Origin of the sequence: Sphaerisporangium rhizosphaerae (genome assembly GCF_042665155.1) — a bacterium.
GTDB classification, from domain to species: domain Bacteria; phylum Actinomycetota; class Actinomycetes; order Streptosporangiales; family Streptosporangiaceae; genus Sphaerisporangium; species Sphaerisporangium rhizosphaerae.
Genome location: NZ_JBHTCG010000017.1, coordinates 1 through 57,147 on the forward strand (window position 1 = coordinate 1; position 57,147 = coordinate 57,147).

46 protein-coding genes and 1 tRNA gene are annotated in these 57,147 nt (G+C 71.2%); 24 read left to right on the forward strand and 23 right to left on the reverse strand.

Annotated features, from left to right (window positions below):
• Positions 1–227: 227 nt before the first annotated feature.
• Together ACFQSB_RS23645 and ACFQSB_RS23650 are read right to left on the reverse strand one after the other, a co-directional pair.
• Entirely contained in the window at positions 228–683 is a 456-nt protein-coding gene (locus ACFQSB_RS23645; protein ID WP_380829144.1) for a MarR family winged helix-turn-helix transcriptional regulator, read from the reverse strand.
• A 112-nt stretch (positions 684–795) separates the two neighbouring features.
• Positions 796–1,356, reverse strand: a complete 561-nt coding sequence (locus tag ACFQSB_RS23650) for a DUF1707 SHOCT-like domain-containing protein (protein WP_380829146.1) — start codon at positions 1,354–1,356, stop codon at positions 796–798.
• A 157-nt stretch (positions 1,357–1,513) separates the two neighbouring features.
• On the opposite strand from ACFQSB_RS23650, the gene ACFQSB_RS23655 reads away from it, so the two are divergent.
• Both ACFQSB_RS23655 and ACFQSB_RS23660 read left to right on the forward strand, forming a co-directional pair.
• On the forward strand, positions 1,514–2,389 hold the full coding sequence (locus ACFQSB_RS23655) for a DUF4253 domain-containing protein (protein WP_380829147.1): 876 nt from the start codon (positions 1,514–1,516) through the stop codon (positions 2,387–2,389).
• A gap of 205 nt (positions 2,390–2,594) precedes the next feature.
• Positions 2,595–2,912 carry a DUF5302 domain-containing protein gene (locus ACFQSB_RS23660; protein WP_380829148.1) on the forward strand — a complete coding sequence of 106 codons (318 nt, stop codon included), beginning with the start codon at positions 2,595–2,597 and terminating at the stop codon, positions 2,910–2,912.
• Between the two features lie 236 nt (positions 2,913–3,148).
• Here ACFQSB_RS23660 and ACFQSB_RS23665 read toward each other — a convergent pair whose 3' ends face one another.
• Positions 3,149–3,973: an MOSC domain-containing protein gene (locus tag ACFQSB_RS23665; protein WP_380829150.1), complete on the reverse strand. Its 825-nt coding sequence runs from the start codon at positions 3,971–3,973 to the stop codon at positions 3,149–3,151.
• Between the two features lie 236 nt (positions 3,974–4,209).
• Between ACFQSB_RS23665 and ACFQSB_RS23670 the strand changes: the two genes are divergently transcribed.
• Positions 4,210–4,659, forward strand: a complete 450-nt coding sequence (locus ACFQSB_RS23670; protein WP_354922492.1) for an ATP-binding protein — start codon at positions 4,210–4,212, stop codon at positions 4,657–4,659.
• 200 nt (positions 4,660–4,859) lie between these two features.
• Here the strand turns inward: ACFQSB_RS23670 and ACFQSB_RS23675 are convergent, their stop codons facing one another.
• From ACFQSB_RS23675 to ACFQSB_RS23690, 4 genes are all read right to left on the reverse strand, one after another.
• A complete protein-coding gene (locus tag ACFQSB_RS23675) occupies positions 4,860–6,023 on the reverse strand; it encodes an acyl-CoA dehydrogenase family protein (RefSeq protein ID WP_354848282.1) in 1,164 nt (387 codons plus the stop codon).
• A 125-nt stretch (positions 6,024–6,148) separates the two neighbouring features.
• Positions 6,149–8,395 (reverse strand): accessory Sec system translocase SecA2, encoded by a 2,247-nt coding sequence (gene secA2, locus ACFQSB_RS23680; RefSeq protein ID WP_459117354.1) that lies wholly within the window; start codon positions 8,393–8,395, stop codon positions 6,149–6,151.
• A 62-nt stretch (positions 8,396–8,457) separates the two neighbouring features.
• Positions 8,458–9,987, reverse strand: coding sequence for an MDR family MFS transporter (locus tag ACFQSB_RS23685; protein WP_354922501.1), 1,530 nt, complete (start codon positions 9,985–9,987; stop codon positions 8,458–8,460).
• 444 nt (positions 9,988–10,431) lie between these two features.
• Entirely contained in the window at positions 10,432–11,523 is a 1,092-nt protein-coding gene (locus tag ACFQSB_RS23690; protein ID WP_380829154.1) for a DMT family transporter, read from the reverse strand.
• A gap of 83 nt (positions 11,524–11,606) precedes the next feature.
• Between ACFQSB_RS23690 and ACFQSB_RS23695 the strand changes: the two genes are divergently transcribed.
• A complete protein-coding gene (locus ACFQSB_RS23695) occupies positions 11,607–12,653 on the forward strand; it encodes an alpha/beta fold hydrolase (RefSeq protein WP_380829155.1) in 1,047 nt (348 codons plus the stop codon).
• Positions 12,654–12,743: 90 nt separating this feature from the next.
• Here ACFQSB_RS23695 and fxsT read toward each other — a convergent pair whose 3' ends face one another.
• The 4 genes from fxsT to ACFQSB_RS23715 form a co-directional block, all read right to left on the reverse strand.
• Positions 12,744–16,655, reverse strand: a complete 3,912-nt coding sequence (fxsT, locus tag ACFQSB_RS23700; RefSeq protein ID WP_380829156.1) for an FxSxx-COOH system tetratricopeptide repeat protein — start codon at positions 16,653–16,655, stop codon at positions 12,744–12,746.
• Positions 16,652–17,947 (reverse strand): TIR-like protein FxsC, encoded by a 1,296-nt coding sequence (locus tag ACFQSB_RS23705; protein WP_380829158.1) that lies wholly within the window; start codon positions 17,945–17,947, stop codon positions 16,652–16,654. The genes fxsT and ACFQSB_RS23705 overlap by 4 nt, the downstream gene beginning before the upstream one ends.
• A 261-nt stretch (positions 17,948–18,208) precedes the next feature.
• The gene (locus ACFQSB_RS23710; RefSeq protein WP_380829159.1) at positions 18,209–20,584 is read right to left on the reverse strand and encodes an FxsB family cyclophane-forming radical SAM/SPASM peptide maturase; all 2,376 of its coding nucleotides are present in this window, start codon (positions 20,582–20,584) and stop codon (positions 18,209–18,211) included.
• 13 nt (positions 20,585–20,597) lie between these two features.
• Positions 20,598–20,774, reverse strand: coding sequence for a hypothetical protein (locus ACFQSB_RS23715; protein WP_380829161.1), 177 nt, complete (start codon positions 20,772–20,774; stop codon positions 20,598–20,600).
• Between the two features lie 810 nt (positions 20,775–21,584).
• Here ACFQSB_RS23715 and ACFQSB_RS23720 point away from each other — a divergent pair.
• The 4 genes from ACFQSB_RS23720 (at position 21,585) to ACFQSB_RS23735 (ending at position 24,831) form a co-directional block, all read left to right on the forward strand.
• Positions 21,585–22,469 carry a DUF4231 domain-containing protein gene (locus tag ACFQSB_RS23720; RefSeq protein WP_380829163.1) on the forward strand — a complete coding sequence of 295 codons (885 nt, stop codon included), beginning with the start codon at positions 21,585–21,587 and terminating at the stop codon, positions 22,467–22,469.
• 103 nt (positions 22,470–22,572) lie between these two features.
• Positions 22,573–23,016 (forward strand): hypothetical protein, encoded by a 444-nt coding sequence (locus ACFQSB_RS23725; protein WP_380829165.1) that lies wholly within the window; start codon positions 22,573–22,575, stop codon positions 23,014–23,016.
• 228 nt (positions 23,017–23,244) lie between these two features.
• Positions 23,245–23,604 (forward strand): VOC family protein, encoded by a 360-nt coding sequence (locus ACFQSB_RS23730; protein ID WP_380829167.1) that lies wholly within the window; start codon positions 23,245–23,247, stop codon positions 23,602–23,604.
• Positions 23,605–23,946: 342 nt separating this feature from the next.
• On the forward strand, positions 23,947–24,831 hold the full coding sequence (locus ACFQSB_RS23735) for a DMT family transporter (RefSeq protein WP_380829169.1): 885 nt from the start codon (positions 23,947–23,949) through the stop codon (positions 24,829–24,831).
• Positions 24,832–24,875: 44 nt separating this feature from the next.
• Here the strand turns inward: ACFQSB_RS23735 and ACFQSB_RS23740 are convergent, their stop codons facing one another.
• Positions 24,876–26,030, reverse strand: a complete 1,155-nt coding sequence (locus ACFQSB_RS23740) for an FAD-dependent oxidoreductase (RefSeq protein ID WP_380829171.1) — start codon at positions 26,028–26,030, stop codon at positions 24,876–24,878.
• A 55-nt stretch (positions 26,031–26,085) separates the two neighbouring features.
• Here ACFQSB_RS23740 and ACFQSB_RS23745 point away from each other — a divergent pair, with 55 nt between their 5' ends.
• Positions 26,086–26,667 (forward strand): TetR/AcrR family transcriptional regulator, encoded by a 582-nt coding sequence (locus ACFQSB_RS23745; protein WP_380829172.1) that lies wholly within the window; start codon positions 26,086–26,088, stop codon positions 26,665–26,667.
• Between the two features lie 256 nt (positions 26,668–26,923).
• Here ACFQSB_RS23745 and ACFQSB_RS23750 read toward each other — a convergent pair whose 3' ends face one another.
• Positions 26,924–27,517 carry a GNAT family N-acetyltransferase gene (locus tag ACFQSB_RS23750; protein ID WP_380829174.1) on the reverse strand — a complete coding sequence of 198 codons (594 nt, stop codon included), beginning with the start codon at positions 27,515–27,517 and terminating at the stop codon, positions 26,924–26,926.
• A 228-nt stretch (positions 27,518–27,745) separates the two neighbouring features.
• Here ACFQSB_RS23750 and ACFQSB_RS23755 point away from each other — a divergent pair, with 228 nt between their 5' ends.
• The 4 genes from ACFQSB_RS23755 (at position 27,746) to ACFQSB_RS23770 (ending at position 32,559) form a co-directional block, all read left to right on the forward strand.
• Entirely contained in the window at positions 27,746–28,738 is a 993-nt protein-coding gene (locus ACFQSB_RS23755) for a phosphotransferase family protein (protein ID WP_380829175.1), read from the forward strand.
• A gap of 53 nt (positions 28,739–28,791) precedes the next feature.
• On the forward strand, positions 28,792–30,009 hold the full coding sequence (locus ACFQSB_RS23760) for an acyl-CoA dehydrogenase family protein (protein WP_354848327.1): 1,218 nt from the start codon (positions 28,792–28,794) through the stop codon (positions 30,007–30,009).
• Positions 30,010–30,128: 119 nt separating this feature from the next.
• Complete coding sequence (locus tag ACFQSB_RS23765; RefSeq protein WP_380829177.1) at positions 30,129–31,340, forward strand: acyl-CoA dehydrogenase family protein; 1,212 nt, start codon at positions 30,129–30,131, stop codon at positions 31,338–31,340.
• Between the two features lie 37 nt (positions 31,341–31,377).
• Positions 31,378–32,559, forward strand: a complete 1,182-nt coding sequence (locus ACFQSB_RS23770; RefSeq protein WP_380829179.1) for an acyl-CoA dehydrogenase family protein — start codon at positions 31,378–31,380, stop codon at positions 32,557–32,559.
• A gap of 528 nt (positions 32,560–33,087) precedes the next feature.
• Here the strand turns inward: ACFQSB_RS23770 and ACFQSB_RS23775 are convergent.
• Positions 33,088–33,756, reverse strand: a complete 669-nt coding sequence (locus ACFQSB_RS23775; protein WP_380829180.1) for a TetR/AcrR family transcriptional regulator — start codon at positions 33,754–33,756, stop codon at positions 33,088–33,090.
• 224 nt (positions 33,757–33,980) lie between these two features.
• Here ACFQSB_RS23775 and ACFQSB_RS23780 point away from each other — a divergent pair, with 224 nt between their 5' ends.
• Complete coding sequence (locus ACFQSB_RS23780) at positions 33,981–34,745, forward strand: nuclease-related domain-containing protein (protein WP_380829182.1); 765 nt, start codon at positions 33,981–33,983, stop codon at positions 34,743–34,745.
• 231 nt (positions 34,746–34,976) lie between these two features.
• Here ACFQSB_RS23780 and ACFQSB_RS23785 read toward each other — a convergent pair whose 3' ends face one another.
• Positions 34,977–36,359 (reverse strand): vWA domain-containing protein, encoded by a 1,383-nt coding sequence (locus tag ACFQSB_RS23785; protein ID WP_380829184.1) that lies wholly within the window; start codon positions 36,357–36,359, stop codon positions 34,977–34,979.
• Positions 36,356–37,219 (reverse strand): AAA family ATPase, encoded by an 864-nt coding sequence (locus tag ACFQSB_RS23790; RefSeq protein WP_380829186.1) that lies wholly within the window; start codon positions 37,217–37,219, stop codon positions 36,356–36,358. The genes ACFQSB_RS23785 and ACFQSB_RS23790 overlap by 4 nt, the downstream gene beginning before the upstream one ends.
• 96 nt (positions 37,220–37,315) lie before the next feature.
• On the opposite strand from ACFQSB_RS23790, the gene ACFQSB_RS23795 reads away from it, so the two are divergent.
• Together ACFQSB_RS23795 and ACFQSB_RS23800 are read left to right on the forward strand one after the other, a co-directional pair.
• A tRNA-Lys gene (locus ACFQSB_RS23795) sits at positions 37,316–37,392 on the forward strand.
• A gap of 192 nt (positions 37,393–37,584) precedes the next feature.
• Positions 37,585–38,139, forward strand: coding sequence for an RNA polymerase sigma factor (locus ACFQSB_RS23800; RefSeq protein WP_380829188.1), 555 nt, complete (start codon positions 37,585–37,587; stop codon positions 38,137–38,139).
• 146 nt (positions 38,140–38,285) lie between these two features.
• On the opposite strand, the gene ACFQSB_RS23805 is transcribed toward ACFQSB_RS23800, so the two are convergent.
• Entirely contained in the window at positions 38,286–39,383 is a 1,098-nt protein-coding gene (locus ACFQSB_RS23805) for an alpha-hydroxy acid oxidase (RefSeq protein WP_380829190.1), read from the reverse strand.
• A 111-nt stretch (positions 39,384–39,494) separates the two neighbouring features.
• On the opposite strand from ACFQSB_RS23805, the gene ACFQSB_RS23810 reads away from it, so the two are divergent.
• The 3 genes from ACFQSB_RS23810 (at position 39,495) to ACFQSB_RS23820 (ending at position 43,315) form a co-directional block, all read left to right on the forward strand.
• The gene (locus ACFQSB_RS23810; protein ID WP_380829191.1) at positions 39,495–40,820 is read left to right on the forward strand and encodes a cytochrome P450; all 1,326 of its coding nucleotides are present in this window, start codon (positions 39,495–39,497) and stop codon (positions 40,818–40,820) included.
• A gap of 88 nt (positions 40,821–40,908) precedes the next feature.
• Positions 40,909–41,925 carry a hypothetical protein gene (locus ACFQSB_RS23815; RefSeq protein ID WP_380829193.1) on the forward strand — a complete coding sequence of 339 codons (1,017 nt, stop codon included), beginning with the start codon at positions 40,909–40,911 and terminating at the stop codon, positions 41,923–41,925.
• 10 nt (positions 41,926–41,935) lie between these two features.
• Positions 41,936–43,315, forward strand: coding sequence for an ABC transporter substrate-binding protein (locus ACFQSB_RS23820; protein ID WP_380829194.1), 1,380 nt, complete (start codon positions 41,936–41,938; stop codon positions 43,313–43,315).
• A 25-nt stretch (positions 43,316–43,340) separates the two neighbouring features.
• Here the strand turns inward: ACFQSB_RS23820 and ACFQSB_RS23825 are convergent, their stop codons facing one another.
• On the reverse strand, positions 43,341–46,859 hold the full coding sequence (locus ACFQSB_RS23825; RefSeq protein ID WP_380829196.1) for a serine/threonine-protein kinase: 3,519 nt from the start codon (positions 46,857–46,859) through the stop codon (positions 43,341–43,343).
• A 79-nt stretch (positions 46,860–46,938) separates the two neighbouring features.
• On the opposite strand from ACFQSB_RS23825, the gene ACFQSB_RS23830 reads away from it, so the two are divergent.
• On the forward strand, positions 46,939–49,398 hold the full coding sequence (locus ACFQSB_RS23830; protein WP_380829198.1) for a SpoIIE family protein phosphatase: 2,460 nt from the start codon (positions 46,939–46,941) through the stop codon (positions 49,396–49,398).
• A complete protein-coding gene (locus ACFQSB_RS23835) occupies positions 49,395–50,003 on the forward strand; it encodes a DUF5709 domain-containing protein (RefSeq protein ID WP_380829200.1) in 609 nt (202 codons plus the stop codon). Before ACFQSB_RS23830 ends, ACFQSB_RS23835 begins: the two co-directional genes overlap by 4 nt.
• A gap of 87 nt (positions 50,004–50,090) precedes the next feature.
• Here ACFQSB_RS23835 and ACFQSB_RS23840 read toward each other — a convergent pair whose 3' ends face one another.
• The gene (locus ACFQSB_RS23840) at positions 50,091–50,333 is read right to left on the reverse strand and encodes a hypothetical protein (RefSeq protein WP_380829202.1); all 243 of its coding nucleotides are present in this window, start codon (positions 50,331–50,333) and stop codon (positions 50,091–50,093) included.
• Between the two features lie 402 nt (positions 50,334–50,735).
• Between ACFQSB_RS23840 and ACFQSB_RS23845 the strand changes: the two genes are divergently transcribed.
• Positions 50,736–52,103: a PP2C family protein-serine/threonine phosphatase gene (locus tag ACFQSB_RS23845; protein ID WP_380829297.1), complete on the forward strand. Its 1,368-nt coding sequence runs from the start codon at positions 50,736–50,738 to the stop codon at positions 52,101–52,103.
• Positions 52,104–52,230: 127 nt separating this feature from the next.
• Here the strand turns inward: ACFQSB_RS23845 and ACFQSB_RS23850 are convergent, their stop codons facing one another.
• Entirely contained in the window at positions 52,231–52,401 is a 171-nt protein-coding gene (locus tag ACFQSB_RS23850) for a hypothetical protein (RefSeq protein ID WP_380829300.1), read from the reverse strand.
• Between the two features lie 164 nt (positions 52,402–52,565).
• Between ACFQSB_RS23850 and ACFQSB_RS23855 the strand changes: the two genes are divergently transcribed.
• Together ACFQSB_RS23855 and ACFQSB_RS23860 are read left to right on the forward strand one after the other, a co-directional pair.
• Entirely contained in the window at positions 52,566–53,090 is a 525-nt protein-coding gene (locus tag ACFQSB_RS23855) for a D-glycero-alpha-D-manno-heptose-1,7-bisphosphate 7-phosphatase (protein WP_380829204.1), read from the forward strand.
• A gap of 13 nt (positions 53,091–53,103) precedes the next feature.
• Complete coding sequence (locus tag ACFQSB_RS23860; protein ID WP_380829206.1) at positions 53,104–54,051, forward strand: glycosyltransferase; 948 nt, start codon at positions 53,104–53,106, stop codon at positions 54,049–54,051.
• Between the two features lie 169 nt (positions 54,052–54,220).
• On the opposite strand, the gene ACFQSB_RS23865 is transcribed toward ACFQSB_RS23860, so the two are convergent.
• The 3 genes from ACFQSB_RS23865 to ACFQSB_RS23875 form a co-directional block, all read right to left on the reverse strand.
• Positions 54,221–54,850, reverse strand: a complete 630-nt coding sequence (locus ACFQSB_RS23865; protein WP_380829207.1) for a hypothetical protein — start codon at positions 54,848–54,850, stop codon at positions 54,221–54,223.
• Positions 54,808–56,541: a histidinol-phosphatase gene (locus tag ACFQSB_RS23870; protein ID WP_380829209.1), complete on the reverse strand. Its 1,734-nt coding sequence runs from the start codon at positions 56,539–56,541 to the stop codon at positions 54,808–54,810. The genes ACFQSB_RS23865 and ACFQSB_RS23870 overlap by 43 nt, the downstream gene beginning before the upstream one ends.
• A gap of 182 nt (positions 56,542–56,723) precedes the next feature.
• Positions 56,724–57,104 carry a VOC family protein gene (locus ACFQSB_RS23875; RefSeq protein WP_380829211.1) on the reverse strand — a complete coding sequence of 127 codons (381 nt, stop codon included), beginning with the start codon at positions 57,102–57,104 and terminating at the stop codon, positions 56,724–56,726.
• Between the last annotated feature and the right edge of the window lie 43 nt (positions 57,105–57,147).

Sequence of the window (57,147 nt, forward strand, 5' to 3'; positions counted from 1 at the left end):
TTGCCGTGTCTGCCTGTGGAGGTGACGTCAGACACTCCGGGTCCTCCCGGGTGCAGTCGCCGGTGAAGCAGGAACTCCAGCCCGCGAGGGCCGGAATCCCCGTCCTTCAGGGCGGGGAGTAGTCAACAATGCTCCATCTCGGGGCAATTCGAGGGCTCGGAGGGGGCCGGTCGGTGCCATGAGTTCATCGGGGCCAGGCCGCTCCGGGGAGACCTCCACGATCACATTCAGCGGGAGGCGTCGGGCCGGTCGTCGGGGATCAGGCGCGTCAGGCTATCGATGGCGGGGAGCGCGGCGACCAGCGCGTTCCGCTCGTCTTCCGAGAGCTGGGTCAGCAGCCGGGCGAGCGCGTCGGTGCGCACCTTGCGCCGCGCGGCCAGGGCGGCGCGCCCGGCGTCGGTGATGTGCACCCGGACGACGCGTCCGTCCTCCGGATCGCCGCCCCGCTCGGCGAGGCCCGACTCCTGCAGCCGGGAGACGAGCTGGGTCATCGCCGGCTGGGTGACGCCCTCGCGCGCGGCGAGCTCCGTCAGACGGCAGGGGCCCGAACGCTCGAGCGTGGCCAGCGTCGCGGCCGAGGTGAGCGAGAGCTCCCCGCGAGCGGTCAGCCGCAACACCATGCGGGTGAGCCGTTCCAGGGCGGTCGTCACCTCGGTCGCCGGAAAGCGGCGCGTGTCCGCCATGACCGGAAAGTCCATAAGACACTTATATCAATGCGTTATGTATCCGGCCACCCCAGCCCCTGGCCGCCCTGGCCTGACCCGGGGGCGCGACCGGTCGTCGAGGGCGCCGGGCTCAGCGGCGGGGGTGTTTGAGCTTGATATTGCCCATGCCGACGCGGCCGCTGACGCGGAGCACCGGCAGGCCCGGCTCCGCCGCGGAGGTGATCTTGTTGACGACGTTGCCCATGCCGGTCGACACGTTCTCGACCATGACCGCCCAGCCCCGGGGCACGATGACGATGATGTTGCCCGGCCCGCAGGTGACGTTCAGCAGCACCTCGGGGTGCGGGCAGGTCGCCGCGGTGAAGTCGATCTTGATGTTGCCCCAGGTGCACTCGGCGACGATGTGCCGGGGGACCGTCCACTGGCCCGCCTGGGCGATGGAACCCGAGCCGGTGCGCAGCACCAGCGGCTCGGTGGCGGCGGCCATCACGGCGGTGGAGGGCCCCACGCGCGGCAGGTCCTCGATCAGCGCGTCCAGCTCGGCGTAGGTCCTGGCCGCGTAGGTCCGGTCGAGCCGCTCTTCCAGCTCTTCCAGAGTGATCCGGCCCTCGCCGGCGGCGATGCGCAGACGTTCGGACACGGCCTCCCGGTCGGCGTCCGACGCCCGTACGTTTCCGATCGCATCCGTCATATCACCACCGTAGCGAAGGATGCCGATCTGCCGGAGCCTCCGTACCGTAGAGATCGTGGCCGGGGGCGCGGGACAGGACGGGCGATTGTGCGGTACGACGGGAAGCGTGGCGGAACCTCCTCGCACTACCATCTCGGCTGCCCGGGATCCTATTGGTGTGATCGGCACCGGAACGGTGGAGATGGACGGTCGTGAACGTCGGCGGTTGCCCCCTGGCGTGCGCCCGTTGTTCGGCGACGGCGGCGAAGGGCGGACGCTTTCGGTTGAGTTGCCCGCCGGGTCGGTCGTGTGGCCCGACCCCACCTACCTCCGCTTCCCCTCGGCGGTCCGCGGCCGTCCGGCCTTCTGGCTGAGCGAGGCGCCCGCGACCGGCTCCCTGTACGCGCGGCTGCGGGCCGAGCATTCCCGTTCGGGGCTGTGGCCGGTGCTGCTGGAGGAGTCGGTGCAGCCGTGGTCGGTCGGGCAGATCGCCCCCGACGCCGCCGCGGAGATCGACAACTACAACGTCGGCGCCTTCATGGAAGAGGTGTGGGCCGACTGGGTCCAGCGGGCGTCGGAGGACCAGATCGAGATCCTCGACCCTTTCGGCCCCCTCTGCCCGGGCCCCGCGGAACCCACGGAGCTCGTGGAACCTGGCGGGACGAGGCCCGACCCCGGCGCGGTGGCCGACTGGTACGCCGCCACGCTGGCCGAGCAGGGCATGCCCGTGGGCCTGGCGGCGGTCGACCGCGGGGCCGACGCCCTGGCCGTCATGGGATGGCAGGGCGCGCTGCACCACAACGAGTGGAACGTCCCGCTCGCCGCCGTGGTGCGAAGCTGGGAGGACCGCTTCGGCGCGCGGCTGGTCTGCATGGGGTTCAACACGCTGGAGCTCAGCGTGGCGGCGCCGCCCACCACCGCGCACCACGCCGTCCACGTCGCAGCCGAGCACTGGGCGTTCTGCCCGGACGCCATCATCCAGGGCGCCGGCACCCTCCAGGACTACGCCGAGCAGCTCCGCGGCCGGCACACCTGGTCCTTCTGGTGGGACTGACCTCCGGCGGCGGAGAGCGACCCTGGACGGCGCGGCATGCCGGGAGAGATCGTCCGGGCCGCCCGTGAGATGATGGGCGCGTGCTTCGCCGGATCGGGTGTGACGTGGACGACGGGCGGGGCGCAGGCGCCGCGGGCCCGGCGGGCCGTCACGCGCGAGTCGCCGCGAGGCCGAGTGATCGCCCGTCAACCACCAGGAGGTCCGCATGACTGCCGACGCGCCCGAGCCGGCGACCGAGACCCGGGCCGCCGGAACGCCCGCGACCGACGCGCGGAGCGCCGACACCCCAGACACCCCTGGCAACCCGGACACCGCCGGTACCGAGGCCTCCGCGGCGGACGTTTCCGGCCCTGAGACCCCCGACGACGAGCTGAAGCGGAAGTTCCGCGAGGCCCTCGAGCGCAAGCGACGCACCCAGGCCGACTCGAACGGCGGCGGTCGCGGCAAGGACGGCTCCAAGATCCACGGCACCCACGGACCGGCCGCGGGCAAGCGTTCGTTCCGCCGCAAGAGCGGCGGCTGACCGCCCTCAGCGCGGGCCGGCCCTTCTGGAACAGCAGGGCCACCTCGCCAGGTCGGGCCTCCTGGGGCGGCGGGTCATGCGGTCGGCCGGGATTCCCAGGACGGCACGGTCACCTCGCCGGGCCGGGACTCCCGGAGCGGCGGGGTCATCCGCTTAGGCCGGGACGTCAGGGCAGCGGGGATCCAGTCGGGGCGGGACGTCTAGGGCAGCGGGGCCATCCAGTCGGGCCGGGACGTCTAGGGCAGCGGGGTCACCTGGTCGCCCAGGCGCACTTCGCCCGGGCCTTCGGGGATCAGGCGGACGCCGAAGAACACCCTCCCGTCCCACTTGCGATGCCGCGAGAGGGTGCGCACCGGTTCGCTGCCCGGCGTGAGCGTGCGGGTGTCGATGGTGGTGAGCACGCAGCGGTCGCAGTGCTCGGCGAAGCGGTAGCCGACCTCGCCGATGCGCACGCGCGTCCAGGAGTCCTCGGCGAACGGCTCACCGCCGTCGACGACGACGTTCGGCCGGAACCGGTGCATCGGCAGCGCCGCGGGCGGCTCCTCGCCGCGCTCGACGGCGTCCTGGGCGATCCAGTCGTCCAGTGACCGCAGCGACGCCAGGGAGGTCAGCAGCAGCGGTCCGTCGTCCTGGAGCACCATGGTGTCGCCGGGCCGGCCGCCGTGCGACGGGCCGACCGGGCGCCGCCGCGGGTCCTCCAGCCACACCAGCCGGGCGGGCGTGCCGAGCGCCCGCGACATCCACCGGTCGGCAGCTTCGTCCGCTCCTACCGCCACGTCCAGGCGGTCGAAGCGCGCCGGCCGGCGCGGACCGCCGACGGGCGGGCTCACCTCGATCGGCGCGAGCCCGGGCGCGGCCAGCGTGATCGCGCCGGCGGCGGCGGGCGTGGCGGTCATCCCGAGCATCGCGTGCAGATCTCGCGCGGTGTGGACCTGGCCGTCCTCGGCCGTGACCGCCCAGCGACGGTCGCCGGCGAGGCCCCAGGGCTCCACGGCGGCCGTGTCCACCGTCACCCCGCCGAGGGACTTGACCGGATAGATGTTGATCTCCGTCACGCGCACGAACCCACGGTAACCTTCGACTATTTGGGAGCGCTCCCACCTGGCTCGATGGACACTCCTCCCAAATGCCGAAAATGGGCCTCTCCATCGTCATTGGGCGGCATTCGCCCCCAGATCACGACAGAACACCGCCGCGTGTGCCCCCCAGATCGGGGAACAATCTTGTTGCGAGTGATTCACATCACTGACTTATTGCCGTAATGTGTGTGGGAGCGCTCCCACTAAGGAGATTCCCGGTGTCCGTCACCTTCCCCGCGAATCGCACGACCGGAGCGGACGTGCTCAGTGGCCTCCCCCTGCGGACGGCCGAATGGATACTGTCCGCGAGAGCCGAGAGCGTCCGCGCGGCACGTGCGCTGGTGGGCAGGGAACTGCGGAGCTGGGGCACCGGAGGGCTGGTCGACGACTGCACGCTGATCATCAGTGAGCTCGTCACCAACGCCATCCAGCACGGCGGCACGGCGTTCTCGCTCAGGCTCGGCAGTGACGGGAACTGGGTGTACGGCGAGGTCTTCGACGCGGGCGACGGCCTGCCCTGCGTGGGCTCGGAAGACCTGGACGCCACCTGCGGGCGGGGTCTGCTGATCGTCGGCACGCTCGCCGATGACTGGGGCGTCGTCGAGGCCCAGGGCGGCGGCAAGATCGTGTGGTTCGTCGCGGGCCTCGGTGGCGAACCCGTGAGCTGACCTCGCGGTTCGGGGGTCTGTGAGGTCTCGCCGGGGCACGGTGATCACCGGGCGGTGCGTGCTTCGGCGATCCGGTACGGCTTGCGCCGATGGCGGAGCCCGCCCTCAGGGGCAGGAGCCCGCCCTCGGGCAGGCCGTACCGGTACCAATCTGTACCGGAACCTATCTCCCCGTGAGGACGGCCGTGGCGGCGCGCGGGGTCAGCGGAAGGCGTCCAGGCCCGTGACCGCCCGGCCGAGGGTGAGCGCGTGGACCTCCTCGGTGCCCTCGTAGGTGGCGACGGTCTCCAGGTTCACCATGTGGCGCATCACCGGATACTCCAGGGTGATGCCGTTGGCGCCGTGGATGCCGCGCGCGGTGGCCGCCACCCGCTGGGCCGCCCGCACGTTGGCGAGCTTGCCGAAGCTGACGTGCGCGTGGTGGGCGAGGCCGGCGTCCTTCAGCCGGCCGATGCGCAACGCCGTCATCATGGCGTGGTTGACGTCCACGAGCATGTCGGCGAGCTTGCGCTGGGTGAGCTGGAAGCCGCCGATCGGCCGGTCGAACTGCACCCGGCTCTTGGAGTAGTCGATCGAGGCCAGCAGGCAGGTGCGGGCCGCTCCCGCGACGCCCCAGACGATGCCGAACCGCGCCTCCGACAGGCACGACAGCGGCGCCTTCAGGCCCTCGGCGCCCGGCAGCAGCGCCTCCTTGGGCAGCCGCACCCCGTCGAGCACCAGCTCGGAGGTGATCGAGGCGCGCAGCGAGATCTTCTTGTGGATCACGTTGGCCGAGAACCCCGGGGCGGAGGTGGGGACCAGGAAGCCGCGGATGCCCTCGTCGGTCCTGGCCCACACGATCGCGACGTCGGCCACCGAGCCGTTCGTGATCCACATCTTGGTCCCGTCGAGCACCCAGTCGTCGCCGTCGCGGCGGGCGCGGGTGCGCATCGAGCCGGGGTCGCTGCCGGAGTCGGGCTCGGTCAGCCCGAAACAGCCCAGAGCCTCGCCGGTCACCATGCGCGGCAGCCACTCCTGCTTCTGCTCACCGCTCCCGTACTTGTGGATCGCGGTCATCGCCAGCGACCCCTGCACCGAGACGAAGCTGCGCAGCCCGCTGTCCACGGCCTCCAGCTCGCGGCAGGCCAGCCCGTAGCTCACCGCGTTGGTGCCCGCGCAGCCGTACCCGGACAGGTGCATGCCGAACACGCCGAGCTTGCCCATGCTGCGGGCCAGGCCGCGCGGGTCGGGGATCGTACCGGCATCGAACCAGTCGGCGACATGGGGGAGGAGCTCGGCGCTGCCGTAGTCGCGCACCGCGTCGCGGATCGCGCGCTCCTCGTCGGACAGCTCACCATCGACGTCGAGGAAGTCATGAGGGTTCATGCGGTCACCGTCATCGGTCGCGGAGGTGCCCGGTGCGGCGCTCCTGTTACCAGCACCCAATCACAGCCGCCCGGCCGCCGCGGGAGAGGGGATGGCCGGGACCCGCTCGGCCCCGGCCGGTGACCTCAGTCGAGATCCTGCCGCCGCTTGGCCCTGGGCGAGAGCCGCTTGAGCGCGCGGTCGAAGACGTCGCCGAAGGGGTTCTCCTGGACGAGGTAGGTCCAGGTGGCCGTGGGACGGCGAAGGCCGCTGTCGGGCGCGTCCAGACCGTCCGCGGTGATGGTCGCCGTGCGGAACGTCTCGACCGAGCGGCTCTCGATCTCCTCCATCAGGTGGCGGTAGGCGGAGACGCCCTCGCGGTGGAACTCCTCCAGGGGCCTGAGCTTGTGGCCGAGCGCCCGCAAATGGATGCCTTCTCGCACGTCGGACATGTAGCCCAGGTACTCGGTCCAGCAGCGGTCGAGGTGGAACAGGAGGATCTGGCGGGCCGCGTCCTTCAGCACGGGCTCCTTCACGCTCCCGGACAGCTCCTCCCAGCGGCCGGGGACGGCCTTGGCGAGCGCGTCGGCCGCGGAGTCGCCGTGCAGCACCTTGTCGCGCTGCTCCAGCACCAGGTCGCGCTGCTGCTCCAGGAGCCGGGTGTAGCGCCAGGTGTTGCGGTGGATCTCCAGGTGGGCGCCCTCGGCGACCCGCTGGGCGTGGCCGACGACGTACCCGGCCCGCTTGTGCAGGACGACCCCGTCGTCCCCCGCTTTGGGCAGGGCCTCGTCGGGGGCGTAGTGCGTGATCAGGGGGTCTTCGAGGCTGACCAGGAACACCGAGCCGCCCGGGTCGCCCTGGCGGCCGGCGCGCCCGCGCAGCTGGTCGTCCAGGCGGCTGCTCGCGTGCCTGCCCGAGCCGATGACGTACAGGCCGCCCAGCTCGGCGACGCCCTCGCCGAGGCGGATGTCGGTGCCCCGGCCGGCCATCTGCGTGGACACGGTGATCGCCGCCCGCTCGCCGGCGCGCGCGATGATCGCGGCCTCCTGCGCGTCGTTCTTGGCGTTGAGGACGACGCAGTCGAGGCCGTCGGCGGCCAGGTCGGCGGCCAGGCGCTCGGACTCCGACACGTCCAGGGTGCCGACCAGGATCGGCCGCCCGGTGGCGTGGACGCGGCCGATCTCCGCGGCCAGCGCGCGCTCCTTGTCGGCGACGGTGCCGTAGACGCGGTCGGGTTCGTCGACGCGCACGCACGGCTTGTTGGAGGGGATGACCGCGACCTTCAGCCCGTAGAACTCCCTGAGCTGCTCCTCGACCGCCACCGCCGTACCCGTCATGCCGCATATTTGGGGATATCTGCGGATGAGGCCCTGGATGGTGATCGAGTCGAGGATCTCGCCGGTCTCGCTGGCGGGCAGTGCCTCCTTGGCCTCCACGGCGGCCTGCAGGCCGTCGGGCCAGCGCTGGAGCGTCGCCACCCGGCCGCGGGACTGGCTGACCAGGTGGATGCGCCCGTCGCGCACCAGGTAGTCCACATCGCGGGTGAGCAGGGCATGGGCGTGCAGGGCCAGGTTCACCCGCGTCAGCACGTCGGGGGTCTCGTACAGGTTGATGCCGCCCAGGGCCTTCTCGACGGCGTCGGTGCCCTTGGCGGTCAGGAACACGTTGCGTTCCTGGTCGTCCAGCTCGTAGTGGTAGCCGCGGGACAGCCGGCGGACCAGCTCGGCGGTCTCGGGCGCGTCCATCCCGGAGTCGGTCGCGCCGGCCAGCACCAGCGGGACGCGCGCCTCGTCCACCAGCACCGAGTCGGCCTCGTCGATCACCGCGACGGAGGGCTCGGGGACGACCAGATCGTCCGGCGACGTCGCGACGCGGTCGCGCAGCACGTCGAAGCCGATCTCGCTGACCGGGGCGTAGGTGACGTCCTTGGCGTAGGCCTCCCTGCGCTGCTCGCGCGTGGAGGACTGCTCGATGAAGCCCACCGACACCCCGAGGGCCTCGTACAGCGGACCCATCCACTCGGCGTCGCGGCGGGCCAGGTAGTCGTTCACCGAGATCACATGGACGCGCCTGCCCCGCAGGGCGTACCCGGCGGCGGCGATGGCGCCGGCGAGCGTCTTGCCCTCACCGGTCGCCATCTCGGCGACCTGCCCGGACATCAGCGCGAGGGCGCCGACCAACTGGACGTCGAACGGCCGCATGCCCAGCGTGCGGCGCGCGGCCTCGCGGGCGATCGCGCAGTATTCGGCCAGGTCGTCCGGGTCGGGGCGGGGAAGATCGGCCAGCGCCTTGATCCGCTCTTCGTGGCCGCCCGCCTGTGTCGCAAGACGCTGAAAGGGGCCGATGTTTGCGCTTCCCGGACGATCCAGGAGATTTCTGATAAATCGCGGTATCGAGGCCACGTCACCTCCAACGCCTCCAACTGTAACCGCGATTCCGCCCTCCGGCCGCCGCCTCAGCCGCTGTGCGCCGGTACGTCCTGCTTGGCCGACGCCGGGCGCTCCGACAGCGGGACCTCCTTGACGAAGAACGCCAGGACCAGGCCCACCAGGATCAGCGGCACCACGTACAGGAAGATCGGCGGCAGCGCCTGCGCGTACGCCCGGGCGATGACCTGGCGCACCGACGGCGGCAGGTTGTGCACCATCTGCGGGGTCATCGCGTTGACCCCGCTCGCCGGAAGCCGGGCGCCGCTCGCGGCCAGCACGTCCGACAGGCGGTGGATGAAGATCGAGCCGACCAGCGACGTGCCGAGCGAGGCGCCCGTCTGACGGAAGTAGTTCACGGCAGAGGTGGCCGCGCCCACGTCGCGGTGGCCGACGGAGTTCTGCACGATCAGCACGAGCGTCTGCATCACCATGCCGAGCCCGAACCCGGTGACGAACATGTAGAGGCCGTTGAGGACCATCGAGGAGTCGGCGGTCATCCGCGACAGCAGCGCCAGGCCCGCCGCCAGGATCGCCATGCCGGCGATCGGGAAGGCGCGGTAGTGCCCGGTCGCCGAGATGACCCGCCCCGAGCCGATCGAGGTGATCGTCATGCCCGCCACCATCGGCAGCATAAGCAGCCCGGACCCCGTCGCGCTGGCCCCGTTCACCATCTGCAGGAACGTGGGCAGATAGGCGATCGCGGCGAACATGCCGACGCCCACGAACACCGAGATCGCGGCGGGCAGGGAGAACAGGTCGTTGCGGAACAGGCGCAGCGGAATGATCGGCTCGGCCGCCACCCGCTCGGCCAGCACGAACCCGATCGCGAGCACCACCACCCCGGCCCCGAGCGCGATGATCACCGGCGAGTCCCACGCGTACTGCGTGCCGCCCCAGCTCGTCACCAGCACGATGCACGTGGAGGCGCCCGCCAGCAGCGCCGTGCCCAGAATGTCCAGCCTCGGGCGGGCCTTCGGCCTGGGCAGCCGCAGAACGACGGCGGTGACCCCCAGCGCGACCAGCCCGAGCGGCAGGTTCACGTAGAAGCACCACCGCCAGCTCGCGTGGTCGGTGAAGAAGCCGCCGATCAGCGGGCCGATGACCGACGACAGGCCCCACACCGCGCCGATCACGCCCACGTACCGGCCGCGCTCGCGCGGCGAGACCAGATCGGCCACGATCGCCTGCACGCCGATCATCAGACCGCCGCCGCCGAGCCCCTGGAGGGCGCGGAAGGCGATGAGTTGCGGCATGTTCCGCGCCATGCCGCACAGCACCGACCCGACCAGGAAGATCACGATGGCGGCCTGAAAGACGATCTTCCGGCCGATCAGGTCGCCGAGCTTGCCGTAGATGGGCAGGCCGATGGTCGAGGCCAGGATGTAGGCGGTGACGATCCAGCCGATGTGTTCCAGGCCCTTGAGGTCGCCGACGATCGTCGGCAGGGCGGTCGACACGATCGTCTGGTCCAGAGCCGCCAGGAGCAGGGCGACCATGAGGCCCGCGAAGACCAGGCGCACCTGCCTGGGCCCCAGCGGGGCTGCCTCGGCGCTCATCCACGCCCCTCTCCTATAAGGCTGCAAGGCCTTTCCAGCCTACGCACGGTCAAACCTTCGCACCCCCCACACCCACCGGATGCCCCCATCCCGTGATCTCCCAGACCCGATCTACCTCCCAATCACGCGATCCGCCGGTCCGATGTTCCTCTCGACCCGGTGGTCTCCCAGGTCCGGTGGGCTCTCCGTGCCCGTGCTCTCCCGTTTCCGTGCTCTCCCGGTCTCGTGTCTCGGTTCCGGATCTGCTCGGCGGGCGGCCGCCTCGACCGCCCGCCGTGCGCGACACGGCCGTTGTCGCGCTGCCCACTTCCCCACGCCGGGCGCGATGCGCTCCTCGCCCCGCATGGCCCCTTTCCGGCGCCGGGTCGGCGAGAAGGAAGACGGCGAATCCGGCGCCGACGTGCGGCGGGTGACCCGGTGCACGTTCGTTCGTGGACGGTTCGACTAGCCGGAGCCGTCCTGGCGGGGGCTTTCGCTCTGCTCGCCGGTGGCCAGGACCGCCACCGAGGCCAGCAGGACGGCCGCGCCCGCCGCGGAGGTGGCCGTCAGCCGCTCCCCGAGCACGAGCACGCCGAGGACGGTGGCGCCCGCCGGCTCCAGCAGCGCGACCACCGAGGCCGTCGTCGCCCGCACCGAGGCGAGCCCGGCGAAGAACAAGCTGTAGGCCAGCGCGGTCGGCATCGCCCCGAGGTAGCCGAGCAGCGCCACCGAGGCCATCGCACCCCCGCTCGGCAACAGGCCCTCGGCCGCCGCCACCGGCAGCAGCAGCACCCCGCCCACCGCAAACCCCCACATGGCCGTCCCGGCCGTACGGGAGTGATCAGAACGCCCGGAATGACGGGAAAGCAGGGTCACCCCGGCATAGGCGACGGCCGACAGCAGCGCCAGGCCGATCCCGGTGACCGAACCGCCCGAGGGACCGCCCATCAGCAGCGCCAAGCCCGCGAGGGCCAGCCCCATGCTGATCGCGCCCCTGCGGCCGAGCCGCTCCGCCAGCAGCAGGCGCGCCCCGAGAGCCACCAGCGCCGGGCTCGCGCCCAGCGTGGTCGCCGTGGCCACGGCCACGCCGCTCGCCGCGACCGCACCGAAATAGGCCGCCTGTGACACCGCCAGCCCAGCCCCCACCAACACCAGCCCGGCCCACCCAGACCGCCGTTCCCTGACCTCGAGCCGTTGCCCCCTGACCTCGGGGCGTCGGACCCTGACCGCGGGCTGCCGCCCCCCGATGTGTGGACGTCGAGCCCGGATCCCGGCGTCCTGCGAATGCGCCTGGACACTCGCAACCTGAGCCTTGGCCGGCGTGACGTGAGCTTCGGCCGGCCGGTGAGTGATGCCGGTCCGCCGGTCGCCGAGCCTGGCCAGACGGGCGGCGGCGAACAGCAGCAGGGCGCCGAAGACGAAGCGCCAGAAGGACACGGCCACCGGGCCGAGCCCGCTGACCCGGTACAACACGGCCGCCGCGGGGCCGCCCGTGCCCCAGATGGCTGCCGCGACGGTGACGTACAGCATGCCTCGCCGTACGGAGACGTGCGTCATGAACTCTCTCCAGAAGAGTGAAAGCGGAAAAGGCCCCAGAACGCGGGCAGCCGCCACCCACCGAGCCCTCCAGGCCCGGCCAAATGGAGAGAGAACCGCCCGCTAGAACGCGGGCGGCGGAGAAACGATCAAAACTCGACGCATGGCGCCACCTTAACGCCCATCCGGCCGTAAATCTCCGGGCGCCCCTTCCCTGGCGTACCGATTTGGAGGATGTTTGGTGCGGGCATCTCGTCCAGGGGAGGCGGGCATTGACAGAGGTCGTATGCACGGCTGATGGCAGACGACTCGCAGTGGAGGAGAAGGGAAAACCTGAAGGGGACCCGGTGTTCCTGCTCCATGGCACGCCAGGGAGCAGAGTGGGACCATGCCCGCGGGCTTCGGTCCTCTACCGGCTCGGAGTGCGCCTGATCTGCTTTGATCGTCCCGGGTACGGGAGGTCGGACCGACTGATCGGACGCTCGGTGGCCACTGCCGCGGACGACGTCGCGGCGATCGCTGATGCGCTAGGGCTTGAACGGTTCTCGGTGGTGGGCAGGTCCGGAGGAGGGCCGCACGCATTGGCCTGTGCGGCCCTGCTGCCCGACCGCGTCATGCGAGTCGCAGTGCTGGTCGGCCTCGCACCGCACGCCGCCGAGGGGCTCGACTGGTTCGGCGGTATGACGGAGTCCAACATCACTGAGTTCACCGTCGCCCTCGCCGGGCGCAGCCACTTCGCCGACTGGCTCGCCCCGACGGCACGGGAGATCCGTACCGATCCGGGAAGTCTGATCAACGGCCTGTACGCCGAGCTACCCGAGGTCGACCGGCGCATGGTCGCGAATCCCGGAGTGCGGGCCATGTTGCTGGAGAATTACGCCGAAGCACTGCGCCACTCCGCAGACGGCTGGATCGACGACGCGATCGCCTTCTGCTCCCCCTGGGGGTTCGACCCCTCGGCGATCGTCGCTCCGACGCTCTTCTGGCACGGAGAGCAGGACAGGTTCGTCCCGATCGGTCATTCGCGATGGTTGGCCGCGCGGATTCGCCAGGCGATCATGCGAGTTGAATCGGAGGCCGCCCACTTCGGGGCACTGGCAGCGCTGCCTGACCTTCTGCCTTGGCTGATGAACGGGGCGACGACCTGCTGAGCGCCACAAGCCTGCGGTCGATCTCCACTGCCCATAATTCAGGGCCGGTCATCTGGGATCCGGTCCTTCGCCGCGGCGGCGAGTCGAAAATCACCACGGCTGCGGTTCGAGATCACGCGCGATTCTCCGCCATCCCGCGAGATCGGCTACATGGGGATGGTCTTCGCCAAGGACGTCACGCATGGCGTGCAGCACTCGCTCCCGCCACTGACGCGCCTCGGCCGTCCGTCCGAGCGAGTTGAGCGTCACGGCCAGATTGGCGCCGCAGAGAAGTGTGTCGGGATGATCTGGTCCCAGCCTCTCCCTCAGGCTGTCGAGAGTGTGTCTGTCCGTGATTTCCGCGCGGTCCAGTCGGTCCAGCTCAGCAAGGCAGTTCGCTACGTTGATCGACGACAGCAGCGTCATCGGATGGTTCGTACCGACCCTTTTCGCCAGCCCTTCACGGGCTTGTACGGCGCGGATGTGGGCCTCCTCCAGATTGCCCAGCGCCCGAAGGTATGAGGCGATGTTGTTGGCGGCGGCGAGGGTGTAGGGATGCTCCTCGTTGAGGATCTCTACCAGGTGCTCCATGACATCGATGGCGCGCTCGTGAGCGGCCACCGTCTCGCCTCTTGTGGCCAGGCATGAGGCGTATTCCAAGCCGCACAGCAGTGTTTCCGGGTGAGAGTCGCCGTAGTGCCGGACGTAGCGCTCATGTGTCTCCCTGACGAGTTGCTGCGCCTCTGTCTCCGTCCCCATCCTTCGCAACGAGGTGGCGAGGCTCGTGGCAGTTCGTAACGTATCTATGTGATCTTCGCCCACCACCTGGCCATAGTGCTCCAAGGTAGCCCGCGTTATCTCCAGCGAACTGGTGAACTCTCCTAATTCGCGCAGATCACGTGCCAGGTTGGCGGTCGTGTACAGAGCTCTGGGGAGCAGCGCTCCCTTACGGCTGCGATCGACCGTCTCCTGGTCGATCTCTCGCGCCTTTGAGTAGTGGCCGGCCAGCCGCAGACTGACCCCGAGATTGTGAGCCGCCATCAGGGTACGTTCGTGATCCTCGCCGAACTGATCCTTGACCCGCTCGTAGGTCTGATTGTCGCGATCGAGAGCCTCCTTGAATTCGCCGAGGGCGCGTAAGTCGGCGGCGAGGCCACCGGCGGTCATAAGTGTGTAGGGATGGTCCGGGCCGAGTTCACGGCTCTGGTGGGTGAGAACCTCGGTGTCGACGATGTGCGCTTGGGCGTAGCGACCCATCGACCGCAGAGTGTTGGCCAGGTGGAAGCGCAGGTGCACGGTCTGGCGGTCTCCCCTACCCAGCTTGACGTTCCAGGTCTGCTCAAGCCGGTTGCCCATCTCCAGGCTCGACTCGAACTCTCCACGCCGCCACAGGTAGCGCACCCGGTCGATGAGGAGCCGGCGAGTCTCCTCGTCATCGCAGTCCGCGGCCTTGGACGGGCCGAGATGCGGCCAGATCTCGTCGTAGCGCGACCAGTTGACCGGATTGTCGACGTCGCCGACACGCGGTCGGGCAGCGACCAGGATGCGATGGACGTCATGGACGGTGTTCTCCCGCTGATCACTGCTCATTCGGTCGCGGACGACGGCCTGGATCAGCCGGTGGACCTGTATGGAGTTGTCCGCGAGATCCACCCGAGCCAAGGCGTACCGGCTCAACTGGCGGATGGCCGGACCCAGCATGACCTTCTCTCGCATTGCCTCGTCATAGGGGATCAGGCAGTCGATCGTCGCGTCGCTGTAGAGCATGTCCAAAGAGACGGACTCGGGACCGAAGAAGGCGAGGAGTTCGAGTAGGCGAGCCGAGGCCCGTGAGTGTTGTGTCAGCTGCTCGAACGACACGTTCCATGTGGCGGCGACGGGCACTGGATAATCGGTGGGTTGTTCGCCCAGCTTCAGCATCTTGGTGAGTTGCTCTTCCAGCACCTCGACGTACTCCTCGGGACGCATGCCGGTCTGCTCCAGCCATGCGCTGGCCTGCTCGATGGCGAGTGGCAGGTCACCGAGTGCGTTGGCCACCTTGTCGGCGTCCGCCAGGTCGATGCCGGGGGCGCGCCGGCGAAGGTGTTCGATGCTCTCTTCCCGCGTGAAGACATCCACCTCGAGCGGGTCAGCGACGCGTGACCAAGCCGGGTTGCGCGAGGTGATGAGGATGTGTCCGGATCCGGCGGGCAGGAACGGTTCCAATTCCCGGGGATCGTCCGCGTTGTCGAAGACGAGAAGCCACCGTGTGTACGGCCGCCCCATGCGCAGTGCCTCACGCGCTGCCTTGGCGGCCTCGGCGACACTGTCGCCTACTCGGACGCCGAGCTTTTCCGCCAGTTCGGCGAAAGCAGGGTTGATCAATTCGAGGTGTTCGGCCGCGATCCACCATACGGCGTCATAATCGGCCATGAATCGATGCGCGTACTCGAGCGCTACTTGAGTCTTGCCGACGCCACCGAGTCCGAACAGAGCTTGCGGTAGCACGACTGTCTTGCTGCTACCGACGATCTGGTCGCGGAGCCTTTCAAGGACGGCGTTGCGGCCGGTGAACGCGGCGTTCCGATTCGCGACGTTCCATACCGGTGGCCGTAGGCCGGGGAAGCGGGGGCCGACGACCGCGGCGTCCTCACGTCTACCCCTCGGTGATGGCTGTCCCAGCACGCGTAAGATCGCGTCGGTGGCCTGCGACTCGTCCAGATGGGCCAGATCAATGGTCGGGCGGTCACCGAACGGCGGTCCCATGCGTACATCGGCGACACGCACCGAGATGGCCTTCGCACGCGTGCCACGGCTCTCGGCAGTCTTCGCCCACCTACGCGCCTCGGTGGATCGCATGTAAGCGGCCGAGACGACGAGGATGGTCTGGGTGGGGGAGGTCGTCTTGCCTTGCGGCGACTCTGCGTCGACGGTTGTCGCTCCCTGATCGTGCCGTATCACCTCGAAGTTGAATCTTTCGAGCACGGCGGCGATCCAGTCCGCCCACATACGATCCTCAGGAACGTAACTGAGCAGGATCTCAGTGGACAGAATGGCGGGCTTTCGCACGAAGGCGTCCCTGATGCTCAGGCGCAGATCTTCCCGCACTGCGGGGAGCTCGACGATCTCACCCTGGGTGATCACGCTCGTCAGTCGTTCAAAGGCCGCGAGCAAGGACGTGGGTGATCCTGGCGCGTCGCCGAAGGCGGCCAAAGTCTCCTCATAGGCGTAGAAGGGTTTGTACGGGATCTCGACGGCACCCCAGTAAGGGCGGAGGTCATCGGATGTCATATTTTGAGGGAAACCCTCGAACCTGCGTCTAGCGAGGTCGCGACCAGCGTCCAGTTTCTCCTTCTCGCCGTCGTCGATGCGCATCGGGACGGGAAGTATGCGGATGTTCCGGTGCTGGTAGCGACTGTTGATGTGCTGGGCGACGGCCGAGGCGCCCTCGATACTCTGGTCGCTCAGTGTGAAGCAGACCACGAGCGTATCGGGGAAATGGACGGTGCAGATGTCGGCGATGTCGCTCAGTCCGGTGCGGCTGTCGATGAGGATGTAGTCATAGTGACGTTTCATGTCCTCGCGCAAGGCGTCCAGGAACTGGCCACCGCCTTGGCGGCTGTAGAAGGTGTCCCAGTCGAAGGTGGCCACTAGTGAGGCATAGTCGCGGTTCTGGCGGCCGGCCGAGACGAAATCCAACGTTCCCTCGCCGGGAAAGTCATCCCAGTCGAGGGAGACCGCGTGGCGCTGGACCCTCGCGTAATACGCATGCCAGTCATGTGATCTCGAAGCGTACTGAAGCGCTGCCAGGGAGAACTCGTTGATCATGTCGAGGACGCCGGGGGTGGCACCAACTCTGTCGGCGTCCAGGAAGGGATGGAAGAACTTGTGAAGCCCAGGAGACTCGAGATCCCAGTCGAGAATGAGTACCCGTTTGCCGTTGCTCGCCAACACCCACGCGGTATTGGCAAGGGCCATGGTGCGGCCGGTGCCCCCTTTGTACGAGTAGAACGTGATGATGTGGCCCTTGGGGGCGTGACTCATGGCTGAGCCTCCGCGTCGTTTCCGCTGTACGGGGACTGGGGACCTTGCAGTCTCGGGAGCTCCATTGACGAATACATGTCAGGCGAAGGAGCAGAAGTGCGTTTGCGATACTGATTCACCGCCCACCGGGCGACCGGCGGAACGGCTCGGCGGAACTGGTCGAACGTGGCGACGTCGTTGGCGGCGGAACGGTGTGCCGGGAGCCCCTCGTTGAGCTTGCGAGACAGGGCACGGTGTAGGTCTTCTCTCAGACGGCGCGCCATGGCGGTTGTCTGGGCATCATCGCTGTTCATCGGGATCACGACACTTATCCATGGCTTGTCGGCCTGATCTAAGCGGCGTAGTGGTTCTTGGAACTTGTCCGATATGGCCGCCCAGGGGTCCACCAGAACCAGTCCCGTGCTCGTGGGGGACCCGTCCCCGAATAGATGGTCGTAATGTGTATCAAGAGATCCAATATCGGCTTGAAATCCCATATTGGTAACTATGTCCGCAGCCAGCTCCGCAAGAGGCCTTCCGATTGCGGGGCGATAAGGGTTCCACTCCTGAGCGTTCAGTCCGTAGTGGTAAGGCCCTCGATCGTGAGGGAGGTTGTGTATGTCGGGCGCTACCACGGTGATCCGGATGAGATGCTTCTGAGGACCACCCGGGTCGGATTGACTGAAGGCGCTGCGAAGCGATTCGTAGACGGCTGGTTCCGTAGGCGTGAGACGAGTGGACTCACCGACTTCGACGATGCGCCGTGCGAGATTGTAGACGGCCATGTCGTAGGCGCTACGGTACTGCCGGAGTTTCATGATGCCATAGAAACCATGTTCGATGTACCTGGGCCCCAGGCCGGCATGGTTGAACTGGATTGAGCGCGCCACCTCGGGCAGATCTTCAAGGGGCACAGGGACCCAAATGGCCGGGATGATCGTTTCGGCCCTCTCTCGGCCGCGTGCGTGATGGTGGAGAATCCGCTCCGAAAAGGCGGTCCACTCCTTCCCGCACTGCTCGCTTTCGAAGTAGCGCCTGGAGTAGAGGGGGACGAAGACGCGGCAGGTGGCGAGCCCCTTGGCCAGGCGGTCCGGCCAGTAGCTGCCGGAGTGCAGTTCGCGATCCATGAATCCGGGCTTCGTGCCGTGGTCGAGGCCGCTCAGAACCACCACGTGCCGACAGAGGTCCGTGTACAGCTTCGCTACCCATTGATCGGGATCGTAACGATCATTAGCGTCGTACCGCGGTGTATGTGCATAGCTCAGAAAGAAGTAGGGGCCAGCCTGTGTAGCATCTGACACGTGCAGACGCACCTCCAGCCCAAATGCCGTGGGGAATCCCGACTATAGAGTGGGACACTATGCGGGACAATGAGGAGCGAGCAATCAGATAGGGCGAAAGTCCCCGCCGATCGCCGGCGAGGTGTCCAAAGTAGAATATTGGACCGTCATGAATCATGCACGCAACGTCACCAGGGTCAGGTCGGGAGGCCTCAGCCCGGTCGGTGGTGCGTTGGTGCTGTGCATCCGGGCGTTTCGTTCCGGCATGCCCGCCACCGTGGTGCAGGGGTACGACTACGATGATTCGCGTGCGGCGGCGGCGTGCTCCCATGCCGCCCTGTGCGCGGCGGCGGCCTCTGAGGCTTCCCTCTCGGCGCCCATTGAGACGGACTCGGAGATCCATCGTCGGATGGTCGCTCTCATGACCTTGACGAAAGCTGTTCCTTTCGCGGTGAGCGCCCCCGAACCGGCCAGGGTCTCGATCGCCTCGGCCGTCAATGATCGCCAGCGTGCGAACTGCACTGCTGCGCGATGACCCGCATCGCCTTGATCGATCAAGCGTCGCACGCGCCAGAAGTCGGTGACGGCCAGGTGTGCGTAAGTGCCCTGCAAGAGCCCCTCGAAGGGACGAGGGTCGGGGCGCCAGGGTGCGTAATAGAGGCCGGAGTCCTTCGGGTCGTACAAGTGATGTATATCCAGGACGGCGCCCAATTTGACGTGTTGGAACTCGTGGATGAGTAATAGAGCGAGCGAAGCCGCTTCCTCGTCCTCGGGGAGCGCGGCGGCGACGGCGCCGAAGGCGTCACGGGCGGTGGAGCTGATCCCCGAGCCGTGGGGGTGGGGCGCGAGGGGCACGATGGTGCTGAGACCGGCGGCCAGAGCGGGGGCGTAGGCCGCGTGGTCGCGCTGGATGAGCGCCCACGCTTCGGCGAACACGGTCGCCCAGCGGGCGAACTCTTCGTCGCTGAGGCGTTCTGCAGCGGGCCATTGATGGCAGTCGCGGTAGAGGTCGACATCGTCCAAGGCGACGCTCCAACCGTCCGCGATCAAACGGCGCACCGGCCACCAGTCGGTGGCGGCGCGTGGAGAGCCGAGGTCGATCGTCACCACGCGGTCGCCGGTGTGAGCGCGGAAGTGTCCTTCGCCGGTCTCGACCATGGCATCGGCGGCCCCATCGGCGGCGAGGCGGCCGAGGGAAGGCAGATGGAGGACGCCGTCCCGGACGGGCACCCGCAGGGCGGCCGAGATCCCGGCGCGTATCGCGGCGACGGCGGCGATCGCCGCGAGATGGCCGTCATCGATCTTGCCCTTGAGACAGCCGACGGCCCATTCCCGGACGTAAGGATGTGCCAGCACGGAGTCAAGGACCGGCCGTGCTTCCCGATCGACCAGCGTCAGCAGGCGCCAGGCGTCCAGATTGGTGGAGGCTCCGCCAACGCCGGCCAGGAGGGTGCGGCGCAGGCTCTGCTGGCCGGCGTCGAGACGGTCGATGGCATGGACGCCGCCGTACCCCGAAGCCAGTTCGGCGAAGTCGACCGGAGACAGGGTATGGGTGGCATGGTCGATCGCTCGCACCCTGCTCTGGATGTGGGTGATCAATCGCAGCAGGTCGGCGCAGTAGACGCTAGGGTTTCTGAAACTCGAGCCGGTTCGGAAGCGGTGCGCGTAGAGGCCGCCACCGCATGTGGCGACGACTGGACACTTCTGGCACTCCTCACTGAGATCGTCCAAACCCTTCTGGCGGCCGGTGATGCCCGGGTGGGTGGCAACGATGTCCAATGCGTGGTGCTCGACGTCGAAACCGGTCGCGGGAGCGCCGTCGTAAGCGGTCTTCAGCGAGTCGGCCTGCTCGTATGACCCGTCGGCTTCGATCACCACGAGATCGCTGGGCTCGAGCCCGAGCGATTCGGTGGTGCTGCTCTTGTTGCCTAGCGTGCGCAGTACCGATTCGAACATGCGCACGCTCATCGGCCTGCCATCTTCCAGCCAACGATCGAAGATCTGGACGAGCCATTCCCCGAAAGCCGCCGGGTCGCCCGGTGGAACCTGATCCCAGGTGGCGTGGGGCAGCAGAAAATCGATACGAGGAGGTTCCAGGTCGGCCAAAGCCTCATAAACCGTAATGGGATCGTTGGTGATATCGATTGTGCACAGGAGACCGGAGTAGAGGGTCGGGCAGTGCTCCCGCAGTAGGGCGATACCGTTTATGACCCTGTCGTAGCTGCTACGACCGTTTGCGTACCTGCGATGGCGGTCGTTGGCGACGCGGTCTCCATCGAGTGAGATGCCGACTTCGATGCCGTGCGCGGTGAACAACTCGCAGAACCTGGCGTCAATGAGGACACCATTGGTGTGGATCTTGAGTCGCGACTCGCATACACCGGCGAGCGCCGCAGTCAAGGTGCCGGCGAAACGGCTAAGACGCTCATAGCCGACGAGCAGGGGCTCCCCTCCGTGCAGCACCACATCGACGCTGGACAGGCGATGCCGCTTCGCATGCTCCGCGATCCTGCGGGCGGCCACGTTCAGCGTGTCGTCGGACATGAACGCCGGGCGTCCTCGCCAGCTCTGGTCGGCATGTTCGTACACGTAGCAGTGGTCACAAGCGAGATCACAGCGGCTTGCGATCTTGAGCACGAATTGCCGAAACGGCAGGACGGGAAGATCCACCTGCGGTGGTTGCTCAGATGGACGAGGCGAACGCTGCGACACTGACACGGGAAAGTGCCGGTGGCAGCTGCTTGGCGTCAACGATACCCGCCCCGACCATCGTGCCGATGGTGTCGAGCGGCAGGGCTCGCACGTCGGTCAGGTTGCCCACAGCTTCAGACCGTAGGTCCTCTGCGACGTCGTTGCCCATCGTATCTACTCCACTTAGGTGCTAGTTGTAACCGTTTAGACGCGGATCTGTAGCGTATCTAACGCTAGGTATATACTAGGTAACTTAGCGTACAAGGTTGCCTGCAGACTCCACCCGTAAATGCTATACCGAACCGCGCGCAGATTTCCTTGTCTTCAGGGGTTATCGGGTGAAAATACACCGCAGCGGGGTCAGGGATCCAGTCCTAGGGGTGCAAAACCTTCTCGCAGGTCTTGCTGTGGGGTGACGGCGCCGTCTGTTGCTGTCGCGGTCCCGGTCGCCGAAAGAAGTGGTGGAGCGATATGTCCCTGATGGTGCAATAGAGGCAATTCCTACCCATCGTGTCATCTTGTGACCTTTTATGGCCGATGTCCGAATGTGAAGATTGCATGGTTATGGATTTGTTGTATGGCATCAGTGATGATGGCGTACAAGTGTAATGTGCTGGAATCGACTCTGAAATGATGATCGCTGTGTGGAAGAGGGGGCGATGGCTCGCCGGTAGAGCCGCAGCCCACGCGCAGTCCTGGTCGTGCTGTGAAGATCCGGCCCGGCGAAGTCTGAGATCATCAAGCCGGTCCGCACGGTCAAGACTGGATCAACCGGACGCATCACGCCCCGATCGGCGCGTTCACCGCGAAGGCCGGCTGAACTCCACCTGCCTTACCTCAGCGACCAACGCCCTGGAGTTGGATATGGAACGAACCTAAGTTGATATAGCGCCCCTGCCCCATCCTTCTCGTCAGGTCGGAGATCGATGAGAATCGTCTCTTGACATTGGGGTGGGACAGCGGTTGCAGTAAAGGTGTGGTGGCCAGTGACCCGGAGACGGGGTTTCCGGCGCTTTATCGCGCCGCCGACCGAGGTGCCATCGTGGGGCAGCGAAGACTGCTGACCGCGACCGGGGTGCGCCTCACCGCATTGGTGTTCGCGGCGATCTTCGGTTCCTTCACGCTGAGCGCGGGGCGCGTCGACGCCGCCGCGCTCGTCGCCGCCGCCGCGCTCGCCACGGCACTCGTCACCGAGGTCTACCTTCTCACCGTGCGGCCCGATCGCCAGTGGTACGAGGCCAGGGCCGCCGCCGAGTCGGCGAAAACGCTCGCGTGGCGTTACCTCGTCGGTGGGGCCCCCTTCGGGCGGACCGCCGAGGACGACGACGCCGATATGGATCTCCTCCTGCACCAGCGCTTCTCAGAGATCATCCGCGGTATCCGCGGATTCGCCCCTGTGCCTCCGATGGAGGAGGAATCGCAGGTCACGGTCATGATGCGGGAGACCAGGGCGCTGTCGCTGGAGGAACGCAAGCAGCACTACATGACCGGCCGGATCAACGAGCAACGCGCCTGGTACTGCGCGAAGGCCTCCTACCACGAGTGCCGGGCCTCGCGGTGGTCGATCGCGCTGGCGTCGCTGGAGGCCGCCGGCCTGATCGCCGCGATCCTGAACGCCGACCAAATCATCGACCTCGATCTGCCCGGCATCGCCGGCGCCGTCGCCGCCGCCGGCATCGCTTGGCTGCAGACCCGGCAGCACCAGCAACTCGCCACGTCGTACTCGATCGCCGCCCTTGAACTGGCGGATATCGTGTCGCGCGTGGAATGGCCTCGGACGGAGTCCGAATGGGCGCATTTCGTGGACGAGTCCGAGGAGGCCATCGCCCGTGAACATATGCTGTGGTGGGGGTCACGCAGCTGAGGACGACGGCTCGTCGCCGGTGAGCACGTGCTGTGGCGGCGCTCACGTGGGTGAAGGTGATCGTTCCAGGCCGGTTCGCATCGCGATCTCCGGGCATCGGGGGTTGCCGGCGTTCACCGTCACGCTCGTCGAGAAGGCCATTCGCGGCATCCTCGCCCGGCACGCGCCCGAGATCAGAGGGGTGTCCTGCCTGGCCGACGGGGCCGACCAGATCTTCGCGAGGGCGGTCGTGGACCTCGGCGGGACGCTGGAGGCGGTCGTCTGCTCGCAGCGCTATCGCGAGGACCTGCCCCCGGACTCTCTGGACGAGTACGACACGCTCATGGGAGCCGCCGAGAAGGTGCACCGGCTGGGGTACGTCGAGTCCACCGGCGAGTCGCACATGGAGGGCAGCAAGCTCATGCTCGACCTGGCCGAGGAGCTGTACGCCGTCTGGGACGGCAAGCCGGCCCGCGGCTACGGCGGCACGGCCGATGTGGTCGCCGAGGCGCGCCGGCGTGGCATCGAGGTTCACGTCATCTGGCCCGACGGCGCCCGCCGGGAGTAGCCCATCGTGGGCCGGTGCCGGTGCCGGTGCCGGTGCCGGTGCCGGTGCCGGTGCCGCTGCGGGTGCGGGTGCGGGTGCCGGGGCGCAAGAGCGAAGCCGGGGGAAGTGGGCCGGTGGCCTGAGGCCATGGGCCGGTGGCCCGAGGCCGTGGGACGGGAGCGTCGCGGTGCCGGAACTCGCCATCTGTACCTGACGCTGGATGACAGGTATGCCGTCCACGATGGACCCATGACCACGAAAGCGACTCTCATCGCCACGACCATCGACTGCGCCGAGCCGAAGAAGCTCGCCGAGTTCTATTCCGCGATCACCGGCTTCGAAGTGCAGTACGCCGAGGACGAGTACGCCGGCATCGGGGACGGGACGACGAGCATCTACTTCGGCCGGGTCCCCGAGCGGGAGCCGGCCGCCTGGCCCGGGCCGGGCAAGCAGTTCCACCTGGACTTCCGCGTCCCGGACGTCGGCAAGGCCGTCCAGGAGTACCTCGAACTCGGCGCCACCAAGCCGGACTTCCAGCCCGGTGACGGCTGGGTCGTCCTGGCCGACCCGGAGGGGCACCTGTTCTGCGTCTGCCCCGAGCGCTCCTGAGGCCGCGGCTCGCCGGCCCGTCGCGGGTTCACGGGCGGCGGGCCGGTCCTGGGTTCATGGGCGGCGGGCCGGTCGCGGGTTCACGGGCGGCGGGCCGGTCGCCCGCTCGTCGGCGGTGATCCGATTACCGGGGCCTTCTTTGGGCAGCGGTAGTCGCCATGTCCGAGAAGCACCATCGGAGCGCCGGGGACGGTGCGGGCGGCGGCCGGGCCACCCCTGTTCATGGGGCAATGGGGCGATCGACAACCGCGTTCCAGGCATTTGTCCTTAAGCTGGCGGGGTGCTCCCTCTGATGACCCCACATGTGCTTCCCGCTGCCCGAGTCCTGCCCGGGGCCGTGTCATGATCTGGCTCGGCGTGTCGATCGCGCTGGTCGGCGCGCTTGGGTACGCGGGAGGCGCGGCCCTGCAGCAGTACGAGGCCGTCCACGGGGGGGCCAACCTCAAGCTCGTCCGCAGGCCCCGCTGGCTGATCGGCGGGGTCATCGGCCTGCTCGGCGCCGGCCTGCACGCCGTGGCGCTGAGCTTCGCCCCGCTCGTGCTGATCCAGCCGGTCAGCGTGGCGACGCTGGTGTTCGCCGTTCCCCTTGCGGCGGTGCTGCACGGCAGACGTCCGCACAAGGCGGAGATCCTCGGCTCGATCGCGGTGGCCGCCGGGCTGCTGGGGCTCATGCTGCTGATCCCGCAGAGCAACACCCGCCCGGTGCTTTCCACCCCGGCGGCGCTGGCCTTCCTGGCGGTGGTGGGCGTGGTGGTGGCGGTGTGCAACTTCGCGGCGCGGCGCGCCAAGGGCGCGTCGAAGGCGCTGCTGCTGTCGGTCGGCGCGGGGTCGGTGACCGCCTCGGTCTCCACGTTCGTCCGCGTCGTGGGCGGGGGGCTGGGCGGCGACCTGTCGCGCCTGGTCCACTGGTTCACGGTCGCGATCCCCGTGCTCCTCGTCTGCGCCATCGTGCTGCTGCAGAGGTCGTACGCGGTGGGGTACTTCGGCATCGCCTACGCCGGCGTGCAGGTAGTGGACCCGATCACCTCGGTGATCGCGGGGGCGGTGCTGCTCGGCGAGCCGCTGCCGACCGGCGTCGGCGACGTCATCCCGGCCATTCTCTCGGCCGCGGTGCTGATCGCGGGAACGATCACGCTGAGCCGTCTCACGCCCGAGGCCACCCAGGCCGTCACTCCTCCGCACGCCGAACTACCCGTCCCCATCTCCACCCGCGCAGGCGTCCGCTAGAAACTCCACCCTGCCGATGTGCGCCGGCGCTCGGGCTGAGCGGGTCAGGCGGGTGGGCGCCAGGTGAAGACGTCCTGGAACTGGCGCAGGGTGAGGTCGTCGCCGAGGTGTCCGGTCAGGGCCATGGCGGCGTTCCTGGCGCGGACGGCCAGGGGGTTGGACCACCGGGTCACGCGGCAGATGGTGCGCGACCTGCGCATGATGGTGCTGGTGCGGCGCAGCCGGGCCGCGGTGTAGGCGGGGAGGTCGCCCGAGAGGTGGGCCAGGACCACCGCGTCCTCGATCGCCTGGCAGGCGCCCTGGCCGAGGTTCGGGGTCATCGCGTGGGCCGCGTCTCCGAGCAGTGCCACCCTGCCGGAGTGGAAGGCGGGCAGGGGAGCGGCCAGGCAGCGGATGTCGTGCCGCAGAATCGTCTCCTCGGGGGCCGCCTCGATCAGCCGGGGGATCGGGTCGTGCCAGTCGCCGAACAGCCTCAGCAGCTCGGCTTTGCGCGTCCCGGCGTCCCCGCCGCCCTTGTCGTGGTGGTTCGCGCTCGTGCCGCTCGGCGGGACGGGGGCGGTGGCGTAGGAGTACACCCGGCCGCCGGCGAGCGGCGTGATGCCGAACACCTGGCCGCGCCCCCACGACTCGCTGCCGCGGAACTCGCCCTCCGGCCGGTCGGCCAGGAGCCGCCAGCTCGTCACGCCGGCGTGCACAGCACCGGGGTGCCGGGGGAACAGTGAGCGGCGGACGGCGGAGTCGATGCCGTCGGCCGCCACCACCAGGTCGGCCCGCAGGTCGCCGGCGCTGGTGGAGACCCTTCCGTCCTCAGGGTCGACGCCGTGGACGTCGGTGCCCGGGCGCAGCGCGCCGGACGGCAGCCGGCGCGCGAGCAGGTCGACCAGCGTGGCGCGGAGCAGGATCACCGTCGGCTCGCCGAACCGCGCCAGCGCGGCCTCGGCGCTGGTGCGCAGCAGCCACCGGCCGTCGGGGGTGCGGATGCCCGCCTCGCCCTGGAGCGCCGCCAGCGCGCGCACTTCGTCGCCCACGCCGATCGTGTCCAGGGCCCTGAGCGCGTTGGGCGCGATGGCGAGGCCCGAGCCGACCGGTTCGATCGACGGCGCTCGTTCGCACACCGTGACCGACCAGCCCTTGCGGGCGAGCGCCACGGCGGCGCTCAGGCCGCCGATCCCGCCGCCGATCACTACCGCGTGGGACATGTCCCCTCCTTCAACTACACCTGTAGTTACGTTACTACACGTGTAGTCTGGCCCCATGCGCAGGGAGGAACTGATCGCGGAGGCGGCCATAACGCTGCTGGTGGAGCGGGGGATGCGCGGCCTGACGCACCGCGCCGTGGACGAGGCCGCGGGTCTGCCGCTCGGCTCGACGTCCAACCTCGCGCGCACCCGCGCCGCGCTCCTCGCGCTCACCCTCGCCCGGCTGACCGAACTGGAGGAGGGGTACTTCACCGCCGTCCCCCCGGCGGCCGGCGCGCCTTCGGATTCCGGTGTGATGAGCTCGCCGGAGGAGCTCGCCGACCTGATGGCGGGCCTGCTCCACCGTCAGCTCGCCGAGGGGCGGCGTACGTCGCTCGCCCGCTACGAGCTCGCCCTGGAGGCCACCCGCCGTCCTGAACTGCGCGAGGTGTACGACGCGGCGGGGCGCCGTTTCCGCGAGGTGGCCACGGCCGTGCTCGCCGCGGCCGGCTCCCGCGACCCCGTACGGCACGGCGGGCAGCTTGTCGCCTTCGCGGAAGGCGTGCTGTTCGACGCGATCGCGGGCGCCGGAGCCGTCCCCACGCCCGACGATCTGCGCGCGGGGATGCGGGAGCTGCTCCGCGGCATGCTCGCCTGAGCCCGGCACGACGTCGGCCCACGGACCCGTACGCCTGAGCCTCGGCACGACGTCGGCCCACGGACCCGTACGCCTGAGCCTCGGCACGACGTCGGCCCACGGACCCGTACGCCTGAGCCCCGCCACGACGTCGGCCCACGGACCCGTAAGCCTGAGCCCCGCCACGACGTCGGCCCCGCGGGCGCTCGCGCCTCTGTCGATCTTCGCGTGCCGTCGTTCCCCGTGTGGGGCGGCGAGTTACGGCCCGGGCGGGTCCTCAGGGGCGGTCGAGGGCTTGTTCGAGGCGTTCCCGGTGGGCGGGCCATTCGTCGTCGAGGATGCTGAAATGGACCGTGTCGCGCCAGGTGCCGTCGGGGCGCCGCCGGTGCCGGCGCAGCGTGCCCTCGTACACGCCGCCGATGCGCTCGATGGCCCGCTGTGAACGGGTGTTGAGGACGTCGGTCTTGAGCAGGACGCGGTTGTGGCCGAGCTTGTCGAAGGCGTGGCCGAGCAGCAGCAGCTTGCACTCGGTGTTGACGGCCGTGCGCCAATAGGCTCTGCCGTACCAGGTCCAGCCGATCTCCAGGCTGTCGTCGAATCCCGGCACGTCGCCCAGGGTGGTCGAGCCGATCGGCTCGCCGGTCCGGCGCAGGATGACGGCGAACGGCACGATGCCCGGGTTCTCGATCAAGGACTGCGCGACCCGCAGCATGTCCTGCTCGGTGCGGGGCGTCGCCACCGGCAGCCAGCGCCAGACGTCGTCGTCGCCTCCGCCCGCGGCGTGCAGGCCGGCGACGTGCTCGGGGCCGAGCGGCTCAAGGCGGACGAAACGGCCGGTCAAGGTGGTGGGATCGGGCATTCTCGCGGTCATGCTGTGAAGTGTGGCCGCCGGAGTGGCCTGGCCGACAGGGCCACCGGGGGCGGATTCCCGGAGACCACTTGGCGGCGGGGCGTCCGACTCTAGGCTGGAGGCCCGGACCGGCGGGGCGCGGCCGTCCGCACGCGGGACAAGGGTCGCGCGCGGCGAGGTCCGGCGAGCGGTCGACAGGCATACCGTCCGGTCGGTACGCTCCAGGCACTGGGACGACTGGGGAGCGCGATGTCCGCACAGATCGACACCGGCCCGCCGGGTCTGGATCTCGGCCGCCTGCGAGACCATCTCGGCCGGCACGGGCTCGCCGAGGGCGGCCTGGCCGCCGAGGTCATCCACGGAGGCCGGTCGAACCTCACCTATCTCGTGCGCGACGGCGGGCGCCGGTTCGTCGTCCGCCGCCCGCCGCTCGGGCACGTCCTGGCCACGGCGCACGACATGGGCCGGGAGTACCGCGTGATGACCGCGCTCCGCGACACCGGGGTCCCCGTGCCGCGCACGTACCACCTGTGCGAGGACCCCGAGGTGATCGGGGCGCCCTTCTACGTCATGGAGTACGTCGAGGGGGGCCAGCCCCCGGCGACGCCGGCCATCGAGGCCGAGCTGACCGACATCCTGGCCCGGCTGCACGCCCTCGACCCGGCCGCCGTCGGGCTCGCCGACTTCGGCCGTCCTGAGGGCTTCCTGGAGCGCCAGGTCAAGCGGTGGAAGCGGCAGCTCGACGCCTCCCGCAGCCGCGAGATCCCCGGCATCGACGACCTGTACGACCGCCTGGCGGGCGCTGTGCCGCTCACCCAGCGCCACGCGATCGTCCACGGCGACTTCAAGCTGGGCAACACGCTGATCGCCGGCGGCCGGGTGCGGGCCGTGCTCGACTGGGAGATGTCCACCCTCGGCGACCCGCTCACCGACCTGGCCCTGTTCCTGCTGTACGGCGACTTCGCCGCGCTCGACACCGGCGGCCGGCCGGAGGCGGGCACGGCCCTGGTCTCCGCCGCGCCCACGCTCGCGGAGCGGTACGCGGCCGGCGCGGGCCTGGACGTCACCCGGCTCGGCTGGTACCTGGCCCTGGCCTGCTTCAAGCTCGCGGTGATCGCCGAGGGCATCCACTTCCGCTACACCCAAGGGCTGACCGTCGGAGAGGGCTTCGGCGAGATCGGCGGTTACGTCGCGCCGCTCGTGGACCACGGGCTGCGCGCGCTCGCGTCCCTGGAAGGCTGAGGTCACGTGCCGCAGATGGACTTCCCGTACGCGCTCACGCCACTGGAGGGCTGATGGACTTCGCCTACGACGACACCACCGAGGACCTGCGCGAACGGCTGCTGGCGTTCATGGACGAATGCGTGTACCCGGCGGAGGAGGCCTTCGAGTGGCAGGCGGCGGAGAGCGGCTGGACCGCCCCGCCCATGCTGGAGGACCTCAAGGACGAGGCGCGCAAGCGGGGCCTGTGGAACCTCTTCCTGCCGGGGGCGCACGGCGCCGGGCTGACCAACCTGCAGTACGCCCCGCTCGCCGAGATCATGGGACGCAGCCCGCGCATCGCCCCGGCGGCCACGAACTGCGCCGCGCCCGACACCGGCAACATGGAGGTCCTCTCCATGTTCGGCAGCGAATGGCAGCGTAAGACCTGGCTGGAGCCGCTGCTCAACGGCGAGATCAGGTCGGCGTTCGCGATGACCGAACCCGAGGTCGCCTCCTCCGACGCCACCAACATCGCCACCTCCATCGCGCGCGACGGTGACGAGTACGTCATCAACGGCCGCAAGTGGTTCGCGTCCGGGGCGATGAACCCGGGCTGCGCCATCTTCATCGTGATGGGCAAGACCTCCGAGGAGGGGCCCGAGCACCGGCGGCAGAGCATGGTGCTCGTGCCCCGCGACACCCCGGGCATCACCGTCAAGCGCGGCATGCACGTCTTCGGCTACACCGACGGCGACCACGGCGGCCACGCCGAGGTGCTGTTCGAGGACGTCCGCGTGCCGGTGGACCACCTGATCGGCGAGGAGGGCGGCGGGTTCGCCATCGCCCAGGCGCGGCTCGGGCCGGGCCGCATCCACCACTGCATGCGCCTGATCGGCATGGCGGAGCGGGCGATCGAGCTGATGTGCCGCCGCGCTCTGTCGCGGGTCGCCTTCGGCAAGCAGGTCGCCCAGCAGGGCGTCGTCCAGGACTGGATCGCCGAGTCGCGGGTCAAGGTGGAGCAACTGCGGCTGCTGGTCCTGAAGACCGCCTGGCTGATGGACACGGTGGGCAACCGGGGCGCGCACACCGAGATCCAGGCCATCAAGATCGCCACGCCCCGCGAGGTGGAGTGGATCCTCGACAAGGCCATCCAGGTGCACGGCGCGGGCGGCGTCAGCCAGGACTTCCCGCTGGCCGGCCTGTGGGCGGCGGCCCGCACGCTGCGGCTCGCCGACGGTCCCGACGAGGTGCACAAGCGCTCCCTGGCCCGCCGCGAGCTCAAGAAGCACACCCCGCCCGCCTCTCAGTGACCCGCTGAGTGGCCGGCTCACTGACCCGCTGGGCGACCGACCGGCTCCGAGACCTGCTGGGCGACCGACCCACCCACCGACCGACCCACCCACCGACCCACCCACCGGCCGAGCCGACGATGGCTCGGCGACCGACGAAGGGACCTGTCTCAGTGACCGTGGACGAGGCGGCGATCAAGGAACGGGTGCGCGCGTTCCTGTCGCAGAACGACCCGGCCGCGACCGCACCGCCGGACTTCCTGCGGGCGCGGTTCGACGCCGGGCTGGCCTGGGTGCACTTCCCCGAGGGCCTCGGCGGCGTCGGGGCGCGCCGCGAACTGCAGGCCGTGGTGGAGGCCGAGCTGGCGGGCACCCCGCAGATCGACGTCGGCAAGATGGCCATCGGGCTCGGCATGGCGGCGCCCACGATCCTCGCCTTCGGCACCGAGGAGCAGAAGAAGCGCTTCCTGCGGCCCCTGTGGACCGGCGAGGAGATCTGGTGCCAGCTCTTCAGCGAGCCCGGCGCCGGCTCCGACCTGGCGACCCTGGCGACCCGGGCCGTCCGTGAGGGCGACGAGTGGGTGGTGGACGGGCAGAAGGTCTGGACCTCCGGCGCCCACCACGCCCGCTGGGCCATCATGGTCGCGCGCACCGACCCGGACGTGCCCAAGCACCGGGGCATGACCTACTTCGTGTGCGACATGCACGCCCCCGGCGTCGAGGTGCGGCCGCTGCGGCAGATCACCGGCGAGGCCGAGTTCAACGAGGTCTTCCTCACCGGCGTCCGGCTGCCGGACGACCTGCGCCTCGGCGAGGTCGGGGACGGTTGGCGGGTGGCCCAGACGACCCTCATGAACGAGCGCGTCGCCATCGGCGGCTCGCCCGCGCGGCGCGGCGGAGGCGTGGTCGGAGTCGTCGCCGACACCTGGCGGGAGCGTCCTGAGCTGCGCACCCACGACCTGCACCAGCGCCTGCTGCACCTGTGGGTCGAGGCCGAGGTCACCCGGCTGGCCGGGGTGCGGCTGCGTGAACAGCTCGCCGTAGGGACGCCCGGGCCGGAGGGGTCGGGCATGAAGCTCGCCTTCGCCCGCCTCAACCAGGCGCTGTCGGGCCTTGAGGTGGAGATGCTGCGCGAGGAGGGCCTGCTGTACGACGACTGGAGTTTCCGGCGCTCGGAGACGGTGGACTTCTTCGGCCGCGGGCCCGGCTACCGCTACCTGCGCGCCAAGGGCAACTCCATCGAGGGCGGCACCTCCGAGATCCTGCGCAACATCATCGCCGAGCGCGTCCTCGGCCTGCCCTCCGAGCCCCGCGCCGACAAGAACGTGCCCTGGAAGGACCTGCCGCGATGACCGCACGCCCGGCGAACCAGAGGTGGAGAGCTACCCGATGACACTGCTGTACTCCGAGGTCGAGGAGGAGCTGCGGGCGGCCGTCCGCGCCCTGCTGGCCGACCGGCGCCCGCCGTCCGCGGTGCTCGCCCGCGCCGAGAGCGCCCCGGGGCACGACGCCGACCTGTGGAAGGCGCTGGCCCGCGACATCGGCGCCGCGGGGCTGCTCATCCCCGAGGACCTCGGCGGCGCGGGCGCCTCCGCCCGCGAGGCGGCGGTCGTGCTGGAGGAGCTCGGCCGCGCGGTGGCCCCGGTGCCGTTCCTGACCAGCGCCGTCATGGCGACCGGCGCCCTGGTGGCCTCCGGCCCTGGCGCGGCCCGCGACCTGCTCGCCTCCCTCGCGACGGGGGAGAGCACGGCCGCGCTCGCCGTCTCGTTCGCCGCCTCGCCGTACCCGCCGGGCCCGGCCTGGGTGCGGGCCGAGCGGGGGAGGCTGACCGGACGGGTCACCGCCGTCGCGGGGGCCGAGGGCGCCGACGTGCTGGTCGTCCCCGCCTCCGGAGCGCTGTACGCGGTCGACGCGGCGGACGCCGTCGTCGAGCCCGTCACCTCGCTCGACCTCACCCGGCCGGTCGCCACCGTGACCTTCGACGGCGCGCCGGGCCGGCCGGTCGCCGCCGGCCTCGCGCCGCTGCGCGCGGGCCTCGCGCTGGGCGCGGGGCTGCTGGCCTCCGAGCAGCTCGGGGTGGCCGAGTGGTGCCTGGCCACGACCCTCGCCTACGTCAAGGAGCGGCACCAGTTCGCCCGGCCGGTCGGCTCGTTCCAGGCGCTGAAGCACCGGCTGGCCGACCTGTGGATGGAGATCGTGCAGGCACGCGCCGCGGCCCGCAACGCGGCCGACGCGCTCGCGACGCGGGCAGGCGCCGCGGAGGCCGCGGGGCAGGACGGGCCGGCTAACGACCAGGCCTTCGAGGCCATGGAAGCCGTGGACACCGGGGAGGCCGTGGACGCCGAGGTGGCCATGGCGGTCGCGGTGGCGCAGGCGTGGTGCGGGCCGGTGGCCGTGCACGCGGCCGAAGAGTGCCTGCAACTGCACGGAGGCATCGGGATGACCTGGGAGCATCCCCTGCACCTGTACCTCAAGCGCGCCAAGGCGGACCAGATCGCGCTCGGCACTCCCGGCGACCACCGCGACGCCCTCGCCGGCCTCGCCGACCTCCCCGCCCCGCTCGCCGTCTGAGCGTTCAGGAGGAGGGCGCCTGAAGCCGCGAAGGCTGGTGGGCCGTCCGTTGACGGTCGCCGGGCGGGGCGCCGTACGGGCGGCGCCGTCCTCGCCGTACCACGACCCGCCGACCCGGCGCCGATCACATCCAGCACACGTCGGATGGGGATCCGCGCCGTGGTCGCCGCATCGGGGAGGGGGCGGGAGTTTTTTGGGGTCAGGGGCGCGGGGAGGCCGGGAGGAGGTCGGCGGAGTGGCCGTCGACCTCGGCCACATGTCGGATGGGGATCCGCGCCGTGGTCGCCGCATCGGGGAGGGGGCGGGAGTTTTTTGGGGTCAGGGGCGCGGGGAGGCCGGGAGGAGGTCGGCGGAGTGGCCGTCGACCTCGGCCATATGTCGGATGGGGATCCGCGCCGTGGTCGCCGCGTCAGGGAGGGGGCGGGAGTTTTTTGGGGTCAGGGGCGCGGGGAGGCCGGGAGGAGGTCGGCGGAGTGGCCGTCGACCTCGGCCACATGTCGGATGGGGATCCGCGCCGTGGTCGCCGCGTCAGGGATGGGGCGGGAGTAGTTGGGGGTCAGGGCGCAGGGAGGCGAGGAGGAGGTCGGCGAAGTGGCCGCCGACCTCGGCGGCCGACAGTGGGCCATCGGCGTGGTACCAGGTGCCGAGGTGGTGGACCGAGCCGAAGAAGAAGTCGACCACGAGGTCGGCCGGCACGTCGGCGCGGAACACGCCGGCGCGCCTGCCCTGGTCCACCAGGTCGCGGAAGCGTTCGTGGTAGCGGCGCCGCTCCGCCCGCACGGCCTTCTGGGTCTCGGGCGCGAGCTGGTGCATCGACCGGAAGAAGATCTTGGAGTCGTCGAGGTTCTCGATGCTGGTGGCGACCACGTCCGCCGCGGCGGCGTGCACGCGGTCGGCGATCGGCCCGGGCGCGTCCGCGAACCTGTCGAGCCGTTCCATCTGCAGCCGCAGCACGCGGGCGTAGATCTCCTGGAGCAGGTCATCCTTGGAGGTGAAGTAGTGGTACATCGCCCCCTTGGTGACCCCGGCGGCGGCGACGACCTCCTGCACCGACGTGCTCTCGAACCCCTTCTCGGCGAACAGCCGCGTCGCCTCGGCGATCAGCCGCTGCCGTACGGGCTCGTCCGGCCGGACGCCCTCGCCCGGCGGCCTGTCCTGTGTCGTGGTGGCCGGTCGCCGGGCCCCGTTGCGCGCCATCTCGCACGCCTCCCCTGAATCGCGATGACACCCAGCGTACCGACTGGTCGGTCAACTGATGGGGGACATGGCGTCTTCTGGCGTGCTGATTACCCGGGTCCGGATAACTTCCGCGTCCATGCTGTGTCGCGGGTGTGCTAATTCCGTTACCTTGGGAAAGTTGGAGCCCCGGGTTGGGTACTCCATAACGTAGTCGACTGAGCCCGAAATCGTGGGGGTTTCCGGTGCCCAATGGGTCCATCTACGTGCCGCAGGACGACAAGTTCAAGTGGGGCACACCTTCGGTGATGTACGAGCTCCGGTGGCGCGAGACCAGGTCGGAGCGCCGCCGCCGGCGCCACTTCATGGCGGGAGCGGGCCTCATCCTGTTCACCGCTCTCGCCTTCTACCGCTCCTTCCCGCTGCCCTTCCTCATCGGGCTGCTCGGCGGCGGCGCGGTATGGGTGGTCGACGCCTTCGTCTCCTGGCGGATGTTCGAGGCCACCGCCGTCTGGCGCGGCAAGCGCAGCGGCGCCGTCCGCACCGGCCGCCTGCTGCGGCGCGGGCTCGGCAAGCACGGGTACCGCGTGCTCGACGGGCGCGCCGTGCCGGGCAAGGCGTCCATCGACCACCTGGTGATCGGCCCGGGCGGGGTGTGGATCGTCGACAACGAGGCGTGGCCCCCCGACACCCACATCGCCGCCTACGGCGGCAAGCTCTTCTTCGGTGAGCGGTCGGGCACCTCGGTCGCCAAGGGACTCGTGGACGCCGCCACGACCATGGCCGAGATGCTGTCGCGCGAGTCGGGCATTCCCATCGCGGTGACGCCCCTGCTGGCCGTCCACGGCGGGCACGTGAAGCCCCCGTTCGTGAGCGCCGAGGGACTGACGCTGTTCCTGCCCCGCAAGGCGGCGCGGTGGATCCTCGGCGACGCGCACGTCGACCTGTCGCAGGAGCAGGTCGAGGTCCTCGCCCGCACGGCCGCGCGCATCCTGCGGCGCATGTCCTGACGCGGCGCGGCCTCGGCCGGCTTCCCGACCGAGGCGCGGTGTCCGAAGGCGGCTTCCGGACCGAGGCGCGGTTCAGGCGGCTTCCGGGCTGAGGCGCGGTGTCCGAAGGCGGCTTCCGGACCGAGGCGCCGGTCCAGGCGGCTTCCGACCGAGGCGCCGGTTCAGGGGACTTCCACCAGGACCGACGTCCGGTGCGGAGGTCCGCGCCGTCTGATCGGCGAGGGCCGGCGGTCAGGCCAGTTCCTCGATGAAGGCGGCGAGCTGGGCGACGTTGCGGCACTCGTGCATGGGCACGACGCCGCCGTAGGCGCCCGCCACCGAGTCGCCGGTGTCCCACTGCGCGCGCGGCTCGGGGTTGAGCCAGTACGCGTGCCGGGCGGCGCCCGCGAGCTCCTTCAGGACCGGCAGCGCCGGAGACTGGTAGTTCGACCGCGCGTCGCCCAGGATCAGCAGGGACGTCTTGGGGGTGATGGCGTCGGCGTACCGTTCGGCGAACCTCTCCAGCGCCCGCCCGTAGTCGCTGCGCCCGAAGCGGGTGATGTCCGCCTCCCGGGTCATCCGCGTGATCGCCTCCACGACGTCGGCGCCGGGCGCGAAGAAGCGGGTGATCTCGTCGGCCGTGTCCACGAACGCGAACGCGCGCACCTTGGCGAACTGCTCGCGCAGCGCGTAGGTCAGCAGCAGCGTGAAGTGCGAGAAGGCCGACACCGAGTCGCTGGCGTCGCACAGCACCACCAGCTCCGGCTTGTGCGGGCGCCGGGGCCGCATGTGGGTCACGACGGGCACGCCGCCGGTGCTCAGCGACGCCCGCACCGTGCGCCGGAAGTCCAGCCGGCCGCGGTCGCCGTGCCTGTGCTTGATCGTCAGACGGGTGGCCAGGCGCCGCGCCAGCGGGTGCACCTCGCGCCGCAGCCGGGCCAGGTCGGCCTTGGTGATCCGCAGGAAGTCGATCTGGTCCACCGGCGGCCGCACCGCGGACCTGGCGATCCTGTCGATGCCGGACTCCTCGGCGATCCTGCGGCGCACGTCCGCAGCGACGGCCTCCTCGAAGCCGGCGATGCCGTCCGACAGCCGCCGGCGGGCGAGCTTCTCGGCCAGGCCGCCCCGTTCCTGCCCGCGCATCAGCCCGGCGAGCATCCCGGCCATCAGCGTGCCGGGGGACAGGGCGCGCAGCACCGAGTAGGAGAACCAGTTCTGCCGGCCAGGCGCGGCCTGCTGGCGCCCGAACCGCTCCACCATGGCCCGGACGAACTCCCCGAAGGCCGGGTCGCCGGTGGCGCCCGCGTCGGCGGCCAGCAGCTCGGCCAGCCGCTCGCGCAGCTCGGGCACCTCGGCCCGCTCCAGGTCAGGACCGTCGCCGCCTGTCCGGGCGGCGGGGCGCGGGGCGCCGGTGACCGGCGGGAACCACAGGTCGAACAGCGTGTCGAAGGCCGGACGGTACGCCGGGCGCTTGACCAGCGTCGCCGCGTACGCCTCGCGCAGCGCCTCGCGATCGGTCATCTCGATCACCTGGAGGGCGCGGGCCGCGTCCAGTCCTTCGGCGGGGGACACCGGCACGCCGGCCCCGCGCAGCGCCGCGAGGAACCGCACATGCCTGTCCAGCAGCGGCGTCACTCGGTGAGCCCCAGTTCCTTCACCGCGCGGGTCTGGTCGGTGGCGTGCTTGAGCACCACGCCCAGCGTCGCGGCCGTCGTGGCCTCGTCCAGGTCCGCGCGTCCGAGCGCGAGCAGCGTCCGCGCCCAGTCGATGGTCTCGGCGATCGACGGCGACTTCTTCAGCTCCAGGGCGCGCAGCGTGGCGACCGTGCGGGCGAGCTGCTCGGCCAGCGAGGCCGCGATGCCGGGCACCTGCGCGAGCACGATGTCCCGCTCGCGATCGGGCGAGGGGTAGTCCAGGTGCAGGTACAGGCAGCGCCGCTTCAGCGCCTCCGACAGCTCCCGCGTCGCGTTGGAGGTCAGCACGACGAACGGCCTGCGGGTCGCGGCGATCGTCCCGAGCTCGGGGATCGTCACCTGGTAGTCGGACAGGATCTCCAGCAGCAGGCCCTCGACCTCGACGTCGGCCTTGTCGATCTCGTCGATGAGCAGAACGGCCGGTCCGGTGCGCCTGATCGCCTTCAGCAGCGGCCGCTCCAGCAGGAACTCCTCGCTGAAGATGTCGTCGTGGGTGTCCTCCCACGCCTGCCCGCCGGCGGCCTGGATGCGCAGGAGCTGCTTCTTGTAGTTCCACTCGTACAGCGCCCGGGCCTCGTCCAGGCCCTCGTAGCACTGCAGCCGGATCAGCTCGGCCCCGGCCGCCTGGGCGACGGCCTTGGCGAGCTGCGTCTTGCCGACCCCGGCCGGGCCCTCGGCCAGCAGCGGCTTGCCCAGCGCGGCGGCGAGGAAGACCGGCGTCGTGATCGCGTCGCCGGCCAGGTAGTCCGCCGCGGCGAGCCGTTCCCCGGCGTCGGCGGGTGAGGCGAACCACGACGTCATCGGCACTCCCGTCATCGACCCGAATGTTGTTCTACTCTAACCGGTCCCACAGGTACGAAGCGGTCCACAAGGTGCGCTAATCTTGAGCTGCGTTCTGCGCCGCTAGCTCAGTTGGTTAGAGCAGCTGACTCTTAATCAGCGGGTCCGGGGTTCGAGTCCCTGGCGGCGCACCACGGCAATGGCCGGTGGCCTGGGCACTCTCACTTGACGGGGGTGCCCATCGTCATTTCCGGCGCCGTGCTGTTCTGGACGCCGTGCTGTTTGGGACGTGAACCTTTCACCGCGAAAGCCTCGCCCTGCTGGGCCGGGGCCGCTCGGGCGGCATGGGGGTGAACCGGCGTGGCCGCGGGCGCGTCGGAGCGATCATGCAGATGTCCGATGAGTCGCTCATCGAGGGCATGGCGTCGGGGGACCAGGACGCGACGGCCGTGTTCGTGCGGAGGTTCCACGCGCGGGTGTACGGGCTGGCGCTCGGGGTGGTGGGCGACCCGGGGCTCGCCGAGGAGGTGGCGCAGGACGCCTTCGTGCGGGCCTGGCGGCACGCGGCCACCTACGACGCGCGGCGCGGGCACGGGGCGACCTGGCTGCTGACGATCACCAGGAACGCGGCGGTGGACGCCGTCCGGCACCGCCGCGACCTGCCGGTCGAGCCGGGGGGCATCGCCGCCCGGCCCCCCGCGACCGCCGAGGCGGCCGACCGCGAAGGGGCCGAGCGGCTGTCGCTGGAGCTGGAAGGGCTTCCGCCCGAGCAGAGCAGGCTGGTCGTGCTGGCGGTGGGCTACGGGTTCACGGCCGCGGAGATCGCCGAGCGCGAGGGGATACCGCTGGGGACGGCGAAGACCCGCATCCGGCGCGGCCTGGCCCGGCTGCGCCGGAGCCTCGCGGTTCCCGGCGAGAACCCGCCGCCGGAGGCGGGATGAGCGCGGTCACTTCGGTTCCACGCGGTCGAGCAGGTCGCCGGTCACCTCCGTTCCACGCCGCCTAGCAGGTCGCCGGTCACTTCCGCCGCACGCCGTCGAGAAGATCGCCGGTCGCTTCACGTCGATGCCGTCGAGAAGATCGCCCGTCATTTCAGGTCGATGCCGTCGAGCAGGTCGCCGGTCACGTCGCCGGGGGAGGCCGCGCCGCACAGGGTCAGGGCGTTGGCCAGCTCGTTCCGCAGCAGGGTGAGAACCCGTTCGACGCCGGCCCGGCCCGCGACCGCGAGCCCCCACAGCGCGGGCCGCCCGATCGCCACGGCGTCCGCGCCGAGCGCGAGCGCCTTGACGACGTCGGTGCCGCGCCGCACGCCGCCGTCCAGCAGCAGCGGCACCTGTCCCCGTACGGCGTCGGCGACCAGGGGGAGCCGGTCGAGCGAGGCGGGGACGGTGTCGAGCTGGCGGCCGCCGTGGTTGGACACGACGATCGCGTCCACGCCGTGCTCGACGGCGAGACGCGCGTCCGCCGGGTGGAGCACGCCCTTGAGCACGATCGGCAGCGAGGTCGTCTCGCGCAGCCAGTCGAGGTGCCGGAAGGACAGGTCCGGGGACAGCGCGACCTGCCGCACCTCGTCATCCCGGCCCTGCCGACCCTTCTGGACCATGTTCGCGCAGTACATGCCGGGCGGCAGGTCGTGGAAGCCGTTGCGGTCGCCGCGCTCGTTGCGCCCCAGGGCGGGGGAGTCGGCGGTCACGACGAGCGCGCGGCAGCCCGCGTCCTCCGCCCGCCGGACCAGCGACGTGGTGAAGCCCAGGTCCGGCTGGATGTACAGCTGGAACCACAGCTTCGGCCCGCAGGCGGCGATCTCCTCGATCGTGACCGTGGAGAGCATCGCGGCGATCATGATGACGCCGGCCTCGGCGGCGGCGCGGGCGGTGGCGAACTCGCCGTCGGGGTGGGCCAGCCGGTGGAAGGCCGTCGGCGCGAGCAGGACGGGCATGGACGCGGTCTCGCCCAGCACGGTGACCTCCAGCCGGGGCGGCCCCTGGCCGCGCAGGACGCGCGGCACCAGAGCGCGGCGGCGGAAGGCGGCCTCGTTGGCGGCCACCGTGATCTCGTCCTGGGCGCCGCCCGCGAAGTAGTCGTAGTGCGCCGGGTCGAGCCGGGCGCGGGCGGCCGGTTCGAACTCGCGGAGGTTCACCGGCGGCGTCTCGCGCGTCACGGCGCCGGTCCCGACATGGTCCATGCCGGTTATACGAGTCCCGGCGCTCGCCAAGATTCACAATTAATGTGAAGATTCAACGAATCTCGCGAATCGGTTGTTTTCGTATAACTGGTCCCGGAGATGAGGAGACCCATGATCGTCGCCATCTCGGTCCTGGTCGTGTTCCTGAGCCTGCCGTACTGGCTGCCCCGCGCGGTGGTCGCCCTGCGGGTCTGGATCTTCGCCCGCGTCAACGGGGCCGAGGGGATCACCGTGCCCGGCGGCCGGTTAGGCCCGTCCCGGTTCATGGAGCTCTACTCCCACCCCGCCGCGAACGGCCGCAGCAAGGGCGCGGCGCTGTCGGACCTGTTCTGGTACTGGCTGTCCCCGGGGCCCGAGCTGCACCAGGAGCACCTGGAACCCGGGCCGCGCTACGAGGAGGTCGCCCGCTGCACGCGCCGCATCCTGCGGATGCCCAGCCGGAGGGCCGACGACCTGGCCGTCCGGAGTGTGGAGGCGGCGCTCCCCGGCCAGAGCGGCCTGGTGCGGCTGCGCGACCTGGTCATGCCCGTCTGGGCGGATCTGTACTACCGGGTGATCTTCGGACGGGAGTGCCCGGAGCAGGTCCGCCGCATGATCGTGGCCAACGCCGACGACGTCGTGACCGCGCTCAAGTGCTCCGGCCTGCGGCACATGCGGCGCAGGCTCCGCCTGACCGACCACCTCGAGAGCGTGCTGGACGAGGTGCCGCACGAGCTGCCCGGCCCGTTCTCCCGCCGGGAGCGGGCGCTGTACCTGCACGGGACGTTCTTCACCACCGCCGTCGTGCAGAGCTCGGAGGCGACGGCGCACGTGCTGATGATGCTCGCCCGGCACCAGGAGATCCAGGAACAGGCGGTGACCGACGAGAAGCTGCTGGCCCACGTCATCGAGGAGACCTTCCGGATCTTCCCCCTCTTCGGGATCGCCCACCGCGTCACCTCGGCCGACATCACGCTGGACGACCCCACGATCCCGGTGATCCCGGCGGGGTCGGTGCTGTGCTTCGACTACCTGCGCTACCAGCGCTCGGGGTACCACGACCCGGACACCTTCGATCCGTGGCGGGAGGAACGCCCGACCTACATCCCGTTCGGGGTGGCGGCGAACCGCCCCTGCCCCGCGTGGCACCTGGCGCCGCTGACCGTGCAGGGCGTGGTCAGGGAGCTGCTCGGCCGCTACGCGTTCGCGACCTCGGCCGGGCACACCCGGTCGCTGCCGAACCGCGGTCCCTGCCTGGTCACCCCGCGGGCGGCGTCACCGTCGCGGCCGCGCCCGGCCCTCATGGCCGCCATGCGGGTGCGCGACCGCTGGGAGGACGTGGGGCGCAGCGTCGTCCAGCTCTTCCTCGGCACCTTCATGGTCTGGCACGCCCGCCGCCTGCGGCTGTGCGCCCGGTACTTCGCCGCCGAGGAGAGCCGGGCCCAGCCCGCCGGATGACCCCGCCGGATGATCTACGTGCTTGCGGCCGCCGCGCATCGCGGCGTTCGGGTTGTGCGCCGAAGTGGATCAGGTGCAGGGTGTCGGGATGGGCGACACCTATCGGCGATTACGGCGGATGGTCACGCTGACCCTCGTGCTCACCGCCGCGGTCTGGCTGGCGGCGACGACACTGCTGCTCGGCAGCCGGGCGACGATCGCCTCGGCCGCCGAGGAGGCCAACCCCGCGCTGCTGGCCTCCCTGGCCGCCCACGCCGCGCTGTCCGACACCGACCGCGCCGCCTGGCAGAGCTTCCGCGGCGGGGAGGTCAAGCTCACCGGTCCCGGCCGGCGGTACCGGGACGACATCACGACCGCTGGTGAGAACCTCGTCCGCCTCGCCGAGCTGGACACGACCGGGACGGCGGGCCGCCAGGCGCTTCTCGCGGTCAACGGCCAGCTGGTGACCTACCAGGGCCTGGTGGAGCAGGCCGACGCCAGTTACCGGCAGGGCGCCGACGACCTCGGGTACGCCTATCTCACCTACTCCTCCAACCTGCTGCACGGCCCCGGCGGGCTGCTGTCGCGCATCGAGGACATGGCGCGGCTCAACCGCCGCGCCATCGAGCGCAGCCACACCTCGCCGTGGGTGGACCCCGGCACGCCGCTGGTGGCCCTGCTGGCGGCCGGCGTGCTCCTGGGACACCTGCTCCGCGTCCAGGTCTTCCTGTCCCGCGCGTTCCGGCGGACGATCAACCCGCCGCTGCTGGCCGCCACCCTGGTCCTGTGCGTTCTGGCGATCTGGACGACCCTCGCCCTGAACGGCGGCCACCAGGCGTTCAGGTCCGCCGAACGGCAGGCACTGCCGGCGCTGAGCCAGGTCTGGCAGACCCAGATCCGGCGGGCGGACCTCGGAACGGCCGCCCTGCGGGCGAACGCCTCCCGCGTCGCCTCCGCCGAACCGGACCTGACGGCCGCCGAGCCCGCCCGGGCGCGGCTCGACACACTGATGGCGCGGGCGCTGGACTCGGGCGGGCTGACGGCGGGCCTGCCGATCGGCGCCGTCGCCGTCGCCGTGCTCGCCACCGCCGGGCTGCGGCTGCGGCTCAACGAGTTCCGAGGCTGAGGAGGCCGGGATGATCAGGCGATTAGGACCGGCGCTGGTGCTCCTCTGCTGCCTGTCGGCCCTCTCCTGCGGCCGGTCCGGCGGCGGCGAGTCGATCTCGGTGCTCGGCCCGTGGACCGGCCAGGAGGAGCAGGCGTTCCGCGCCATGTTCGCCGGCTTCGAGCAGGCCACCGGGATCCACGTCGACTACACCGGCACGCGCGACGCGAGGTCCGTCCTCGGCAGCGAGATCCACAACGGCAATCCCCCCGACCTCGCCGTGCTGGCGACGCCCGGCGAGCTGCGCGACTACGCCGCGGCGGGGGTGCTGCGTCCTGTCGACGACGCGCTGAAGGCGTCCGATCTGCGCGCCCAGTACGGCGCCGGAGTCGGCGACCTCACCGTCGTCCCCGGCCCGACGGGCGAACGGCACTCCTACGCGGTCATCGTCAAGGCGGCTCTGAAGAGCATCATCTGGTACGCCCCCGGGAAGCTGCCCGCGGACGCCCGTATCCGGCTGACCGCGCCCGGCCTGACCTGGAAGGAGCTGACCCGGGTCGCGTCCGGCCTGGGATCCTCCGGCGGGCGGCCCTGGTGCATGGGAATGGAGGACACCGCCAACTCCGGCTGGCCGGGCACCGACTGGATCGAGGACCTCCTGCTCCACCGGTCGGGGCCGGGGGTGTACGACCAGTGGGTCGCGGGGACGCTGCCGTGGACCTCCGCGCCGGTGAAGCAGGCTTGGCAGGCGTTCGGGTCGGTCGTGGCCCAGGCCGGCGATCGCGGACGCATCCTGCTCACCAACTTCGGGCGGGCCGGGACGCGGATGTTCGTCACGCCCCCGGAATGCTTCCTCGACCACCAGGGGTCGTTCATCACAGCGTTCTACGGCCAGGCCCTCGGCAGGGGGAACGCCTCGCCGGGTCCGGAGACCGACTTCGACTTCATCCCCTTCCCCTCGGCTGACGAGCAGGACCGATCCCCCGGAGACGGGCAGGGGGATGGGCAGGGGGATGGGCAGGGCGACGGCGGGCGGAGCGGTGCGGGGCAGGGACGGGCGGAGGAGGTGGCGGCGGACCTGCTCGGCATGTTCCGCGACACCCCCGCCGCCCGCAGGTTCCTCGCCCATCTGACGACGCGAGCCGCCCAGGAGGCGTGGATCCGGCGCCCGGCGAGTGGCGCGATCTCGCTCAACCGGTCGGTCCCGGTCGACGCCTACCCCGACGCCCTCTCCCGCCGGATCGCCGGGACGCTCACCGCCGCCGGCGCCGTGCGCTTCGACGCCTCCGACTCCATGCCGCAGACCATGGCCGCCGCCTTCGACCACGCGGTCCTGGCCTACATCGCCGACCCCGGGCGGCTGGACGCCCTCCTCGCCGACCTCGACCAGGTCCGCCGAGCGCCCCACTGACCACGCCCGCTCGGCGGGGTCCGGCTCAACGCGGGGACGCGGCGGACGGGCAGGTGGGGCGGTAAGGGAGTCCAGGGAGTTGGGCGGCCCACTCTCCGGGCGTCAGGTCGCGGCCCGCGCGGGCGCAGGCGGCCGCCGCCAGCGCGTCGGGCGCGATGGGATGGACGGCGAAGCCGCCCTGGTCGTCCAGGACCATCAGCCGGCGCCCGTCGGCGGAGAAGGCGACCTCCCTGACGGCGTTGATCCGCTCGACGACGGGGCGGCCGAGCAGCACCCCGGTCGCGCGGTCCCACAGGGCCACCGAACCCGTCCGGCCCCCCTGCACCGTGGCGATCAGGCGACCGTCCGGGCCGGCCGCGACGGCGGTCACATCGCGCGTGGGCCCGTGCAGGATCAGCTTCGCCGGGCCGCCGGAGCCGGGCGTCCACAGCGTCAGCCGCCCCTCGGCGTCGCCGAGCGCGTACAGGGCGCCGCCCCCGGTGAGCCGCGTCTGGCGGGCGTCGTCCCCCAGGGTGACGGGCCCCGCCTGGCGGCCGGTCGCGACGTCGACGGCGCGGGCGTCCTCGGCGCGCAGCACGACGGCCCTGCCGTCCGGCGTGAAGCCGATCTCGGCCGCCGACTGGCGGTCCAGCCGCCACAGCCGTCGGCCGTCGCGCAGGTCCCACAGCATGATCTGGTCACCGGTCCGCGGCTCACCGGTACGCACCAGGGCGGCCAGGTGGCGGCCGTCGGGGGCGAACGCCATCGCGTCCGGGTAGGACGCCAGCCCGGTCAGCCGGGCGCGGCGGGCCCGGGTGGCGGTGTCCCAGACGGTGATCCCGGAATCGTCGGGGTCGTCGCCGCCCACCGCGAGCAGCCGCCCGTCCCGGCTGAAGGCGGTGCCGAGGGTGTAGAGCCCTCCGGGGCGCGTCGAGAACAGCCGCCGGCCGGCGGGTCCGCCGGTGTCGGCCCGGGCGAGGCCGAACTCTCCCGTGGCCGAGTCGCGGTAGGCCAGCATCCGCGCGTCGGAGCTCATCGCGGCCCAGTGACCGGCGGTGGCGCCGGACAGACCGGTCAGGTCCAGGCTGACGACGGTGTCGCCGTCCAGGTAGCGCAGCGTGCGCCCGTCGGGATCGAACGCGAGCCGGGCCCCGTCCGTCGCGACCACGTGCTCCATGACCAGGGCGCGGTCCGCGACCCGGTAGACCTGGACGCCGGCCGGGGCGATCGAGGCGAGCAGCGTCCCGTCATGGGAGAAGCGCAGATCGCCTCCGTTCCAGCCCTCCATGATCAGGTCGTGCTGCGCGCCCGTCACCGGGTCGTGAAGGCCGATGGCGCCGTTGTTCCCTATCGCGAGCGTCCGGCCGTCGTCGCTGAGCGCCGGCCGGTACCAGCACTCCGGGCACGAGGCCATCAGGGTGGTGTCCCGCCCGCCCGGCACCGTGGTGCGAACGACGGGAGTGCTCTGCGGGCCCGCGCTGATCACGGCCGTGCCGTCGGGGGTGGCGATCGCGCCGCAGCACATCCCGCCCGCCGACGTGCGGCCGGTGGCGGTGTTCCACACCGTCTCGCCCTCGCCGAGCGAGACGGCCAGCAGGTGCTCGGACCGGCCGTAGGTCAGGGTGACGCCCAGGTGGGTGCTCGCGGCGCCGAGCGGGTAGGTACGGGGGAGCGCGCGCCCGGTCCGCAGGTCCCACAGCCGTACGTCGCGTCCCTCGATGGCGACCGCGAGCACCCTGCCGCGCGGGCTGACCGCGGCGTCCATGATCCGCCCGCCCGCCTCGCCGATCTTGACGACCGCGCCGGCCGGAGCGCCGGTGCGGACGTCCGAGGCCCGGGCCACGCCGCGCGAGATGCTGACCAGCACCCGGCCGTCGTCGCTGAGGCGGCGGACGGCGTCCGCGGCCGGGTCCTGGAAGACCCGCACCTCGCGCTGGGCGAGCGAGCCGGTGAGCGCGGCCCTCGCCTCGGGCACCGGGCTGAGCTTCCAGGCCGCCACGCTGAGCAGCATCGCCTGCACGGGATCGGTGCCGCGCAGCCCTTCGGAGACCACGGCGATCCGGCGTGCCTCGGCCTCGTCGCGCTGGGCCGCGGCCACTCTGATCTGCCACACCGCGACCGTGGTCGCCGCCAGGGCGATGACGAGCAGCACGGCCATCACGGCCGTCACGACCCTGCCGCGCCGGGCCCTGCGCCGGGTCAGCGCCGCCCCCGCGTCCAGGAAGTCGCGTTCGACGGGAGTGAGGGTGATGTGGCGGCGACCGGTGGCCGCCCAGCCCAGCGCGCGCTCCAGGGACCCGCCCTGCATCAGCTCGCCTTCCTTGCGCCCCTGCAGGTGCCACCGCCGCGCGGCCGTGGCGATCTCACGGTGCGCGGGCAGGCCGTCGCGGTCGGCCCTGACCCAGCCGCGCATGCGCGGCCAGGCGTGCGGCAGGGCGGGACGGGTGAAGGCCACCTCCTCGGCGCCCGCGCGCACCAGATAGGAGAACGCGCCCAGCACGCGCTCGACCGCCTCGGCCTCCGGAGCCGGACGCCCGCCGATGATCTCCTCGCGCGGGACCCGCCGCGCGAGGAGCTCGCCGTCGTCGCCGACGGTGACCAGGCGCAGGAAGATCTCCGGGACGAGCTCGCGGTCGGCCGGGCTGAGCGTCTCGTAGGTCTCCTCGGCGATGGTGCCGAGCGAGGGGTCCCCGGCAGGCCGCCGGGACATGCCGCCGGCGGTGCGCGTGCCCTCCACCAGCAGCCGCGCCATGTCCAGCCTCCCGTCCCCGCTGACCAGCGCGAGCAGCAGCTCGGGCGCGGTCGGCCGGGCGGTGGGGTCCTTGGCCAGGGCGGCGCCCACCAGCCCGCGCAGCGACGGGGGGAGCACGTCCAGGTCGGGATGGATCGACAGGATCCGGTGCATGACCGCGCCGATGTTGTCGGCCATGAACGGATCGGCGCCGGTCGCGGCGAACAGCACGATCGCCCCCCAGGCGAACACGTCGGCCGGCATCCCGGCGCGCGTCCCGCCGAACACCTCCGGCGCCATGTACGTCGGGGTGCCGGAGGTCTGGCCGGTGGCGGTCAGCGACATGTCCAGGGTGCGGGCGATGCCGAAGTCGATGACCCGGGGCCCGTCCGGGCCGAGCAGCACGTTGTCCGGCTTGAGGTCGCGGTGCACGACGCCCGCCTCGTGGATCGCCGCCAGCGCCGTGGCGATCGCGGTGGCCAGCCGGTGCAGGTCGCCCCCGGCGAACCGGCGGCCCCGGGCGAGGGCCCTGCGCAGGTCGGGGCCCTCGACGTACTCACTGACGATGTAGGGCCGCTCGCCCGCGATGTCGGCCGCCAGCACGCGGGCGGTGCAGAACGAGGCGACCCGCTGGGCCGCGGCCGTCTCCCTGCGCATCCGCTCGCGCGAGTCCGCGTCGCCGGCGGAGTGGCCGTGCAGCACCTTGATCGCGACCCGGGAGCCCTCGGCGTCGTAGGCCTCGTACACCACGCCCTGCCCGCCCGCCCCGAGCCGGCCGGCCAGCCAGTATCCGCCCACCCTCTGCGGATCGCCGTTCACGAGCCCCTGCGCCATGGTGTCCTCTCGCCGTCCGTACAGGGCGTTGGACGCGTCACATCGCGACGTGGTTCGCCGCCTTCGCAGCAGGTGCGCTGTGGGCCGTCTGACCTGCGCCGATAGAGTGTGGTTTGTACGCCCGGCGGGAACGCGGAACCGGGGCACGACCGCCCGCGGGACCGGATCGCGCCAGAGCACCGACCAGGCGCGGGCGTCCTCGCGCAGCAGAGCAAGGGAGCGGGCCACGCTCGAAGACCGCAGGCACGTCCCTCATGTCCCGCCGACGGCCGGCACCGGGCGGGACGTGCTGATCGGCGCGGCCCTGAGCCGGGCGGTGCGTGACATGGACGCCTACTCGGGGGCGGTCTACCTGCCCGACGACGAGGGGCGGTACCTGGCGGCGACCGTGATCTGCGGCGCCCCTCCCGCGATCTTCACCATGCCCGACCGGATGTCGGTGGACGGGCCGTACGCCACGGCGATGGCCTACCGCACCGGGCGGCCGGTGAGCGTGGGCGCCACGGACGCGAGCTTCCCCGCCGCGCGGCTGCTGCCGCTGGTCCCCTTCGCCTACTCGGTGGTCGCGGTCCCGCTCATCGCCGAGGAGGGCCCGATCGGGACGCTCACCGTGGCGTGGGTGCCTCCTCGCCGGCATCGGCTCCCCGACGCCGAGATGCTCCGCCTGAGGGGCATGGGCGCCTCGCTGAGCCGCGACCTGGCCCGCCTGGGCGAGCGGGGCGCGTCCATCAGGGCCAACCGCCCCCCGGTGGTCATGCCGCTGTACGACGGCGTCGCACAGGAGCGGGAGTGGGGCCTGCCCGGCATCCCCGGCTCGTTCGGCATGTCGCTGATGTACCAGGTGTACAAGCTCTCGGCGATGCTGAACGAGGCCAGCGGCCTGCCGGAGATCATCCACGCGGCCGAGCAGCGGGTGATGGCGCCCTTCGGCGCCTGCTGCTTCGCCCTGGCCACGATCGCGGAGGGCCGGCTGCGGCTGGCCGGGCAGACGGGCTGCCAGATGGATCTGACGGAGGAGATCCACGACGTCCCCCTCACCCGGTCCACTCCTTACACCGACGTGATCCGCAACCGCGACCCGCTGTTCTTCACCGGTGACGACGTCCTGAACTCCGACTATCCGTCCATGACCGCCGGCGGTCTGCAGTCCCTGGCCGTGCTGCCGATCGGCCCGAGCGCCGCGCCGGTCGGCACCTTCATCCTCGGTTTCGACCGGCCCCGGCGGTTCGGGGCCGGTGAGCGCGCCGTCCTGCTGATGATGACCAGCCAGCTCGGCCTGGCGGCGGAGCGGGCGCGGCTCGGCGAGAACGAGCGGGCCCTCGCCCAGGGGTTGCAGAAGAGGCTGCTGCCGCGCACGCTGGCCGAGCTGCCGCAGGTGGTCACGACCGCCCGCTACCTGTCGGCCCCCACCTCCGCCGGGGTCGGCGGCGACTGGTACGACGCCTTCTGCCTGCCCGGCGGCCGCATCGCCCTGATCGTGGGCGACGTGGAGGGGCACAACATCGACAGCGCCGTGATCATGGGCCAGCTGCGCAGCGCGTTGCGCGCCTACGCGGCCGAGGGGCACAGCCCGGCCGGGGTGCTCGCCAGATCCAGCGACCTGCTCGCCGACCTCGACACCGACCTGCTGGCCACCTGCTGCGTCGTGCGCATCGACCCGGAGGCCGGAGTCGCGGAGGTGGCGCTCGCCGGCCACCCCGTGCCGCTGGTCTGCGGGCCGGACGGCGAGGTCACGGTGCCCGACGTCCCCCCCAACGTGCCGCTGGGAGTCCCGCTCGACGGGGCGCACCGCACGGCCGAGATCCCCCTGCGCCAGGGCTCGCTGCTGATGCTCTACACCGACGGCCTCGCGCAGTCGGCCACCGGCGATCCGGTGCTCGGCGCCCGCGACCTGCTCGCATCGGTCGAGGAGCCCGGTGACGCCTCCCTGGAGCGGCTCGCCGACCGTCTCATCGCCGTCGCGCCGGACCACGAGGTGCGCCGCGACGACATCGCCGTCCTGCTCGCCCGCTACGAGGGCGACCCGTGCGGCGAGCGCCGCCGCATCGACCGCATGGCCATCCAGCGGCACGATCTGCAGGGCGTCGGGGCCGCCCGCAGGTTCGTCCGGCGCCACCTGCGCGAATGGGGCCTGGACGAGCTGTCCGACGACCTGGAGGTGATGGCCTCGGAGATGGTCACCAACGCGCTCATCCACGCCGACAGCGACGTGGAGGTGCGGCTGCGCGAGTACCCCGACCGGGTCCACCTGGAGGTCCGCGACACCGACCCCCACCCCGCCGTGCCCGCGCCGATCACCGCCTCCGAGGAGACCAACGCGGTCGCCGAGCACGGCCGCGGCCTGATCATCGTCGGGCGGCTCGCCACGACGTGGGGCAACTCGCCGAGCGGCCGCGGCAAGACGGTCTGGCTGGACCTGGACACCGGCCACGGGGCCGGGTCGCCATGTTTCGGGCCGCGGAGGCGGGTAGGGCCGGATGCGGCAGATGATGATCGCCGGCAGGTGACCCGGCCAGGGGGAGAGGGGGCGCGGTCGTGAACGCACGTGACCCGCATTCACGGTTCGAGGACGAGGGGATACACGACCTGCAGGAAGGCACCCCGCAGCAGCAGTGGGCGGTCGATCCCCAGGAGGCGCCGCTGCCGGGGGACCGGCCGATCGGGGTGGACGACTTCGGCACCACGATGGAGGAGCAGAGCCAGGGCGAGTCCCTGGAGGGCCGGCTGCGGCGCGAGGTCCCCGAGGAGGAGCCGGTGTTCGGCGTCGGCGAGCAGGAGGCCGCGACGGGCACGCGAGACGTGGACGAGCGCGGTCTGGACGAGCGCGGCCTGGACGAGCGCGGCCTGGATCCGGAGATCCCCGACGGCCCGCCGTCCGATGAGGACGCCGAGAACGGCCTCGGGGTCGGCTCCGACCTCGACACCCGCTTCGAGCCCGATGACGGCCTCGACGACGACTGGTCCGCCCGGCCCGAGGAGCCGTCCGGGACGGTGTGGGACGAGCCGCGGCGCGCGGGCCGCCTGGTCGAGCCGGACGAGGGCGTCCGAGGCGACACCGAGGCCGAGTTGATCGCGGAGGAGGTGGGCCCGGACGGCGGCGGCTACACCGCCGAGGAGGCCGCGATGCGGGTGGAGCCCGAGTGACCCCCCACCGGCCCGGGTCCGAACCAGGACGAGCACCGGACGTGGTGCACTAGGGGAGAAGGCGGTGCCTTCTCGCCCTGGGCTGGGTCATTCGAAGTCGTCCGGGTTGAGTTCCTTGAGGCGTTCCCGTTCGGCGTCGCTGATCTCCGTCTCGCCCTCGCTCGCGCGAGAGCCGAAGGGCATCCCGTGCGGGACGCCGCCGGCCGCCGCAGAGCCTTCCGCGGCGGGTGTGGACGGCGCGCCGGACGCCCCGCCGGTGTCGCGCTCGACGTGGCCGGACTCCTCCTGCTCGAGGTGCCCGGACCGCTCCTTGCCGGATGATGTGCTCATGTCGTCCCCCGTACATCCACGGCGGGCTCCGGCCCTGTTCCGGCCGGGACGACTGCCGGCGTCGCCGCCGTGGACCCTGTGTGCCGGGCGGGCGCGGTGCGGGCCGTGGAATCGTCGCGTGAACCCCCTCTTTGCCTACCCCCGGGACGCGCGGCTACACTGCGCAGCCCCTTCCACCTGCGGTTTCATCGCCAGAGGACCGGTGGTCGCCGCCTTAGGGCCGAGGTAGAGGCCGACCCTGTGATCCTCGGCGCGGCGGTCGGCTTCGGGTTCGCCGCCTTCGAGTCGGCCGGGTACGTCCCGGCCGCGTCCCGCCGGCCTTCCGCGTCCCCACGGGGTCTCCGCCGAGATGACGCGCTCACCGGAGCGGCGCGCCGGCGCCCTGATACGGTCGGTCGCGTGATGGATCGGCGCCCAGGCACGGCGGAGATGCTGGTCCGCCTGCTCGACGACGCCCATTTCGCCGCCCTGGAACAGATTCCGGCCCTGGTGGCCGAGCACGCGGCCCGCGCGGGCCTGTACGACGTGCGCGTCTACCTGGCCGACCTGCAGCAGAACGTGCTGCGCCCGCTCACCGCCCTCGGCGAGATCGCCGCCAAGGACAAGGCCGATACCGGTGACACCGCCGGCACCGAGGAGATGGCCGGTGGGCAGATGTTCGCCGGCGAGCCGGGCACCGAGGAGGTCACCGAGCTGAGCGTCGAGGGGACGCTGGCGGGCCGGGTCTTCCAGGAGACGCGGATACTGTCGTCCGCCGCGCCCGGCGGCGGCACGATCCTCTGGGTGCCCATGCTGGACGGCGTCGAGCGTCTCGGTGTGATCAGGGCCGCCACGCGCGATCCCCGGGACGCCCCGTCTCACGGCGACGAGGCCACGGACGCCGCCGCCGAGGAGCTCCCGCGTGAGACCGGGTTCGCCTACCGCGAGGCCGCCGAGTCCCTGGCGTCGCTGGTCGCGCTCCTGGTGATCAGCAAGCGGCCCTACAGCGACTCCTACGCCCGGCTGGTGCGGAGGAAGCCGATGAACGTGGCCGCCGAGATGCAGTGGAACCTCACGCCGCCGCTGACCTTCGCCAACGAGACCATGGTGATCGGCGCCGTCCTGGAGCCCGCGTACGAGATCGGCGGCGACGCGTTCGACTACGCCATCGCGGGCGACGTCGTGCACCTGGCCATCTTCGACGCGATGGGCCATGACACCTCCGCCGGGCTCACCGCCAACCTTGCCGTGGCCGCCTGCCGCAACCACCGCCGCCAGGGCGCGGGGCTCGTCGAGACCAGCGAGAACGTCGAGCGCGTCCTGATCGAGGAGTTCGGCAGGGGCGTCCGCTTCGTCACCGCGATCATGGCGCATCTCGACCTGACGACCGGCCTGCTGACGTGGGTCAACCGGGGGCACCACCCTCCCGTGGTGATCAGGGACGGACGCTGGACCTCCACCCTGGAGTGCCCGCCGTCCCACCCTCTCGGCCTGGACCTCGGCATTCCCGTCACCCTGTGCCGGGAGCAACTGGAGCCGGGCGACCGGCTGCTGCTCTACACCGACGGCATCACCGAGGCCCGCAACCGGCACGGGCAGGAGTTCGGGCTGCACCACTTCGTCGACTTCATCATCCGGCACAACGCCGCCGGCCTCGCCGTCCCCGAGACCCTGCGCCGCCTGATCCGCAACGTGCTCGACTACCACAGCGGCGAGTTGCAGGACGACGCCACGGTGCTGCTGGCCGAATGGCGCGGCGGCGGCGCCCGCCGGCTCGCACCGCGCGCCTGACAGGCGCCCACCGGCCGGCGACCGCGCGCCTGAGCGCCGCGGTCGGGGCGCTGCCCAGGCTGCCCACCTTGAGCGTCTCGATCGGACGGCGCAGGTAGTCGATGGGCGAGGCCGGGTGCGGGCCACCTCAAGCCAGGGCGGCCTGCTCGGGGAGCTCCCAGGCCGAGAAGGGCACGGGACGCTTGCCGTGTTCGCGGCGGCTGAACCGTTCCTCCTCCGTGGCCGCGACCACACGCCCGTCGACCACGAGCGTGGCGACGGGGTCGTGGAAGATCGCGTTGATGCCGAGGAACCTCATCGCTTCTCCCTCCATCGGCGGGGGATGACTACCGAGAGAAGCGCTCCCCAAACAGTAAGCAGCGGCATAACGGGCAATAAGGAAGGAGCGCGCTGCGTGTCGTCACCCAAAGTAGTCGTTTGTCCCATTCGAACATGGGCATCCGGCAGGCTGGAGGTCTCCCCGTGCCGATCCACCCCCGTCCACGCGCGGTGCTGTTCGACCGCGACGGCACGCTCATCCACGACGTCCCCTACAACGCCGACCCGCGGCTGGTCAGCCCCATGCCCGGCGCACGGGCCGCCCTCGACCGGCTGCGCGGGGCCGGAATGCCCCTCGGTGTGGTCACCAACCAGGCCGGCGTGGCCAAGGGCCTGTTCGACGCCGCCGCCCTGCGCAGGGTCAACGCCCGCGTCGAGGAGCTGCTCGGCCCGTTCGGGGTCTGGGCGGTGTGCCCGCACGACGACGGCGACGGGTGCGCCTGCCGCAAGCCCATGCCCGGCCTGGTCCTGCGGGCCGCGCGGACCCTCGGCGTCGCCCCGGCCGAGTGCGTGGTCATCGGCGACATCGGCCGCGACATGGAGGCCGCCCGCGCGGCCGGGGCCAGGGGCATCCTGGTCCCGACCCCGGTGACCCTCCCCGCCGAGGTCGACGCCGCCCCGGAGGTCGCCCGCGATCTCGCCGACGCCGTCGAGCGGGTGATGACATGAGAGAGGCGAGGCCATGAGGGTGCTGCTGTGGCATGTGCACGGGTCCTGGACGACCGCGTTCGTCCAGGGCGGCCACGACTACATGGTGCCGCTCACCGCCGACCGTGGCCCCGACGGGCGCGGAAGGGCGCGCACCTACACCTGGCCCGCCTCCGTCCGCGAGGTCCCGTGGGACCGCCTGCGCGAGGAGGACGTCGACGTGGTCGTGCTCCAGCGGCCGCACGAGCTGGACCTGGCCGAGCGCTGGCTCGGCCGCCGTCCCGGAAGGGACGTGCCCGCCGTCTACGTCGAGCACAACACCCCTGCCGGGGACGTCCCGGCCACCCGCCACCCGCTGGCCGGCCGAGACGACATCCCGCTGGTGCACGTCACGCACTTCAACGAGCTGTTCTGGGACGCGGGGCGGGCGCCCACCCGGGTCATCGAGCACGGCGTCGTCGACCCCGGCCACCGCTACACCGGCGAGCTCGCCCGGGCCGGCGTCGTGGTCAACGAGCCGGTGCGCCGCACCCGGGTCGCCGGGACCGACCTGCTGCCGGCGTTCGCCGCCGCCGCGCCGCTGGACGTGTTCGGCATGAAGGTCACCGGCCTGCCGTACGGCGTCTTCGAGGACCTGCCGCAGCGCGAGATGCACGCCGAGCTGGCCCGGCGCCGCGTCTACCTGCACCCCTACCGGTGGACGTCGCTGGGCCTGTCGCTGATCGAGGCCATGATGCTGGGCATGCCGGTGGTCGCGCTCGCGACCACCGAGGCCGTCGAGGCCGTGCCGCCGGAGGCCGGGGTGATCTCGACCCGGCTCGCGACGCTGACCGCCGCCCTGCGGTCGTTCACCGCCGACCCGGCGGCGGCGGCCCAGGCGGGCAAGGCGGCCCGGGCCGCCGCCTGCGCCCGCTACGGGCTGGACCGCTTCCTCGCCGACTGGGACCGGCTCCTCGCCGAGACCGCGACGGCCCGCGCCTGACGCGCGGGCCGTCACAGCCTGTGGCGCGGGCCGTCGTGCCTGTGGCGCGGGCCGTCGTGCCTGTGGCGCCGCAGTCGTGCCTGTGGCGCGGGCCGTCGTGCCAGACGCGCGGGTCGTCCCGCCCGAGGTTCGGGGCCGCCGGTGTCGGCCCGCGGCCCCGCCTCAGCGGTCAGCCATGGTCGGCGCAGCACGGGGTGGGGTTCGGCACCTCGGCCGGCATGAGCATCCCGCCCGCCGCCGGCATGGCGAGCAGGACGATCCGCCCGTCGCGCCACTGCGGCCGGACGAAGTCGTTGGTGGCCAAGGGCGCGTCCGGCGCGGGGTCCTCGGTCCGGCCGAGCACCACGACCCGCTCGACCGCCGAACGGGCGAGCACCTCGGCCGTGGTCAGGGTGCCGGTGAGCGCGTCCCTGCCCGGGAACAGCACCAGACGGCCGCTGGACCCCGCGGCGTGCGCGGCCGCCGCGAGCGCGGCGCCCTCCGCGAGGTCGCCGGGCCCGGTGCGGGCGTCGCCGAGCGCTGCCCCCAGATGGGCCGGCAGCGCGCCGAGATCCACGCCGCCTGCCGGGGCCGCGCCCGCTTCTTTGCCTGTCGCGGCGGGGATGGACAGGGAGCAGGCCACGTGTGCCAGGCCCGTGGTGCGGACGAAGTGCGTGCAGCCCACGGTCCCGGCCGGGAGGCCGAGCGACTCCGCCATCTCGTGGAGAAGGTGCTCGGCCTCCGCGACCGTCCGCGAGCCCGCGTCCAGGCCGAGGATCATCCGCGCGGCGCGATCCAGATCGGGTTGCTGTAGAACCACAGGTCCTTCCACGGGTCGGCGTCGCCGAAGACGTCGATCGCCGGGCCGGCCGGGTCCACCGACGCGCCCAGCAGGCCCACGGCGCCGCGGTTGCCGTCGGTGCCGCGCAGGCGCACGTACACCGGCCGGTCGACGGCGCCGACCTGGTAGGTGAAGGTGACCGTGCCGGTGTTCTTCTTCACCTCGAAGGACTTCACGACCTTGGTCGCCGGGGTGGTGAAGACGTCCTTGTCGGACACCGGGCCGGTCACCTCGCCCTGGATGACGTCCACGCGGGCCAGGGCCGGGATGAACTGCGCCCAGTTGGGCTGGTTCGCCAGGGTGATCTCGATGGCGATCTCCACCTTGGCGCCCTTGCGGACGTGGAGGGTGTCGCCGAGCGTCACCCCGCGCTGGCCGGTGCCCGTCTGGCGGGCGCGGACGACCAGGGCGGTGATCAGGCCGCCGTGGTCCACCCAGACGCGGCCCTGGCGGATGCCGTCCATGACGGCGGTGTAGGAGAACTCGCGCGACCCGACGTGGGTCTTGCTGTAGTAGCCCGGCCAGAAGTCGCCGTTGGAGGTGTTCGGCACGCCCTTGTAGACCGGGTCGTTGTACCGGCCGTCGGTGTCGAAGTTCCCGCCCGGCCCGCGGTCGCTGGTGTCGAGGTACACCGTGTGGGAGTCGGAGTTGGCGGTGATCCACCAGCTCTTGCCCTCGGCCAGGAGGCTGTCCCACAGGCCGCCGACGGTGGCGGTCATCCAGTCGAACCCGCCGAAGGTCTTGTAGCTCTCGGGCGGGTAGGCGGCGAAGGAGTCGGCGCTCGGGCTGTTGTCGTAGAAGCCGCGCCCGCTGCCGGCGCCGTTGGGCTTGGCGATGCCCGCGGCCTGGTGGCCGGGCGCGCCCTCCATGCCGACGGCGATGGACGGCTGCGCGTCCCGCCAGCCGCGGATCTCGTGCGGGGTGTCCAGGCCCTTGCGCGCGGGGTGGTTGGCGAGGAACAGCGCGTCCTCGACGCGGCGCCGGCGCACGGCGTCGGCCAGGAAGTTCAGGCCCGCGATGGCCAGCGCCTCGTTCTGCGGGGTGCCGGCGGTCGCGCCCTTGACCGAGCCGTCGAAGGAGTTCTCGAACTCCTTCAGCGTGGCGACCTCGTTGCGGCCCGGCGCCACGAAGACGGTGCCGTGCTCGGCGGCCGGGATGTTCCACTCGAGCCCCTGGAAGACCAGGGTGTCCTTGACGGCCTTGCGCGTGGCGACGATGTCCGGGTTGACCTTGTCCACGCCGATCTTGGCGTGCGCGACGCTGCCGTGGTCGGTGATGACCATCCAGTCCAGGCCGTAGGCGTTGCCGTGCCTGACCTGGTCGCTCACCTTGTACATGCCGTCGCTGCTGTGCTGGGTGTGGATGTGGTGGTCGCCGGCCAGCCACAGGTAGCCGTCACGGGGCTCGGTGCTCGTGCGGGTGCGCTGCGTGGCGGCGGCCGCGGCGCCCTGCGTGCCCAGCACGCCGGCGGCGGTCAGGCCCGCGCCCAGCAGGCCCGCGCGGCGGAACATCTGGCGGCGCGAGAGTTCGCCGGGGGAGAGCTCGGCGTCGGGAACCGACAGGTCCACGACCGGTGCGAGGTCGCCCTGGCCGGCGTGCCCGGCGCCGTGGGAGTGGTCGTGGGGGTGAGCGTGCGAGTGCTCGTGAGGGTGGTCGTGCCCGTGGCCCATTTCTTGCCCTTCCATCCCGCCGGAGAGATCTTGCTCCGGCTACGTCAGGCAGATTGGCAAGAGCGGCTGAACCGCGCGTGAACAACCCGGATCGGCGGAAGGGCGATCGGCTTGCGACGTCGCGTACGACCCGGGCGGTCAGCGGCCTGGTCAGAGCGCGGTCAACGACGGGAGGTCGCGGGCTACTCGGTGGTGAACAGGCAGAAGGGGTGGCCGGCCGGGTCGAGGTAGACGCGGACGTCGTCCTGTGGCTGGAAGTCGGCCAGGACCGCGCCCGAAGCCGCGGCGTGCGCGCCGGCGACCTCCAGGTCCTCCACCTTGATGTCGAGGTGGACCATCATCCGCTGGTCGCCGGGGCCGGCGGGCCAGGTCGGCCGGGTGTACGCGGTCTCGGTCTGGAACGACAGGCCCGGCCCGCCGTCCGGGGCGGCGAGCTTCACCCAGTCCGGCTCGTCCTGCGACACCGTCCAGCCCAGGAGCCGGCGGTAGAACGCCGCCAGTTCCCGGGCGTCGGGGGCGTCGAGCACGATGCCCGACAGCGACATGCTGGGCCTGTCCGACATTCCGCCTCCTGGGACGTGGGGTTCCGTCCCCGGTTCCTGCACC

Excerpts from the sequence above, each read along its gene's own strand:
- fxsT (WP_380829156.1), bottom strand. The coding sequence starts at position 16,655 with ATGAGTCACGCCCCCAAGGGCCACATCATCACGTTCTACTCGTACAAA.
- ACFQSB_RS23810 (WP_380829191.1), top strand. The coding sequence starts at position 39,495 with ATGATCGTCGCCATCTCGGTCCTGGTCGTGTTCCTGAGCCTGCCGTAC.
- ACFQSB_RS23740 (WP_380829171.1), bottom strand. The coding sequence starts at position 26,030 with ATGTCCCACGCGGTAGTGATCGGCGGCGGGATCGGCGGCCTGAGCGCC.
- ACFQSB_RS23815 (WP_380829193.1), top strand. The coding sequence starts at position 40,909 with ATGGGCGACACCTATCGGCGATTACGGCGGATGGTCACGCTGACCCTC.
- ACFQSB_RS23790 (WP_380829186.1), bottom strand. The coding sequence starts at position 37,219 with ATGACGTCGTGGTTCGCCTCACCCGCCGACGCCGGGGAACGGCTCGCC.
- ACFQSB_RS23825 (WP_380829196.1), bottom strand. The coding sequence starts at position 46,859 with ATGGCGCAGGGGCTCGTGAACGGCGATCCGCAGAGGGTGGGCGGATAC.
- ACFQSB_RS23675 (WP_354848282.1), bottom strand. The coding sequence starts at position 6,023 with ATGAACCCTCATGACTTCCTCGACGTCGATGGTGAGCTGTCCGACGAG.
- ACFQSB_RS23800 (WP_380829188.1), top strand. The coding sequence starts at position 37,585 with ATGCAGATGTCCGATGAGTCGCTCATCGAGGGCATGGCGTCGGGGGAC.
- ACFQSB_RS23645 (WP_380829144.1), bottom strand. The coding sequence starts at position 683 with ATGGCGGACACGCGCCGCTTTCCGGCGACCGAGGTGACGACCGCCCTG.
- ACFQSB_RS23770 (WP_380829179.1), top strand. The coding sequence starts at position 31,378 with ATGACACTGCTGTACTCCGAGGTCGAGGAGGAGCTGCGGGCGGCCGTC.
- ACFQSB_RS23685 (WP_354922501.1), bottom strand. The coding sequence starts at position 9,987 with ATGAGCGCCGAGGCAGCCCCGCTGGGGCCCAGGCAGGTGCGCCTGGTC.
- ACFQSB_RS23875 (WP_380829211.1), bottom strand. The coding sequence starts at position 57,104 with ATGTCGGACAGGCCCAGCATGTCGCTGTCGGGCATCGTGCTCGACGCC.
- ACFQSB_RS23730 (WP_380829167.1), top strand. The coding sequence starts at position 23,245 with ATGACCACGAAAGCGACTCTCATCGCCACGACCATCGACTGCGCCGAG.
- ACFQSB_RS23850 (WP_380829300.1), bottom strand. The coding sequence starts at position 52,401 with ATGAGGTTCCTCGGCATCAACGCGATCTTCCACGACCCCGTCGCCACG.
- ACFQSB_RS23860 (WP_380829206.1), top strand. The coding sequence starts at position 53,104 with ATGAGGGTGCTGCTGTGGCATGTGCACGGGTCCTGGACGACCGCGTTC.
- ACFQSB_RS23755 (WP_380829175.1), top strand. The coding sequence starts at position 27,746 with ATGTCCGCACAGATCGACACCGGCCCGCCGGGTCTGGATCTCGGCCGC.
- ACFQSB_RS23695 (WP_380829155.1), top strand. The coding sequence starts at position 11,607 with ATGGAGAGAGAACCGCCCGCTAGAACGCGGGCGGCGGAGAAACGATCA.
- ACFQSB_RS23745 (WP_380829172.1), top strand. The coding sequence starts at position 26,086 with ATGCGCAGGGAGGAACTGATCGCGGAGGCGGCCATAACGCTGCTGGTG.
- ACFQSB_RS23750 (WP_380829174.1), bottom strand. The coding sequence starts at position 27,517 with ATGACCGCGAGAATGCCCGATCCCACCACCTTGACCGGCCGTTTCGTC.
- ACFQSB_RS23870 (WP_380829209.1), bottom strand. The coding sequence starts at position 56,541 with ATGGGCCACGGGCACGACCACCCTCACGAGCACTCGCACGCTCACCCC.
- ACFQSB_RS23650 (WP_380829146.1), bottom strand. The coding sequence starts at position 1,356 with ATGACGGATGCGATCGGAAACGTACGGGCGTCGGACGCCGACCGGGAG.
- ACFQSB_RS23775 (WP_380829180.1), bottom strand. The coding sequence starts at position 33,756 with ATGGCGCGCAACGGGGCCCGGCGACCGGCCACCACGACACAGGACAGG.
- ACFQSB_RS23840 (WP_380829202.1), bottom strand. The coding sequence starts at position 50,333 with ATGAGCACATCATCCGGCAAGGAGCGGTCCGGGCACCTCGAGCAGGAG.
- ACFQSB_RS23760 (WP_354848327.1), top strand. The coding sequence starts at position 28,792 with ATGGACTTCGCCTACGACGACACCACCGAGGACCTGCGCGAACGGCTG.
- ACFQSB_RS23845 (WP_380829297.1), top strand. The coding sequence starts at position 50,736 with ATGGATCGGCGCCCAGGCACGGCGGAGATGCTGGTCCGCCTGCTCGAC.
- ACFQSB_RS23805 (WP_380829190.1), bottom strand. The coding sequence starts at position 39,383 with ATGGACCATGTCGGGACCGGCGCCGTGACGCGCGAGACGCCGCCGGTG.
- ACFQSB_RS23735 (WP_380829169.1), top strand. The coding sequence starts at position 23,947 with ATGATCTGGCTCGGCGTGTCGATCGCGCTGGTCGGCGCGCTTGGGTAC.
- ACFQSB_RS23690 (WP_380829154.1), bottom strand. The coding sequence starts at position 11,523 with ATGACGCACGTCTCCGTACGGCGAGGCATGCTGTACGTCACCGTCGCG.
- ACFQSB_RS23820 (WP_380829194.1), top strand. The coding sequence starts at position 41,936 with ATGATCAGGCGATTAGGACCGGCGCTGGTGCTCCTCTGCTGCCTGTCG.
- ACFQSB_RS23765 (WP_380829177.1), top strand. The coding sequence starts at position 30,129 with ATGGCTCGGCGACCGACGAAGGGACCTGTCTCAGTGACCGTGGACGAG.
- ACFQSB_RS23660 (WP_380829148.1), top strand. The coding sequence starts at position 2,595 with ATGACTGCCGACGCGCCCGAGCCGGCGACCGAGACCCGGGCCGCCGGA.
- ACFQSB_RS23715 (WP_380829161.1), bottom strand. The coding sequence starts at position 20,774 with ATGGGCAACGACGTCGCAGAGGACCTACGGTCTGAAGCTGTGGGCAAC.